The organism is Allostigmatella hybrida, from assembly GCF_020103775.1.
Taxonomy (GTDB): domain Bacteria; phylum Myxococcota; class Myxococcia; order Myxococcales; family Myxococcaceae; genus Hyalangium; species Hyalangium aurantiaca.
Genome location: NZ_JAHXBH010000039.1, coordinates 1 through 56,548 on the forward strand (window position 1 = coordinate 1; position 56,548 = coordinate 56,548).

The following is a 56,548-nucleotide window of genomic DNA, read 5'->3' on the forward strand; positions in this document are numbered from 1 at the left end:
GGGGGCCGCGCCCCCGGGGGGGGGCCGGCCCCGGCGGCCGCGGCGGCCCCCCGCGCCCCCCCCGGGGGGGGGGGGGGGGGGGCCCCGGGGGGGCCCCGCGCGGGCGGCCCCCGGGGCCGGGGGGGGGGGGGCCGGGGTTCGGGGCCCCGGCCACGGGCGGAGGAGGCATCGCCGCCGCGCTCGAGGGGCTCACGGATGAGCCGCTGACGGCGGCCCCCGCGGCCCGGCCTCAGGCCCCCGCGGCCCGGCCGGGTGTGCCCGCGGCCGGCAGGCCCGCGGGCCCCGCCACGCCGGCGTCCCGGCCCGCCGCCGCGCCAGGAGGCGGCGCGGGGCTCTCGGACGACAAGCTCCGGGCCGTCTACGACGCCTACGTCACGGCGAAGAAGCGCAACCAGGAGGACACCTCGAAGATGAGCTACGAGTCGGTGGCCGCCAACCTGCGCAAGCAGGTGCCGGACCTGCTCAAGCAGCACAACGCCAAGAACGTGGAGTTCAAGGTCGTCATCAAGGACGGCAAGGCCACGCTCAAGGCCGTGCCGAAGTAGCCCCGCGGCCATGAACCAGGACCTCGAATCGCTCAAGGCCCGGGTGCGGCACCTGTCGGTGATGATCTTCGACATCGACGGGACGCTCACGGACGGGCGCATCTTCTGGGTGCCCAACTCCGGCTGGACGCAGATGTACAGCGTGCGCGACGGCATGGGCATCAAGCGGCTGCAGGAGGCGGGCATTGAGGTGGCGGCCATCTCCGGGGGCGACAGCCTCTCGGCCCAGATGCGGATGCAGTCGCTGGGCCTGCGGCACGTGCACTTCGGCAGCCAGGACAAGGTGGCGCACTTCGAGCGGTTGCTGGAGTTGTTGAAGGTGTCCGCCGACCGGTGTGGCTACATGGGGGATGAGGTGGTGGACCTGCCGCTGCTCAAGGCGGTGGGCTTCTCCGCCGCGCCGCCCGAGGCCCCGGACGAGGTGCGGGCCCAGGTGCACTATGTCGCCCAGAAGGCCGCGGGCTTCGGGGCGGCCCGCGAGGTGTGCGAGTTCATTCTCCGCCACCGCCCGGCCCCCTGAGGGGGCCCATCGGACATCCACCCACCTTCAAACGTCAGCTCTTTGAAAAACTTTCCATCCCGGTGCGAGGCCGGGTTGTGGCCCCCGGCGGGGCTCCCTACTTTGAGCGTCCGAGCAGGCAGCTCTTACGACGAGGTGGGTGTGATGGTTGGGAAGCGGGCGATCAGTCTCGGGATGGCGGCCTGGGCGCTTTCTGGGGCGGCAGGGTGCTTCTCACCGCCTCCGGACGCCGAGGCCCGGCTGGCGGCCCTGGAGGCCGAGGGCCAGAAGATGGATGAGGCCCTGGATGCCGCCGAGGAGCGCCTGCTGGGAAACCAGGCCCAGGTGCAGCTGTGGACGGAGCTGGGCCGGCGCCACAAGCAGGTGTCCGCGGTGCACTGCCAGCACGCGGACGTGCACACCACGGCCATCCTCGCCCACCAGCAGAAGCAGGAGGAGAAGGTGCGGATGCTGAAGCAGCGCCGCAGCGTGGCCTCGGTGGACACCGCGGTGCTCACCTCGGGCAAGGTGGCCCAGGGCGGCCCCAACTAACGGCCGCCTGGCGGGAGAACAGGGGGCCCTTCCGGGGGGCGGTTCCGTGACGGCGCCCCCGAATGCGGTTAGAACGGGTGCGTGCGACTCCTAGGGCGCCTGGGGCTCACCGCCATCACCGCGGCGGGCCTGCTGGGCTGCAATGATCTCGAGGTGTGTGGCTCGCGGCGGGAGCAGGTCTCCTCCGCGGATGGCCGGGGCTACCGGTGTACCACCGCCGAGGATTGCCCCCGCTCTTCGGGCGTCTCCGTCTGTGTCACCGACGTCTCCTCCGAGCAGAAGTGCGTCACCTGCTCGGACACCGTCTGCACCGAGGTCATCCCGGAGCCGTGCGGGTGAAGCGGCTCGTCCTCGCCTGTGCGCTGCTGGCCACGCTCGCGGGGTGCCGCGAGACGCCCGCGGACCACCTCCAGCGCGCGCGGGATGCCGTCTTCGAGAAGCGGCCGGACGAGGCGCTCGTGGAGTACCGCAAGGCGGTGGACCTGCTGCGCCGGGACGACACGCCCCAGTCGATGGTGCTCCGGGCCCGGGCGCTCAAGGGCGCCGCGGACGTGTACTGGCTGGAGCAGCGCAAGGTGAAGGAGGCGGTCAGCGTCTACAAGGAGCTGCTCGCGCAGTGCCCCGAGTCGCCCGAGGCGCTGGAGGCGCGCATCATCCTCGCGGAGCTGCTGCGGGTGCACTACCGGGACTTGCGCGGCGCCATCGACCAGCTCACCGCCGCGCTCCAGCGCAACCCGCCGCAGAGCGCCGAGCTGCACTACCAGGTGGCCAAGCTCTACTTCGAGCTGGGGGACTACGCCCAGAGTGAGCTGGAGGCGAGCCGGCTCGCCGAGCGCTTCTCCACCAGCGCCTACGTGGACGATGCCCTGTTCCTCCGGGCCCAGGCCATTCACATGATGGAGGGCCGGCGCCAGGAGGCCTCGAAGGCGTACGCGGACCTGCGCGCGCGCTTCCCGGACTCGGAGCTGGCCGCGCACGCCACGGTGGAGATGGGCCGGCTGCGCGCCGAGGCGGGCGAGAACGAGAAGGCCATCGAGCTGTGGGTGGAGGCGCTCAAGTCCCACCCGGACCCGTCGCTGGTGCAGGACTACATCTTCCGGGCGCGCCGCCGCATCGCCGACACCACGCCCGGCAGCATTGGCGAGCGCGCCGCGGCCTTCGGCCATGGCCCCCCGCAGCGGCCCCCGGCCCGGGCCCCGCGCACCTCGGTGGAGGCCGTGGGCGGCACCGCCGAAGAGGCCTCGCGCGACCACGGGGACTGACGGGCCTCAGCCCGGCACGGCCTCCAGCACGGCCTCCAGCAGGGGCGAGGCCACCTCCGGCGCATCCGCGTCCGCCACCAGCAGCAGGTGGATGCGGCCTGCCTCCACGTGGGCGCTGACCCCCTCCAGCTTCACCTTCGCGTCCACCGCGTCGAGGAACAGCGGCGTGCCGTCCGGGGCGAGGACGCCCACGGCCGAGCCCGTCACCTGGCCATCGGCGTAGGCATCGCGCGAGTCCTCGGCGGCGGCGGTGAATACCATGCGCCCATCCGGCAGCGGGGCGGCATCCGTGAAGGACAGGCGCACCGGGCCCGAGCGGCCCAGCTCCCAGCGCCGCACCGCCCGGAGCACCTCCCCGCCGGGCGCCTGGCCCGCCTCCAGCGCGCGCAGGACCCGCTCCTGGTCCAGGTCCAGCAGCGCATCCACGCCCGCATCCCCGTTGCCGCGCTGGAGCAGCCGCAGGATTCCCCCGGCCACGGCGGCCCCCTCGACGTTGAGCGGCCCCACGTGCCGGGCCAGGTGCGTGTACAGCCCGGTGAAGTCCAGCGGATGCACCACGCCTGAGAGGGTGCCCTCGGGCGTGAGCGGCAGCAGGGCGCCCTGGTTCCGCCCTGCCGTGGAGCCCGAGGGCACCGCGAGCAGCGCGCCGTGCGGACAGGCCGGGAAGGGCGGCAGGGCACAGAGGGCCTCCAGGTCCGGCTTGGCGGCCTTGCGGGCCTTCGGCTCCTGGGGCAGCTCGCCGGGGAAGAGGCGCACCGTGCGGCCCGGCGCCTCGCCCTGCCGGGGGAAGACGGCCAGGTGCAGCGAGTCGTCGGCGATGACGTAGAGCCAGGGCCCCACGGCCACGAGCCCGCTGGCGGCGGAGACGTGGAGGGCGCGCCCAGGCGCCTCCGGGGCTTCGAGGGTCAACGTCCGGCGCTGCGTGGTGCGGATCATGGCCGCGCAGTCTGGGCGGGCCGAGGCCCCAATGCCAGCGGCCGTTCCGTTGGAGGACAGACAGCGGGGGAGGCCGGGCACGAGCAGGCTGCTGTGGGGGGGCCCCGCGTGGTATGGAGCGCGGCATGAACCACTCCCACAGCAAGGCCCTCTTCGCCCGCGCCCAGGAGCGCATCCCCGGGGGCGTCAACTCGCCGGTGCGTGCCTTCCGGGGCGTGGGCGGCGACCCCGTCTTCTTCCGCGAGGCCACGGGCGCGTGGATGACGGACGTGGACGGCAACCGCTACGTGGACCTGGTGGGAAGCTGGGGCCCGCTCATCCTCGGGCATGCCTACCCGCCCATCGTGGAAGCCATCATCGAGGCGGCGCGCCGGGGCACCACCTACGGGGCGCCCGCGCCGGGCGAGGTGGAGCTGGCGGAGCTCCTGTGCGCCACGGTGCCGAGCGTGGAGAAGGTGCGGCTGGTCTCCAGCGGCACCGAGGCCACGGTGGCGGCCATCCGGCTGGCGCGCGGCTTCACCGGCCGGGACTTCATCCTCAAGTTCGAGGGCTGCTTCCACGGGGCGGGCGACCCGTTCCTGGTGAAGGCGGGCAGCGGCGTGGAGACGCTGGGGCTGCCGGACTCGCCGGGCGTGCCGGCGGCGCTGGCGAAGCTCACGCTGACGGCTCCTTTTAATGACCTGGAGGCGGTGGAGCGGCTCTTCGCGGAGAAGGGCAAGGACATTGCCTGCGCCATCATCGAGCCGGTGGTGGGCAACATGGGCGTGCTGGTGCCCAAGCCGGGCTACCTGCAGGGGCTCCAAGAGCTGTGCCGCAAGCACGGGGTGCTCTTCGTGCTGGACGAGGTGATGACGGGCTTCCGGCTGGCGCGCGGCGGGGCGCAGGAGCTGTTCGGGCTGAAGCCGGACCTGAGCACGTTCGCGAAGGTGGTGGGCGGCGGCATGCCGCTGGGGGCCTACGGCGGCCGGCGCGACATCATGTCCAAGATTGCGCCCGAGGGGCCGGTGTACCAGTCGGGCACGCTGTCGGGAAACCCGGTGGCGGTGGCGGCGGGCCTGGCGTGCCTGAAGGCGCTGGCGGCGCCGGGCACCTACGCGCGGCTGGAGCAGCTGGGCGCGATGCTGGAGCAGGGGCTGAAGGCGGAGGCGCAGGCGGCGGGCGTGCCGGTGACGCTCAACCGGGTGGGCAGCATGCTGACGCTCTTCTTCTGCGACACGCCGGTGTACGACTACACGAGCGCGAAGAAGGCGGACACGGCGCGCTTCGGCCGCTTCTTCCACGCCATGCTGAACGAGGGCGTGTACCTGCCGCCGAGCCAGTTCGAGGCGGCGTTCATCTCGCTGGCCATCGGCGAGGCGGAGGTGGCGCACATCCTCGGCGCGGCGCGAAAGGCCCTCCGCTCGCTTGCCTAGCCCTCACGAGCAGGAGGCCCCCCCGGGGCTCACTCGCTTCGGTCCCTACACCCTGGCGCGGCGCATCGGCGCGGGGGGCATGGGGGAGGTGTACCTGGCGCGGGAGGAGTCGCCGCGCCGGGCGTGCGTGGTGAAGAAAGTCCTGCCGAAGCTGGTGGAGAACAAGCAGTTCCTCGGCCGCTTCAAGGACGAGGCGCGGGTGGTGGTGCACCTGAAGCACCCGAACATCGCGCGGGTGTACGCGATGGGCGAGGTGGAGGGGCAGTTCTACCTGGCGATGGAGTACGTGCAGGGCAAGACGCTCAGCCGCCTGGCGCACCGGGTGCGCCAGCACGGGCAGGCGCTGTCCCTGGGCGTCCTCCTGCACCTGGGCCAGCGGCTGTGCGAGGCGCTGGCGTACGCGCACGACGCCAAGGATGGCCAGGGGCAGCCGCTGCACCTGGTGCACCGGGATTTGTCCCCGGCGAACATCTGCCTGTCCTACGACGGGGAGCTGAAGGTCATCGACTTCGGGGCCTCGCAGTCGACGTTGAAGGAGCAGCAGACGGCGCCCCGGGTGGTGATTGGCAACCTGACGTACATGTCCCCGGAGCAGGCGCGGAAGAAGTTCGTGGACCGGCGGGCGGACGTGTACGCGGCGGCGGTGGTGCTGTGGGAGCTGTTCGCGTGGCACCCGCTGCCGCAGCGGGGCGACCCGCTGGAGCGCTGGCGGCGGGCGGCCTACCCGAAGTGGGAGCCCGCGAGCCGCCACCGGGTGGAGGTGCCGCCGGCGGTGGACGCCATGCTGCTGAAGGCGCTGGCGGTGGAGCCGGGGCAGCGCTTCCCGGACGCGGCGGCGTTCGGGGCGGAGCTGGGACGGCTCAAGGCGAAGCTGGCGCCCGGGGTGGGAGACGCGGACGTGGCGCGGCTGATGCGCGAGGCGTTCGCCGGGGAGAAGGGGGCCGAGGACGCGGTGCTGGCGGAGCTGCTGGGGCAGGACCCCTCGCGCGCGCTCACCGAGCAGGCCATGCCGGCGATGCTGGCGCCGCCCACGGCCATGGCCTTCGAGCACAGCGGCCTGGAAGCCCCCGAGGACTACGTGCCGGGGGAGGAGCCCTCACACGTGGGGGCCTCGCCGAAGACGCTGCCGCAGGGCCGGCGGGCGACGCGCGAGGCGCGGCTCAGCTTCGGGGTGGACGTGGAGGAAGAGCCGGGGGGCGGGCTGGTGGAGGCGCGCAAGCTGCCGCTGGTGCGCGCCATCGAGGGCGAGGAGGCAGGAGACGGGGTGCCGGACACGCTGGAACTCGATGCCTCGCCGCCGCCTAAGCGGCTGGCGCTGGTGGCCACGGGGCTGTTCCTGGGCGCCTGCGCGGCGGGCTTCGGCGTGGTGTGGCTGCTGTCCCAGGGCTGAGCACGCGGCTTGGCCTCGTAGGCACAATGACTGTCATCCTGTCTGGATGGCTGCTCTCCTTGCGGCTGAGCGTAGAAGTCCCTCGAAACTTTTTGAAAAGCCTTTGCGATACTCAAATTGAAAAGCCTTTCTGCTGGGATTTACGCCATGGCCCCTGTCTCCTCTCCCGCCAATTCCAATTTCAACCGCCCCTTTTCTTCTCAAGGCCCCAAGCCGTCACCAGCAGGGGTGCAGGGGGTTGCCGCTCCGCAGACCGCCCCTCCTGCCACTCCTAGCCCGGCCAACTGCCACCTGGCTGACTCCTTTCAGACGGACAATCTGCGCACGCAGATCCTCAAGCAGGCCGAGAATAAACCCAGCATTTACAGTGTGCTCGCGGGCGGCGTGGACAACATGCTGAAGGCCATAAATGTTGGTATCTCAGCCTGTTCATTTGACACCGTCATGGACAACATCGCGCAGGTGAAGGCGGGCACTATGTCCCAGTCCACCGCCCACTTCCGGGAAGCAGGAACCTTCTTCCAGGATGCCATCCAGAGCGTCGCCAATGGCAAATATGACCAGGCTTTCGCGCCGGCTGTTGGCGTGGGGCTCAACTCCGCCGTGGGCGTCGTAGTGCTAGGGGTCGAGGCTGTCGGCTCGGTGCTCAGAGACCCGGTAGCAGCAGTCAAAGCCCCAGGAGCTGCGCTGGCCAACGGGGCCAACTATTTGGCCAAGGAATCGGTGAAATTCGATATGTGGTACTTGTCCAAGGCTCGCCCTAAGCCATAGGCGCAAAGGTTTTTCAGGGGCGTAGGCAGGAGGTAATCAGCTGCTGTGTGAGACGGAGGGGGCGGCTCCAATGGGCATTCAATAAGGGCCTGCACCTGCATCCTGCGGGCTTTCCGAGGTGGACGGCCGTGCCCGTGAGAAGACGGGCGCGTAACACTTTCCTGCATGGACATACTCGTCCTCGCCGCAGTTCTCTGCGACACCTTCGAGTGCCCGCCAGCATCCTCCACGGATAGGAGTGTGGCTTCTGCCAGGACATTTTCCCGAGGCGTTGGGCCTGAGCTGTCCTGGAAGGGGCTGCTGGGGCATGTCGAGGGGTAATCGCCTCCCAGCCTGAAGGACCATCCTGGGCGCCCACCGGTTCCGTACTGGCCGCAGTGGCGAGTCCTACCCCTCGCCCGCGCTGGCTTGTTGTCGTCAGCATTCGTGAGCCGTGGGTCGATACGGGAGGCACCATGGGCGAGATTCTGACGGCCTTGGCGGGCTAGATGGCCCAAGAGGAGTGGCGCCTTCGGATTGAACGCACCAACGCGGGGTTGACCCTCGCCCGCTGCATGGGCACCAAGAGCGGCAAGCCCATCGGACGCTCCCCAACAGACCTTCTCAAGCTGGGAATAGGTGAGCGCGCAGTCATGGAAGGGAAGTCGATTCGCGCGGCGGCCCGTGAGGTTGGCATCGCAGAATTCGTCCTCCTTCGCCGCCTCTTGAGCCTGGCGCACAGCATGTGGGACGGGGCCTTGCCGTCTCAGCAGCCGCGGCCAAGGCACGGGTGGGAGAAGAGGCACTACAGCGCCATGTGGCAGCGCTCACTGCCTCTCAGGGCGTCGAAGGGGGCGGGACGCACCTCTTGGCCGCCTCCGCCCCCTGACTGCGCCAAAACCCCCTCCTTTGAGCCCCTGACTTCTCCCACGAGATTTCAGGGGTTTAGCTCGGTCTTCCGGGCCGCGTCGCTACACGGTCGCTTCCGGCGCAGAGTACAGCCGTAAGCACTCATTTCCTCCTCCCACCCCGCAGGGGCCTCTCAAGCGCTTGGAGGCGTTGTGAGGCCACCTGCGAACTCATCTTCAATATGAGGAGAGAACGGGAGTGTATGCGTAGTCGGTAGGTCCGCCATCGCCAATCTGGCCGTTGGCGTTGGACCCCCAACCCCACAGGGTGCCGTCCGAACGCACCATCAGCGAGTGGGAGCCGCCCGCCGCTACGGCCACCATTCCGCTCAATCCTTGCACCGCTACGGGCACCGCGCGGTGGTTCGTGGTGCCATCCCCCAACTGGCCGTAGGCGTTGCCCCCCCAGGCCCACAGGGTGCCGTCCGAGCGCACCGCCAGCGAGTGGTAGTCGCTCGCTGCCACGGCCACCATCCCGCTCAGGCCTGGCACCGCCATGGGCACCACCCGGGTACTCGTGGTGCCATCCCCCAACTGGCCGGAGGAGTTGGCCCCCCAGGCCCACAGGGTGCCGTCCGAGCGCACCGCCAGCGAGTGGGAGGAGCCCGCCGCCACAGCCACCACCCCGCTCAGGCTTGGCACTGCCACGGGCACCGCGCGTCGGCTCGTGGTGCCATCCCCTAACTGGCCGTTTCCGTTGTCCCCCCAAGCCCACACGGTGCCGTCCGAGCGCACCGCCAGCGAGTGGCCGTGGCCCGCCGCTACGGCCACCACCCCGCTCAGGCCTAGCACCGCCACAGGCACCACTCGGGTACTCGTGGAGCCATTCCCTAACTGGCCGTTTCCGTTGAACCCCCAGGCCCACACGGTGCCGTCCGAGCGCACCGCCAGCGAGTGGTAGTCGCCCGCTGCCACGGCCACCACCCCGCTCAGGCCTTGCACCGCCACGGGCACCGAGCGTCGGCTCGTGGTGCCATCCCCCAACTGGCCGGAGTAGTTGTCCCCCCAGACCCACACGGTGCCGTCCGAGCGCACCGCCAGCGAGTGGCCGTGGCCCGCCGCTACGGCTACCACCTCGCTCAGGCCTGGCACCGCCACAGGCACCACTCGGGTACTCGTGGAGCCATTCCCCAACTGGCCGTTTCCGTTGAACCCCCAGGCCCACACGGTGCCGTCCGAGCGCACCGCCAGCGAGTGGTCGTGGCCCGCCGCCACGGTCACCACCCCGCTCAGGCCTTGCACCGCCACGTGCACCGAGCGTCGGCTCGTGGTGCCATCCCCCAACTGGCCGGAGTAGTTGTCCCCCCAAGCCCACACGGTGCCGTCCGAGCGCACCGCCAGCGAGTGGCCGTGGCCCGCCGCCACGGCCACCACCCCGCTCAGGCCTGGCACTGCCACAGGCACCGAGCGTCGGCTCGTGGTGCCATCCCCCAACTGGCCGTAAGAGTTGGACCCCCAAGCCCATACGGTGCCGTCCGAGCGCACCGCCAGCGAGTGGTAGTCGCCCGCCGCCACAGCCACCACCCCGCTCAGGCCTGGCACCGTCACAGGCACCAGGTGGTTGCCGTAGGAGCCATCCCCCACCTGCCCGCTGTAGTTGTCCCCCCAGGCCCACAGGGTGCCGTCCGAGCGCACCGCCAGTGAGTGAGAGTTGCCCGCAGCCACGGCTACCACCCCGCTCAGGCCCTGCACCGCCACGGGCACCGCGCGTAGGCTCGTGGTGCCATCCCCTAACTGGCCATAGGAGTTGTACCCCCAAGTCCACACCGTGCCGTCCGAGCGCAACGCCAGCGAGTGGTAGTTGCCCGCCGCCACTGCCACCACCCCGCTCAGGCCTGGCACCGCAACGGGCACCGCGCGCTCACTCGTGGAGCCATCCCCCAACTGGCCGAAAAAGTTGTCCCCCCATGCCCACACGGTACCGTCCGAGCGCACCGCCAGCGAGTGGTACTCGCCCGCCGCCACGGCCACCACCCCGCTCAGGCTTGGCACTGCCACAGGCACCGTGCGGTTGCCGTAGGAGCTATCCCCCAACTGGCCGAACAAGTTGTCCCCCCAGGCCCACACGGTGCCGTCTGGACGCACCGCCAAGGAATGGTTACTCCCTACGGCGAAGCGGGCTCTCGCCTGAGCGCCCCAGAGAGGCGAAGAACGCAATGCCTGCTCTTCCGCCTCAACCGTGGCCTGCCCACAGCCAACGGCCAGCCAAAGCCCAAGCCATACGCCCAACATCTTCCGCTGCCATCCTTGATTGCTCTGCATTCGGGCCCCCTTGGTCCTGACGCGCTACAAGCGGCTACTCCTTAGCCAAAGACAGTAGTCGTCACAAGACTGGCAACCCTTCCGGCAGGCCGTGGGCCCGAGCGCGCAAGTCAATCCCGTGCCTCCTCTCCAGCTGCGTCAGGTTCAGGCCGCCCTGGCCGAAGTGCTCCTCAATGGCTACTGCCGGGTAACCCTCCCGAAGCATCTGGAGCGCCACGCGCTCCTTCCTCTCCCGGGCCTGCTGCTCCGTCATCCCGTGCTGGGGCTCGGCCGGGCCCAGCTCGCGCGCGTAGGGTCCACTGGCGCCAGCGTTGCAAGCACCTGGGCCAGGGGATCCGGCGGCAGGCGCCGCCCACGGCGATGGCCTTCGAGCACAGCGGCCTGGAAGTGCCCGAGGACTACGTGCCCGGAGAGGAGCCCTCGCACGTGGGGGCCTCGCCGAAGACGTTGCCGCAGGGCCGACGGGCGACGCGCGAGGCGCGGCTCAGCTTCGGCGTGGACGTGGAGGAGGAGCCGGGGGGCGGGCGGGTAGAGGCGCGCAAGCTGCTGCTGGTGCGCGCCATCGAGGGCAGGGACGCGGGGGACGGGGTGCCGGATACGCTGGAACTCGATGCTTCCCCGCCCAAGCGGCTGGCGCTGGCGGCTACAGGGCTGTTCCTGGGCGCCTGCGCGGCGGGCTTCGGCGTGGTGTGGCTGTTGGCCAGGAGCTAAGCCTGCCGGGAGGAGGCATCATCCAGCCACCACGCAATTCCTGAGGGGGAATGAGATGCGTCAGGCTTGGAACTGGATGCTGGTACTCTTTCTTTGTTGTGCGGCCGAGGCATGGGCCAGCGAAGAGACACCGGATGCACGGCTGACAGAGGCTCAGTCGCACTTTGACGAGGCAACAAAGCTCAAAGAGGCGGGCAAATATCCGGAGGCCCTCGCACAGGCTGAGCATGCGCTCTCTCTCAGAGAGACCGTGTTGGGTGGCCATCATCCAGACGTCGCCCAATGCCTGCTTCTGTTAGGGCGCCTTTACCGGATGATCGGCGAGCTGGCCCATGCCGAGCGCTGCAGCCAGCGGGCTCTGGCCATCCAGGAGGATTCCTTCGGCAAGGCCCATCCTCAGGTCGCCATCGCTCTTTCCAACCTCGCCACCCTCTACAAGGACCGGGGGGAGTATGACCGGGCCGAGCCCCTGTTCCTACGGGCTGTGGCCATTTACGAGAGTTCCCTCGAAAACAACGATTCTCTCCTGGCCGCCGCGCTCAACAGCTTCGCCACGCTCTACTACGCTCAGGGATTGTACGGCCGGGCCGAGCCTCTCTTCCTGCGGGCCCAGGCCATCCGCGAGGCCTCTCTCGGCAAAATTCATCCCGATGTCGCCGCCTCTCTCAACAACCGCGCCGCGCTCTACTCTGTCCAAGGGATGTATGACCGGGCCGAGCCCCTCTTCGTGCAAGCGCTGGCCACGATGGAGGCGTTGCTCGGCAAGACCCATGCCGACGTTGCTGTCCCGCTGCACAACCTCGCCGCGCTCTACTTTGAGCAGGGGATGTATGGCCGGGCCGAGCCGCTCTACCGGCGCTCGCTCGCCATTCGCGAGGCGTCCTTCGGCAAGGCCCATCCCTTTGTCGCCGTTTCTCTGCACAACCTCGCCGCGCTCTACTTTGAGCAGGGGATGTATGACCGGGCCGAGCCGCTCTACCGGCGCTCGCTCGCCATTCGAGAGGCGTCCCTCGGCAAGACTCATCCCGACGTGGCTTTCCCTCTGTTCAACCTCGCCAATCTCTACTTTGCCCGGGGGGAGTATGGCCGGGCGGAGCCCCTCTACCAGCGTTCGCTCGCGCTCTGGGAAGCGGGCCTCGGCGGCAATCACCCCCTCGTTGCGGAATCCCTCAGCGCGATGGGTGAACTGCGTCTGGCCCAGCATCGTCTTGAGGAGGCGCTTCCCCTCTTGTCCCGCTCCTTCTCCATCTCCGAGCGGCGCCTGCGCCACGAGGCCCTCGACTTCTCCGAGTCTCGCCTTTCCTCCTTCCTCTCGCGTCTGCGCAAGGACGAACAAGGGCTCTATGCCCTGCTGCGCTTGCACCCCAAGGACGCCCGCATTCAGCAACTGGCCCTGGGGGCCGCGCTGCTTCTCAAGGGCCGCTCCGTCTCGGAGACGGCCCACATCTCCCGGACGATCAACCGCAGCCTGGATCCCGAAGACCGCAGCTCCTTCGAGCGCCTCCGGAGCTTGCGCACCCAACTGGCCGCGCTCTCCTTCTCGGACTCGGGAACCCTCTCCCCGGGGGAGAACCAACAGCGCCTTCAATCCCTGACCCTGGAGGGCGATTCACTGGAGGCAGACCTGGCCAAACGCTCGGCTCCCCTTCGCGCGCTCTCCTCGCTTCCTTCCCTCGGCGGCATTGTCCAAAGCGTCGCCGCCTCCCTTCCCAAGGGCTCGGCCCTCGTCGAATTCATCGCCTATACCGACCGCCCCCTCGTTCCCACACCCGCGGTACAGAGCGCCAAGCGAGCCGGTCAAGGGCGCTACCTGGCGCTGATTCTTTTCCCCGATGCCTCGACTCAAGCCGTGGACCTCGGCCCTTCCGAGCCCATTGACCAGGCCGTCTCCCGCCTTCGCGATGCCCTGGCCAACAAGGAAGCCTCCGTCCAATCCACCGCGGAGCAACTCTACCGGCTCGCCTTCCTTCCCTTGCGTCCGCTGATGGGCTCGGCCCGGCGGCTCTTTCTGTCCCCAGACAGCCAGCTGAACCTCGTCCCCTTCGCCGCCCTTCACGACGGCCAGGACTTTCTCCTGGACTCCTTCGACTTCTCCTACCGCACCTCCGGCCGTGAGCTGTTGCCGCGTCCCCAGGACATCCCCCTCGCTTCCTCCGTCGTCGTCCTCGCGGATCCTGACTTCACCGCCTCCGCTTCGGTGATGCCTTCCGGCTTGCCGTCCTCCTCCCCGTCGCCGTCCTCCGGCACGCTGGAGCGCTCCTTCTCCTTCCCGCCTCCGGACCTGCTCAGAGGTGCCTGGGTTCCCCTGCCGGGCACACGCCTGGAGGCCCAAGGCATTCAACGCCTGCTGCCTCAAGCCCAGCTCTTCCTGGGCGCGGAGGCCTCCAAGCAGCGGCTGCTCAACCTCCCCACCCCGGGCATTCTCCACCTGGCCACCCATGGCTTCTTCCTTGGCGACTCCACCGACGCACCCATGTCCCGAGGCCTGGCCTTCGTCGATTCCCTGGGCGCCGCCCCGTCTCCTCTGCAGCAGCCTCTGCTCAATTCCGGCCTTGTCCTGGCAGATGTTTCCGCCACCGTCCCGGGCACGCCGTCTTCTCTCGACGCCTCTTGGGTCACGGCGCTGGAGCTGGCGGGGCTGAACCTCTGGGGAACTCAGCTCGTTGTCTTGTCTGCCTGCGACACGGGCCGTGGCGAGCTCCACCTCGGCCAGGGCGTCTACGGCCTGCGCCGTGCCCTGAGCTCCGCTGGCGCGGAGACCGTCCTGGTCAGCCTCTGGAAGGTCAATGACAACTCCACATACCTGCTCATGGACCTGTACTACCGCTATCTCTTGGAGGGGAAGGGCCGGGCCTCCGCGCTGCGGGAGGCCATGCAGGCGCTGCGGGCAACGCATCCTCATCCCCATGCTTGGGCTCCGTTCATCGCCCTGGGCAGCGATGCACCGCTACGGGCCATCTCGCCGTTGTCCCCGGGCCTTCGCCGTGACCCATGTCAAGGTGAGCCCGCATCCTGTGGGCTCTCCGAGGTGGACGGACGTGCCCGTGAGAAGACGGGCGCGTAGCATTCGCCCTTGTGTACGTACTCGTCCTCGCCGCAGTTCTCCGCACCCCCTTTGAGTGCTCGCCAGCAACCTCCACGGAGGGGTGTGTGGTTTCTGCCGGGGCATTTTCCCGAGGCATTGGGCCTGAGCTGCCCTGGAAGGGGCTGCTGGGGCATGTCGAGGGTAATCGCCTCCCAGGCTGAAGGAACATCCTGGGAGCCCACCGGTTCCGTGCTGGCGGCAGGGGCGAGTCCTACTGCCGCCTCGGTGTCCACCGGTTCCCCGGCGCCTCCGCGCATGGGAGGGAGCAGGAGCAGCAGCCACCCCATGCCCGCGAGCACCAGGCCCGTGACGGGAGCCACCTTCCAGAACGGCCCCATGCGAGCCCGTCCCTGGACGGACACGATGGGCGCTTTCGGGACGGCCTTCGAGATGAACAAGGGGACATCCGCCTCGGGTCCTGCCCTCCGGACAGCCTCGTCCAGGGCCTCGGCCAGAGCGCTCGCGCGGCCCCGGGCTTCGGGAACCGCCGCCAACATCCGCTCGATGAGCGTGGCCAGGGAAGGCGCCACCCTCGGATTGAGCACCTGGGCCAGGACGGGGCGCTCAGGGTACACCCCGGTCACCCACCGGTACGCGGTCACTCCCAGGGCATACACATCATCCAAGAGGGTGGCCTCATACCGTGCCGTGTGGAAGCGCAGGGCCTCGGGCGAGCGGTAGGGACGCGTGCCAGGGGGCAGTGTTTCCTCGGTGAGCCGTGAGGCCCCCGTCCAGATGCCCGAGCCAAAGTCCATGAGGTACGCCCGCCCCGTGCGGGGCTGCACCAAAACGTTGTCACCCTTGACGTCGCGGTGGACCCCTCCGGCCGCATGCGTGGCCTCCAGCGCTCGCGCCAACTGTGCCAGCACCCGCATGACCTGACGCGAAGACGGCGAGGACCCCTGGCCCCATGCGTACAGGGGCTCGCCCTCCACCCACTCCATCACCAGGTAGGGGTAGGAGGCACCGGACGGGTGCCGCCACTGTCCGGACTCCAGCAACCGTGGCACGCGCGGATGCTGAAGGCGCGAGAGGAGCCCGGCCTCCCTGCCGAATCGCCTGTCCTCGGGATAGAGGGCCAGTTTGAGGGCCACGGGCCCCGCGCCCTCATGACCTTGCTTCACGGCGCGGTACACGGTGCCGTTGCCACCCCGTGCGTGCCAGCGCACCACTTGCCAGGGGCCCACGGAGGTTCCCGGCGGCAACGCGCCAGGATTCAACTGCGGCCTTCTGGACATGGAGGCTCCTTCCTTCCCGAGCCTAACCGGGCGAGGGAAGGGAAGTGTCAAATAGGAGCGATGCCGAGCGGGCAGGTGGGGCAGGATGGGCGCCGCTCATTGGCTGCGCGGCACGGCCACATTCCCGTCAGGGTTCCTGAATGCTCAATCGCACACAGTGCTTTCCTCGTTTGCTCGCAATCGCTGTGGCCGTGATGGCCATCGGTTGTGGCTCTTCGTCCGAGCCCGAGCCCGGCCCGGGGGAAGATCCCGACTCGGGCACCGTCAACGACGGGGGGACGAATCCCGATGGGGGGACGAATCCCGACGCGGGGACCGGGACGGACGGAGGGACCGGGACGGACGGAGGGACAGAAACAGACGGAGGGACCGGGACGGACGGGGGCACGGACGCGGGCCCTGATGACGGCGGCTCCCTGCCGGTGCCCACGGACTTCTACTCGTCGTTCGAGGACGAGGATCCCCAGCCCACGTGGACCTCCACGGTCGAGACCGGCGCGAATGGGCAGAAGAAGTCCTCGGGGGTCTCCGGGGAGGCGGACACGCAGATCCGCGGCAACATCATGGATCAGGTGACCGAGGTGACGGCCAGCGGCGAGAACCCCCCCGACGAGACGGCGGTCCGCATCGCGGACGGGGAGCTGACCTCCAAGTGGCTGGTGTTCACGGCGCAGGGATGGGTGCAAGTCAAACTCCGGGAGCCCATCGCCGTGAAGCGCTACGCCGTCTCCTCGGCCAATGATGCGCCCGAGCGTGACCCCTCTGCCTGGACCCTGGAGGGCTCGCAGGACGGGGTGAGCTGGACGGTGATCGACACCCGCAGCGGCGTGTCGTTCGCCTCGCGCTTCGAGACCCTCACCTACGAGTTCACCAACACCACGGCCTACACCTATTACCGGCTCAACGTCACCGCCAACCAGAGCGGCAACATCCTGCAGATTGCCGAGCTTCAGCTCTCCAATGGCGACAACACGCCGCGGCCCTTGACGGACATGAAGAGCTTCACCGGCAACGGCCCGGGGGCGTCGTGGAACGCCAAGCTCGGGGCAGGCTTCACGGGCAAGCGCGCGCTGCGCTTCGCGGGCTCGATACCGGGCAACGGCCGGGGCTACTCCTACAACAAGATCTTCGACGTCGACGTGCGGGTCACGCCCTTGACGGAGCTGTCGTATCTGCTCTTCGCGGACGAGGCGACGAACAACCCCCATTACCCGGGGACCTATGCGGCGGTGGATCTCGCCTTCGACGATGGCACCTACCTGAGCGAGCTGAACGCCGTCGATCAGCACCATGCGATTCTGAGCCCGGCGGGGCAGGGCGCCTCGCGCACGCTCTATTCCAACGATTGGAACTACAAGGTCTCCCGCATCGGCGAGGTCGCCGCCGGCAAGCGCATCAAGCGCATCCTGGTGGGCTACGACAATCCGCAAGGTCCGGTGAAGGCCTTCGGGGGATGGATCGACGATGTGCGCATCCAGGAAGCGCGCCCGAGCCCGAAGCCGTCACACCTGTCGGATTACGTGACGACCCTGCGTGGCACGTACTCGAGTGGCACCTTCTCGCGGGGAAACAACTTCCCCGCGACGGCCGTGCCGCACGGGTTCAACTTCTGGACCCCGGTGACGAACGCGGGCACGACGAGCTGGCTGTACGAGTACCACCGCCGCAATGACGCGAACAACCACCCGCTGCTCCAGGCGCTGGCGCTGAGCCACCAGCCGAGCCCGTGGATGGGAGACCGCCAGAGCTTCCACGTCATGCCGTCGGCGGCGGAGGGGACGCCGGACGCGGGCCGCGCGGCGCGCGCCCTGCCCTTCCAGCACGCGAACGAGATCGCCCAGCCCCACTACTACGGGGTGAAGTTCAACAATGGCATCCGGGCCGAGCTCACGCCCACGGACCACGCGGCGATGTTCCGCTTCACGTTCCCCGGCGACGACGCCAGCCTCATCTTCGACAACGTGACCAACCAGGGAGGGCTCTCCCTCGACGCCTCCGCGCGCACCCTGTCGGGCTACTCCGACGTGGGCAGTGGGCTGTCGGTGGGCTCCTCGCGGCTCTTCATCTACGCCACGTTCGACCGGCCGGTAGCCGCCAGCGGGATGCTCCCGGGCGGCGGCGGCGCGAACGTGACCGGCTACTTCCGCTTCACCGTGCCTTCGAACGACCGCACCGTGACCATGCGGATCGCCACCTCGCTCATCAGCCTCGACCAGGCCAAGAAGAACCTCGCGCTGGAGATCTCGAACGACGACACCTTCGCCAGCGTGAAGGCGCGCGCGCAGGCGCTCTGGGACCAGAAGCTCGGCATCATCGAGGTGCGTGGCGCCAGCGAGGACGCGCTCGTCACGCTCTACTCCAACCTGTACCGGCTGTTCCTGTATCCAAACTCCGGCTTCGAGAACACCGGCACGGAAGCCTCGCCCGTCTACATGCACGCCAGCCCCGTGGCCCCCGTGGTGGGCCCGAGCACGCCCACCCAGACGGGCGCGAAGCTCGTCAGCGGGAAGATCTACGTGAACAACGGCTTCTGGGACACCTACCGGGTGACCTGGCCGGCCTACGCGCTGTTCTCCCCGGCGAAGGCGGGCGAGATGGCCGACGGCTTCGTGCAGCAATACAAGGAAGGCGGCTGGGTGGCCCGCTGGTCCTCGCCGGGCTACGCGGACCTCATGACGGGCACGAGCTCGGACGTCTCCTTCGCCGACGTCTACGTGAAGGGCGTGCGGAACTTCGACGCGGAGGCGGCCTTCGACGCGGCCCTGCGGAACGCGACGGTCCGGCCCACGGGCGGCGGCGTGGGACGCAAGGGGCTCGAGTCGTCCATCTTCCTCGGCTACACCCCGGTCACGACGGGCGCCGGCCTGTCGTGGGCGATGGCCGGCTACCTGAACGACTTCGGCATCGCGAACATGGCCAGCGCCCTCGCGGAGGACGTGAGCCACCCGCGCCACCAGGAGTTCGCCGAGAGCGCGGAGTACTTCCGCGAGCGCTCGCAGCACTACGTGAACCTCTTCGATCCGTCGATCCAGTTCTTCCAGGGCAAGACGGCGGCGGGCGCGTTCGTCACGCCGCCGCATCAGTATGATCCGCGGCGCTGGGGCGGCGACTACACCGAGACCAACGGCTGGAACATGGCCTTCGACGCGCCGTACGACGGCCTGGGGCTCGCCAACCTGTACGGGGGGCGGATGAATCTCGCCGCGAAGCTGGACCAGTTCTTCGCCACGCCGGAGACCGCGGAGTTCCCCGGCGGCTACGGTGGCATCATCCACGAGATGCGCGAGGCACGGGATGTGCGCATGGGCCAGCTCGGCCTGAGCAATCAGCCCTCGTTCCACATCCCGTACATGTACCTCCACGCCGGGCAGCCGTGGAAGACGCAGGAGAAGGTCCGCGATGCGCTCGCGCGGCTCTGGGTGGGCAGCAACATCGGCCAGGGCTACGTGGGTGACGAGGACAACGGGGCGACGTCGGCGTGGCAGATCTTCAGCTCGCTCGGCTTCTTCCCGCTCCAGGTGGGCAGCGCGGACTACGTCATCGGCTCACCGGTCTTCACGCAGGCGGTCGTCCACCTGGAGAACGGCAAGCGCATCCAGATCGACACGGTCAACAACGGCCCGAAGAACATCTACGTGCAAGGGCTGAAGCTCAACGGGCAGCCGTACACGAAGACCTCCATCCCTCACGCGCTGCTGGCCGAGGGCGCCTCGCTCGTCTTCGAGATGGGCCCTTCGCCCTCCTCCTGGGGCACCGGGGCCGAGAACGCGCCGCCGTCGCTCACCACCGATGACAACATCCCGAGCCCGCTGCGGGACTTCGCGGTGGGCACCCAGGCCACGTCGAGCGACGGCACGAACGTGACCGCGCTCTTCGACAACACCTCGGCCACGAGTGTGAGCTTCACCGGAGCGGATCCCGTGCTGCAGTACCCGTTCGCATCGGGAGGACAGAAGGTCACCTTCTACACGCTGACGTCGGGGACCACGGGGACAGACCCCACGGGCTGGACCCTGAGCGGCTCGAACGACGGGGTGACCTACACGCTGCTCGACACGCGCAGCGAGCAGACCTTCCGCTGGCGCTCGCAGACGCGCCCCTTCCGGGTCTCCACGCCGGGCACCTACACCTACTACCGCCTCGCGCTGACGGGCCCGGCGGGCATCACGCTCGCCGAGGTCGAGCTCCTCGGCAAGCCGTAGCGGGCGCCTGAGCCCGAAGGGCCACCCGCCTCCTCTCCTGAGACCCAGGAGGGGAGGGGCTTCCGCCTAGGGTGCGAGGGGGGCACGGACCTCGACGAGGTAGCCCCCGGGGTCGCGGCAGAAGAACACCGCGGTGCGCCCCTGGTCCTTGGGGGGATCGACGATGGGCACTCCTTGGGACCGCATCCGCTCGTGAAGCGCCACGAGCGCGTCGCGCGAGGCAAGGTGGAAGCCATGGTGCAGCCACGAGGGAATCTCGGGGGGCGCGCTGACCGGCTCGACCGACAGGAGGAAGCCGCGCTCATCCAACAAGAATCCCGGGCCATGTCCCGGCCGGAAGCCGAAGTACTCCCGGTAGAACCGCTCCATGCTGGGAACATCGAACGCCACGAGGGCAAGGTGGTGCATCGCGGACTCCTTTGAATGCGCAAGGCAGCCAGATGCTTTTAGCAGCGACTGAGGAGACTCTCCGTGGCACGAATCATCATCGCGGCAATGGGAGCGAACGGAGTGATTGGCCAGGGCGAGGGAATGCCCTGGCACGTGCCCGAGGAGACCTCACGGCCACGCGGAACTTCGTCGTCTCGCGGTCGGGCGCGGTGAAGGGGGCACAGGTGGTGCCAAGCCTCGAAGAAGCGCTCGCGCGGGCGGAAGGAACGGGGCGGACGGTCTTCATCGCCGGGGGCACATCTATCTACCCACAGGCCCTGGAGCGGGATTGGGTGGACGCGAGGTACCTCTCGACCCTCCAAGGGGATTACACGGGAGATGCCTTCTTCCCCACCTGGGACGAGGCCCGCTGGGAGTTGGTGTGGCGGGAGCCGCAGACCCACTTCGAATTCAGAGCGCCTAACAAAAGTCAGATTTGAGGAGTCCGTCCCCTCGGGAGAGTGCTCCAGTCCTTACTTTTGTTAGGTGCTCTCAAGGTCTGGCGGCGGTCTTGAGACCGGGCCTGGCCAGGAAGGCCGCCGGGCACCCGCCGCTGAGCGCCCCCGACGTGAGGGGCGCTCAGGAGAACAGACGTGCTCAGTGGGCGCCGCTGGTCTTCGAGACGGGATTGGGGTCGAGGTGAAGCAGTCGCTTCATCTCGCAGGCCCGCCGCCAGGGCTCATTGAGGAGCCGTTCCTCGTTGGAGAGGGCATCGAAGAAGATCTGCGTGTGGGCGGGGAGGTGCGGGTTGGATGTGCTCGGCTCGATGGAGACCGCTAGGAAGTTGGAGAACTGGGACATCTCGCCCATGTTGCGATTGCTGATGTGCAGATTGGACGTATTGGTCTCCACGTAGTGGCAGCCCGTGCAGGTCGACAAGGCGAAGTTGTACCGCATGATGCTCGTGATGGGACCGCTGAAGCCCATCTCGGGGGCGTAAAGGTTTTCGTTCATCAGTTGCCAGACGATTGCTTCGTTAGCAGGGCCCTTGGAGCGGGCCGCACCCGTCAGCAGGGTGCTGGGGACCACATGCGTCTCGGAGGCGATGGCGGATGCGTTGTTGACGAAGAAGCTGTCCAGGGCTGCGGATTTGTTCTTGGTGTGATCGGGCGTCTGCTTGACGGTGTCAGGGGTCAACCAACACCGCAGGTTGCCCGCGCTGCAGTCGAGGAGACGCTGCTCACGGAGTTCCCACACCCGCTTGGAGGCGAGGACGTTGGGATCAAAGGCGATCTCATCGGTGCGAACCTGGCCGATGGCGCTGCCGTTGCGCGCGCCCGGAAATGCGCCCCGGGCGGTGATCTTGTTGGTGATCTGCTCCAGTGCCGCATTGTAGGCGGCGGAGCCCACGGGGCCACTGGCGGCAAGATCATGCCATTTCTGGGCCCAGGTGAAGGTGGTATGGACCGGGGTCAACTTGTACTCAAGGATGACCGTGGCATCCAGCTTGTTGCCATTCTGATCGAGCATCCCGAAGACGAACCGGGCCTCGCCCGGACTGGCGCTGTTGGGGTTGTAGAAGTCCGACGGTCCCGCCAGGTCGATGCGGTTGACGATGGCCAGAAGCCGGAAGGGGGCCTTCGAGAAGTCGAGGGCACAGTCGGTGGGAGTTCCCGTCTCCGCACAGCCGCTGGCTCTTCGCCAGGGCCGGACGATCTTCTCTGTGATGCCGACAGGCAGGTTGGATGAGTTCAATCCGCCGCGTGCCAGCAAGTCGAAGTTGTTGACCCGGGTCTTGGTCTCGAAAGAGTTGAGCCACTTCAGGACGAACTGTGACGGGTTATTGTCTCCCGCCATCTCGGACATGAGGTAGCCGAAGGACCACTTTCCCCTGGAAGTAGGGGAGGCGCACCCGGTTCCATTGAACTGGGTCCGGCAGATGTCATCGACGACCTTCACATGCCGGATGACGAGTTCGGCTTCGCGGTCGATCGTGGGAGTCGTGTAGGGACAATTCGTGATCACTGAGAAGCTTTGGGTCTTCAGTGCGCCCTTTTCGTCGGGAGCCGCGTCGGGGCCGGGAGCATTGCAACCACTTGCCGAAAACATGCTCAGGGCGAAAGTCAACAACGTGAGATTTCTTTTCATGGGTCCGCCTCTTCTGGGAAAAAGTCGCCGGGCGCGGCGCCCCCAGACGGTGGGGCACCACGTCTTCCCGGCCTGTACTGCAAGTATGGATTACGGGTGGACGATGGTGGCCGGGCACTGGCCGACGATCTCGATGCTGCCGGAGCCGGTGTACCATTGGCTTGAATACTCATTATGCCAATACCAGCGTCCGGTGGCAGGCGAGACGGTGATCGAACACATGTCCCCGAGATTGGTGAATGCGAAGGCCGCCGTGGTCACGCCGTCTGCCAAGCGCATGCGCCGGATCGTGGTCGAGTTGGACACGTAAAGAATGAAGTGTTCGCCGTCGACGTATTCCGCCACGCCCCAGAGCGAGTTGTTCTCGCATCGGTAGGCATTGGGGATGGTCCGGTTCCCTAGGTTGATGACCTTCCCGGTCTGAAGGTTCACGGAATAGAAGGTGGTTCCATTGTGGAAGATCAGTCTGTCCCAGCCCGCGAAGAAAGCGGCCTGGCTGCTGAGGGAGATCGGCGTGGACAGGGGGACTAGCTGCCCTGTGTAAGCCCCACTGTCATTCAGCCGCCGCAGATGGGTCGCTTGGGAGGGACCGGAAACGGCCTCCCTTTGATTCACGTTGTCCCACAGGACCCACAGCGCACCGTTGCTCAGGTTCGAGAAAAGGCTGTCATGGACGGGATTCAGGTTCGTGCCGCCGGCAAAATCGCTGATGTTGAAGCGGCCAAGCCCTTCGTCGTTGTTGATGAACACATGGCTTCCCGTGACGGCGATTCCCCCGCGGTCGTCTCCCGTGATGGCCGTGTGCTCCAATACGGGTGTGCAGCTGGCGGAGAGGGCCGTGACCTGGAAGGTGGGAGACGTGCAGGGCGAGACCGCTTCGACCTGGAATGTCTGCGCAACGGACAGTCCCTGTGACGCGACCGTGACGGTGATGGTGGCTTGGGCGAAGCACTCCGGGGACGTCCATGTGATGGACGAGGTATCGGCGCCGTTGGCCTGGCCGGAAAGAGTGCCCGTCGTGGAAGTCCAGGTGTAGGTCAGGGCGGTCCCATCCGGATCGTGCGCGTTCACGGAGAAGAAGAGGCTCTCTCCGCCTGCCGCTTGACCCGTGGACTGATAGAAGGCGTCAATCTGGGGGCGGAAGTTGACGGTATCGACGTACGTCTGGATGGTCAGCGAGCCCACGCCAGAGCCTCCTCGCCCATCGGAAACGGTCAGGGTCAGCGTGCAGTTGGTGCCATTCTCCGAAGTCAGGTTGAAGATGGGATTGGGGATTTGGGCGTCGGAGAAAGTTCCCTGGCAATTGGTTGTCCATGCATAAGTGAGCGCATCCGCATCATTGTCCGTGACGGTAGATGAAAGCCGAGATGCTGTACCTGCTTCCAGCCGAGCAGGCGAGGCATTGACTCCCTTCACTTCAGGCCACGTGTTGAAGGCCACCTTGATATTGGCTCCACCGAGGGCGGCAGCCTGCGTGACACGCACAACGAAGCTCGTGGTGTTCGAGGCCGAGTGGTTATCGGTGACGGTCAGGTTCAGGGTGTAAGAGTCTTCCGTTGCCGGAGCAGTCCAAGTGGTGGTCAGTGAGGTAGAAGAGGAAAAGGTTCCGCCGTTCGCGGTCCACTTGAAGGTGAGTGTATTGCCGGGGTTGGGGTCTGTGGCGGCCGCAGCCAGATTCAACGGTGAGCCTGGCTCCAGTTGGTAGCGGCTCGCGCTCAACCAATTGATGATGGGCGCAGTGTTGGTGAAAGGCGTGGAGGGCGCGGCCTGCTGCAACAGCATATGGACCGCCGCCGTTTGCCCCACGGAAATGGCGATGCCGGTGGCCTGGCCTGTGTAGCGCACAGTGCCGACGCTATCGAGCGCCTCGGCGAGGAAGGTACGGTTGGTTCCCGCTGGAATGCCACCCACGATGGCGCTCCATTGGCCTTTGGACGAGGTGAGGTTGGTCACCTGGGAGTTCATCCCCGCGCCGGACACAGTCACCCGTACGCTGGCGATGTCCGCTGAGGTCAGTTCCTGGCTGACCGTCGCGACGAATTGGACCGAACCCTCGTCATCGCTGCTGGGCCCACATGAAGCGAAAAGAAGGACTGCGGCCGAGCTGAGCAGCGCGGCGAAACACTGGTGACGTTGAGCCATCGAGGAGGCACCCTTGGCGAAAGCAAAGATGTTGGAAGGAGGTTCCTGCCGTTTACGCGTGGGGGAGCGTGGCCTGAGTGAATTGAGGGAACACGACGCTTCCGTGGGATTTCATTTTGTGCTCCAATCACAGAGGTGGCTCTTCTTGGCGTTTACAGGGCGAGGGCAATTCGCCGCTGCGCGGCGCGAGAGTTCCCTCTGGGAAAGAGAGTCGCGAGCCAAAGAGGCTATGCATTTCAATTTTTGATTTTTTGCGGAATTGAGAACTCCCACACAATTCAAACGGATCCGCAAGAACGCCCAGTTTGGACGGTCTTGCTTTGATTCTTGGTTGATTGGCTTTGTCGGGCTTTGGTGTGGCGCATGAGGATGCCCGTCTGGCCCGTTCCTGTCGCACCATCCATTCCCTGGGAGATGCTGCCGACCAAGCAGTTCGGCCTGTCGGGGATGACGGCTTGGCAACGCCTGGAGCAGTGGACGCGTGCCGGGGTGTTCGAGCAGCTCCAGCGCCTGCTGCTGAACGAGCTGGGCCAGCGCGGCTAGGTGAACTTCAGCCGTGCCTCGCTCGACTCCTCCACGGTGCGAGCCTCCAAAGGGGGCCTTCACGGGAAAGAACCCGACGGACCGAGCGAAGGCGGGCAGTCAGCATCATCTTCTCGTCGACAGAAGAGGGCTCCCGCTGGCCGAGCGTCTGACGGGAGCCAACGTCCACGACACGCACCAGCTGTTCCCCCTGCTGGAGGTTGTACCCGAGGTGAGGCAGCCGCGAGGTACTCCCCGTCACCGGCCCGACAAGCTGCACGCCGACAAGGCGTACGCGTCGCTCAAGAACCGTCGCGGCCTGCGTTGGCGCGGCATCACTCCACGCATCGCACGGCCCGGCATCGAGTCGAAGCAGCGGCTGGGACAGCACTGGTGGGTGGTGGAGCGAACCAACGCGTGGCTCCACCGGCGGAGGCGTCTGCGCGTACGCGATGAGCGGCGCGACGATGTCCACTTCGGCCTTCTTGTTCTGGGCTGCTGCCTGATTCTCTTCCGGAGCCTCAATCCTGACTTTGGTTAGGCGCTCTCACGGTGCTCATCGCTTTTAGTGGGCCATGCGCTGCACCACCGGCATTCCGTAATGGACAGGTGTACGCACGTGGGAGCTTCGTTCTTCTACGGCCACATGGTGCTCAGGGCGTGGAGGGATTCGAGGGGCCCTGCCCCTTGTTCCGCATCCGCCGGATGATCCGGTCGATGAAGGGCGTGATGAGGAAGGTGAGGGCGACGCGCGGAACCTGGGTGGCCTTGTAGATGACGTAGGCCCCGGCGAAGGCCCCCACCGTGCCTTCGGTGCTCTGCAACTGGAAGCCCGCGCGGATGAGCAGCACGAAGCCCAGGTAGAAGATGAGGCAGGACACCGCATGCACGGCGATGGCCAGCATGCCGTAGCGGGAGAGGAACTCCTTGAAGCGCGCCATGTACCGGTCGTAGCGCTGCTTGAGCGTGAGGCGGCGGGTGGTCTCGTCGGGAGTGGGTGTCACGGGCGGTCCGGCAATCTCCATTCGGCCCACCATGCCGCACTTCGCGCGGGGCCGGGTGAAAAGAGGGGGCCTCTGTCCGGATCCGCATCTTCGGGCGCCTTGTCCGGATGCTTGCGCCCGGGGCCGGTGCCGATAGCGGACACTCGATCTGCGAGGGCCCCGTGAGCGGCGGTCAGCGTTGGGCGTCCGCCGCCAGCACGGCCTTGAGGATGTCCTCGGAGCGCCGCTGGCCATCGCCGCGGCCATACGCGCTGGACGTGATGGCCACGACCAGCTTCCGCTCCGGGACGATGTAGAGCTTGTTGCCGCCGTTGCCCGAAGCGAAGGACACCTGGACCGGCCGCCCGTTGAGGGTGTGGGTCTTCGAGTACCAGAAATAGCCATACCCGTCCGCATAGGGATCGACGTCCGAGATGACGACGCCCGGTGCCAGGGATTGGCGCAGCCAGGCGGCGCTCACGATCCGGCGCCCACGGTAAGTCCCCTCGTTGCGCACCATCTCGCCGAGGGTGGCGAAATCCCGGAGCGTCAGCGACAGGTTCCCCTGGCCCTTCGTGTAGCCCGCGGCATCCGAGGCCCACTGCCAGCGCTGGATGCCCAGGGGCGCGAACAGCTTCTTGCGCGCGAACTCGGCCATGCGCTCGCCGGAGGCCTTCGCCACCACGATGCCCGCGGCCGAGGCGGTCACCGAGTTGTAGCGATAGACCGAGCCCGGAGGCTCGGCGCGCGGCAGCGCCAGGATGAACGCCAGCGGATCGGCCGCCTCGTCCAGCTTGTCCTCATGGCCGGGCGAGGCGTCGTCGGCGTCGAACGCCGCCAGGCCGGAGCGCATCGTCAGCACATCCTTGAGAGGAACATCCCCGAGCGCCGTGCCCCGGGCCTCGGGCCAGTAGGTGCCGGTGGAGTCGCCGGCGCTCTTCACCTTGCCCTGGTCGATCGCGATCCCCACCAAGAGCGACGTGATGCTCTTGCCCGCCGAGCGGACGTCATGGAGCGAGGTGGCCTTCTCGCCCTGGTAGTAGCGCTCCGCGACGGTGCGCCCGTTGCGCAGCACGATGACGCCGCGAAGGTCCCCGTGGGGGTCCTGATCCCACTGGGCCAACACCGCCTTCAAGCGGGGCTCCCCCTGGGCCATCGCGGGGAAGGCGGCGAGGACCCAGAGGATGGCCGCGGTGAAGAGGGGCGTGCGTGTCACGCATGGCTCTGAGGCAGGTGGCCACTGAGGCGCTGGCCGGGACCGGGCATGCTACTCGATGCGAGGAAGCGGGCATGCCCGGACCCGGTTGCAGGGGCAGGGGGGCCGTGCAGACCTTGCGCTTCAGGAAGGGGAGCCCTTCATGGCGCAGAAGAAGAACAGCCTCGTGGCCAACATCAACCGGCGCAAGCGGGCGGGGACGTCGCGGCCCAAGAGCCGCTCCACGGTGTCCAGCAAGTCCTACAAGAACCTGAAGCAAGGGTGGGGCAAGACGGCGCGCAAGAAGACGGCAGCCAAGAAGACGGGCGCCCGGAAGAACCCAGGCCGCAAGACGGCGGCCCGCAAGTCCCGCTCCTGAGCTGGCGGGGGCGATGCAGCCGCTCATCGTGACCTTGAAGCTCGATGCGCGGACCTTCGAGCACTTCAACCGCCTGCGCGAGGCGCACTTCCCCGCGCACCTCAACCACCTGTCCGCCCACCTGACGTTGTTCCACCACCTGCCGGGAGAGGAGCGGGACATGGTGGAGGCGGACCTGCGTGAGGTGGCGCCCCCCGCGCCCGTGGCGCTGCAGGTCACCGGGCTCCGCTCGCTGGGCAGAGGCGTGGCCTTCGAGCTGGTTTCGCCGGCCCTGAACGCGCTGCGGGCGGAGCTGGCCCGGCGGTGGGCGCGGTGGCTCACGCCGCAGGACCGGCAAGGCTTTCGCCCGCATGTGACGGTCCAGAACAAGGTCACTCCCGAAGAGGCCCGGGCGCTGAAGGCCTTGCTCACGGCGGGCTTCTCGCCCTTCCCCGCGCAAGGCGAAGCGTTCCAACTGTGGCGCTACCTCGAAGGGCCCTGGGCCCTGGAATCCACGGCCCCCTTTGGACCCTGAGCCGTTGCGGTCAGGGGGCCTGCGCTCGCCGCGAGAGGATCGCTTCGATGGCCCGGGCGTCCTCCGGTGACGTGGGCGTGAAGACGACCATGCTCAGCCCGGCCGCACCGTCCACGGCGAAGGCCGAGTACTCGAGCGTGAGCAGTCCGGCCTGGGGATGCTGGATGCGCTTGAGGCCCGCCCCGTGGCTGTGCACGTCATTCTCTGCCCACAGCCGCCGGAAGTCGGCGCTGGTGGCCTGAAGCTCGGCTTCGAGCGCAGCGGCCTCAGGAGAGCCGCCCGTGCGCGCCACATCCATGCGGAAGACCGCGAGGGCGAAGCGCGCGTGCTGCTCCCAATCGGGCCGCGAGGCGTGCAGGGCCGGGTCGCCGAACAAGCGCCGGAGGACGTTGCGCTGGCTCGCGGACAGCGCTGCGTAGTCGGTCAGCACCGCGGCCGCGGCCGCGTTCCAGGCCACGATGTCCCATACGGGCGTCTTCACGAAGGCGGGGCTGGCCGTCAACCCATCGAGCACCCGCTGCAAGGACGGCGCGACCTGGGGCGCCGGGGCGGGCTGGAGCGGCGGGGGCCGGTGTTGGGCGAGAAGGAACAAGGCCTCGCGGCCATCGGCGTCGAGCTCCAGCGCGCGCGCCAGCCGCTCCAGCACCTCGGCGGAAGGCGGGCCTCCACGTCCCTGCTCCAGCCACGTGTACCAGGTGACGCTCACGCCTGCCCGCGTCGCCACTTCCTCCCGCCGGAGCCCTGGCGTCCGGCGCCGGCCGTGGGCACCGGGGCCGGGCTGCAAGCGCGACCGGCGGTCCCGCAGGAAGCCGCCCAGGGAGATGGCCGGGACTGGCAGGGTGTTAGTGTTCATACCCGTATACGCTCCCGGCTTTTCGGGCCCGAGGCCATGAAGGATAGCGCTCTCTCAAAACAGCGAGGAGGGCTTCATGCGTGTATTCGTGACGGGAGCAACAGGCTTCATTGGCAGCGCCGTCGTGCGCGAGCTGCGCGAGGCGGGACACCGCGTGCTCGGACTGGCGCGGAGCGAGGAGGCGGCCGGCGCCCTGGCGCAAGCGGGCGCCGAGGCGCACCGGGGCAGCCTGTCGGACCCTGAGAGTCTCGCCGCCGGCGCCCGGGCGTGCGAGGGGGTGATCCACTTGGCCTTCATCCACGACTTCTCCCAGTACAAGGCCGCCGTCGAGACGGATCAGGGCGCGGTGGAGGCGATCGCCCGCGCGTTGGAGGGCTCGAACAAGCCGTTCGTCGCGGCCTCGGGAACGGTGATGCTCACGCCCGGCCGCATCGGCACGGAAACCGACGCGCGCGCGTCCGCCAATCCCTTCGGCGGCCGTGCCGCCGCGGAGGAGACGCTGATCTCGGCCGCGAAACGAGGTGTGCGCACGAGCGCCGTGCGGCTGCCCCCGTCGGTTCATGGCGCGGGCGATCAGGCCTTCGTGCCCACGCTGATCGACATCGCCCGGCAGAAGGGGTTCTCCGCCTTCATCGGCGACGGCACGAACCGCTGGCCCTCGGTGCACCGGCTGGACGCCGCCCGTCTGTTCCGGCTGGCGCTCGAGAAGGCGGTGCCCGGCTCGCTGCTCCACGGCGCCGCGGAGGAGGGCATCCCCATGCGGAGGATCGCGGAGACGATTGGCGAGGGGCTGGGCCTTCCCGTCCGGAGCATCGCCGCGAACGAGGCGGCGGCGCATTTCGGCTGGCTCGCGGGCTTCGCCGCCCTGGACAACCCCACCTCCAGCGCGCTCACCCAGGAGTGGCTCGGGTGGCGGCCCCGGGAGAACACGCTGCTGAAGGACATGCGCGAGAGTGGATACTTCGACGGGGCCCAGCGCTCCAAGCTTCTCGCGTAAGGCGCGGGCGCCTCAGCTGGCCCGGGCGGCCGGCTCCCGGGTGCGGGAGGCGTCTTCCAGGAGGCGCTGGATGGCCGAGGCCTGCTTCACTTCATTGCTCATGAAGCGCAGGCCCAGGCCGGGCTCCTCGCCCTTCTTGCCCTGCCAGATGACCCGGGCCTCGAGCCAGGTTCCACCGAGGCCGAAGAGGCCGCCTTCCACCTTCAGCCACACCGGCTCGCCGGGCTTGCGCTTCCCGAACTGGCGGCCCACGACGAACGCGCCCGTCTGCGACAGGTCCCGCAGCTCCCCGGGGATCTTCACATCCGTCAGCTTGAGCTGGCAGCTCCTGCGCACCATGAGGCGCTCGCGCGAGGCGGTGCCCATGGACAGTGGACGCTGGGCGCAGACGGCGATCATCTCCGCGGCGAGGCGCTTGGAGTCTCCCACGAAGTTGGCGAGAAACCCGCCCACGCCATCGCGGCCGGCCGTCTGGGTCCAGGTCAGCGCGGTGGCCTCGAACTCGAAGCGCCCCTCGGCATCACCGAGGGTGACCGCGAGCCGCACGCATTCGCCTTGAGCGACCCGGTGCGTGGTCGGCACGAAGAGCGTCAGCGTTCCGCGCTCGGTCTTCGCCGAGGACAGCAGGGCACGGCGGGAGGCGTACTGGACTTCGATCAGCCGGGGGGATGCGCCAGTCATGGCCCGAGTATTGGCGCGGTGCTGGTTTCGTTCAACGCCTCCGCACGGAGGAAGAGACGCTCCGCGCACCACCGGACGTTCCCGGCCGACGGGGGCCACTCCGCCGCAGGGCCCACACCACAAGGAAAATCTTCTTATTTAGTTTGTGCGGGTTTCCTGGGGTAGGTCGGGTTCACCTGACTGCCAAGGCAGGGTTCGTATCCCCTCGAAAACAGGAAACAATTCCCTATGAAACACCTCAAGTCTGGGCTCCCGGTGCGTCCCTTCGTGGGGGCATGGCTGTGTGCCGCCATGCTCGCTGTGGGCTGTGGTCCTACGGCGGAGCCGGGCGCGGAGCAGGCCGCGCTCGGAGAACAGAAGAGCGAGGCCGTCTACGGCTCGGATGGCCGGACGGACGTCTATGCCCACCCGGACGCCACGCTGCGCGCGCGGGCGCAGCAGTCCACCGTGGCGCTGATGCACCCGAACCTCTTCGACATGACGACCCCCAACAACGTCGTCTTCACCGGCCAGACGCTGGGCGAAGGACGCAACCTCTGCACCTCCGAGCGCTTCCGGGAGGACCCGCGGGCGGCCTTCTGCTCCGGCACGCTCATTGATGACGACCTGGTGCTCACCGCGGGCCACTGTGTCGTGAACGCTGCGGAGTGCGCCAACACCTACTTCGTCTTCAACTTCTACCGGACCGCGGACGGGGTGATGCAGCAGGTCACCTCGCAGGACATCTTCCGCTGCTCGTCCATCGTCGCGCACCAGCTCGATTGGAGCCTGGACTACTCCATCCTGCGTCTGGACCGGTCTGCCACGCCGCGCTTCACCCCGGCGCCGGTCCGTCAGGGCAATACCGCGCTGAGTGAGGGGCAGAACGTGGCCGTCATTGGCAGCCCCAGCGGCATTCCCTTCAAGATCGACTCCGGCGGTACGGTGCGTGACGGGAACGCGGAGCGGCTGGACTACCTGGTGTCCACCACGGACACCTTCGCGGGTAACTCGGGCTCGGCCGTGTACGAGACGGACACCTACACGGTGGCGAGCATCGCCGTGCGCGGGGACGCGGACTATGTCGCCAACGGCACCTGCAACATCGTGAACCGGTGCCCCGAGACGGGCTGCACCGGCGAGCACAGCACCTACGTCTATCCGGCCATCCGGGAGATGTGCGCCGCGACGAACAATGCCAGCACGCGGCTGTGCGCGGGCATGCCGCCGCCCCCGGTCCGCCCGGCGACCTCGTTCGTCTACTACACGGGAGAGACCAACAATGCCCAGCAGTACACGACGGACCGGGTCATCCCGCTCGCCGCAGGGGACGTGGTGGAGGTGGGGACCTGCAACCTGGCGGGGGCCCGGGCCACCGGCAACACCTGGCTGCGGCTCCTCGACGCGCAGGGCACCGAGGTCACCTCCGGCTCGTGTTACTTCAAGCACCGGGTGGGGGCCCCCGGCAATTACACCCTCCGCGCCGGCTGCGGCGGCGACAGCATGTGCGGTGGCTCCGTGGTGTGGAAGGTGACCCTGAACGCCAACCTCGTCCGGGGCACGTTCGCCTTCGACCTCACCAACACCAGCAGCGGCACGCGCAACACCGCCAACCAGAACGTGACGCTGTCGTATGGCCAGGTTCTCGACGTGGGCACCTGTGGCCTGGAGGGCGCCTCCGGCACCGGCGACACCATCGTGCGCGTGCATGGCCCGTTGGGCCACGTGGAAGCCGAGAACGACGACGCCTACGGCACCTGCGGTTCCCTCTCGCACGTCATCCACCACGTGAACGCCGTGGGCCAGGACATGCCGTATCAGATCCGTGTCGGCTGCTTCCGGAACACGGCCTGCAGCGGTACGGCCTCCTACGTCATCTATTAGTCCCGGGGATTTCTACCTCGCCCCCCTGGATTCACATCCAGGGGGGCAGGGAGCATAGCATCTTTGTGGCAGGCAGTCAGCTTGATGCGCGCTGACAGCTTCGATTCACTGCCACTCATGGCATGCTGGAAGCCTGTTGGGATAACATGCTCTGCATGGCAAGCATGCACCCAGAGATCGATTTTAAGCATGTTCTCTCAGAACTCTCTGTAAACCGACGATATCCGTGCGAAGTCATACGCGAACTCATTTCCAATTCGTATGACGCGAGAGCTCAAAAAATTGAAATTTACCCTTTGCCTCAGAAGCGGGGGTTCATATTTTTCGATGATGGCGATGGGCTCAGTGAGCAGACTGCACCGGGAAGGCCCGCTCCGCCATATGTGGCGTTCTTTTCAATCGGACGCACAACGAAAACCAAGGGCGAGGGTATCGGCTATAAATGCCAGGGAACAAAGCTTTGTTTTGCAGCAGGTCGATTTGCTGTTGTGACTCGCTGTGAAGGCGAGGCTTCTTTTCGATTTAAGCTCATCGAGAATCCTCGCTCGACCTTGGACTCCCAGTACGACATTTCACCCGAGTATACAACTACGCCATGGCAAAAGCTTGCCGCGCTGCTTGAGCCACTTGATGAGCGCTCAAAAAGTGTGGTTGATCACTTGGGCAAAGCATATTTTAAGAACTTTGTGAAGGGCACAATGGTCATTGTGCTTGAATATGATGTTGAAGACTTCAATTCATATTTTACGGTCAATGGCGCCGCGCCAGAAGCATCATATCTCTGTAATTACATACGTTCTTGTACCCGTCATGGGGATGTGAGGATTCTGAATCAAAAGATGACGGGTTTCTCTGCGGACGCCCAGAATGCGTTTCGTTATAGTCCCGGATATAATGATAAATGTCGGCTTGGTGTTTGGGTAGGAAGTGGATTTCATCAAGTGTCGGCTGGGTATTTTTGGCTGAACAAGCCGGATCAGGCTGCGCTCATTAAAGATCCACATGAGATTGCCCGTCTGCGTGACGGAACATTCTGGGACAGGCATGCACAGATGATCGAGCATGCTGGTAGGAAATACGCTTTTATCTTGGCGATTGATGGAAACAACCGTGCCCTCAGGTTGTACGAGCATCTTGATCGCAGAGGTAAGACCATTTCTGGGATTCGCCTTACAGATCAGCGGGGGGCGTTTATTTCCTGTAATGGAATTAAGATTGGTACTTATAATGAGCTTTTCTCCCATGGGAAAATGGAGGAGCGGTACGCAATACTCGCTACAGGAGAGGCTCAGTCTCACTATCTCTTCGTGATCGATGGGGCGTTCGATCTGGTTACAAATCGCAACGACTTGGCCGAAGATGCTATTAAGCTTCTTCGTAGTGATGCGTTTGTTGAGAAAATCAAGGCCTTTCTCGATACAGCCTATTACAAAAAAACGACCTTTCAGCGACTTTTGGATAGGCTTAGAAAGGAATCTGTAGATGTTAAGCGCGAGTTGCAGACGCAACAAGCCGAAGAACTAAAGGGCGGCATCAGCCAACGCACGCGGTTTCGAATTCTCAATGTTCCGGCGCTGAAGGACAAATGGTTCGTGGCTCCATTGCCTGGTGAAGAACACTGGGTTGGTGCTTTGTATACGTTGTTCTCACATCTTGTCCCGAGTGATTCGCCATATGCGCATCTTTGGTCGCGCACGATCACTTTCTCAAGCAGAGGGATAGATAGCCTTGCGATCGGGACCGGTGGGAGCCTCAAGAAGGATGATCTGTGTGCTATCGAGTATAAATACGCTTTTGATGGGTCTAATAGCTTTAATCATCCACTTACGCTTACTGACCAAATAGTTTGTTGGAGTTTGGTGATTCCTGATAATGGTGTCTCGGTTCAGGATGATTACGACTGTTTTGGCACCGTTCATAGGGCTGATGAACTCGAAGACCTCGGGTTTAAGGTAAAAGGAGTCACCAGTAGGTCTGGTGACTCCTTTGGGCGCGAGGTCATGGTTCTTGGCTTGAGGCATTTGTTGAAGAAGACTTTTACTGTTGAAGAACAGACGCCGCCTCCGCCCCTTTCATCTGCTGGAGGCGGCAAGAATTCTAAGAGATGACTTGCCAGGCCTAGTAATCTTGGTGGTGTCGAGATTGTAAGAGGCTCTGCGGCCTTTTTGATCGCAAACCCATCGAGGACATTCTCTTATGCAAACGCAGGAGAGAAGTGCTGCTAAGGAAGTGTGAATGTTTTAGAGACAAGGTCTAACTTCGTTGAGAGGCCCGCGTTTGGATCGGCCCTTTCATTCAAGCGAGGCTGTCCCAGGCAAGCCATCATGGCTTGGTCCTTCCACTGTCTTAATGGGGAGGGCCTTGATTCATCGAACGCGGAGCCGGGCGTCCGCCAAGAGGCCGCCCAGTTCGAGCAGCCGGGCGCTGTGCTCGACCTCCGCGACCCACTCGGAGGGGATGCCCTCCAAACCCACGCGGGCACCGGACAAGGAGCCGGTAATCGTGGCGAGGCTGTCGGAGTCGCCGTCGGTGTTGACGGCCTCGAGCACGGCGGCGCGGTAGTCGTCCGGGTGGCGCCAGAAGCAGTAGAGCGCGCAGGCCACGGCCTCTTCGGCCACCCACCCCTCGCCGAGGGCGTGCGGACCCTTCTCCCGGTCGATGAGGACTTCCTCGGGGGGAAACTGGAGCAGCGTGGGCACACGCGAGAAGCAGGCGTCGAAGTCCGGGCTCCTTCCGCCGCAGCGGCGCATCACCTCGGCGTGCATCCGCTCGGGCGGGGCGTCCTGGAGCGCGAGCGCCACGAGCAGCGCGGCGGCAGCACTGCCTTCGAGTGCCGCGGGGTGGCCGTGGGTGAGCCGGGAGGAGTCCCGGGCCACCTCGCACACCGTGTCCAAGTCCTCATAGTAGAGGCCAATCGGGGCCACGCGCATGTTGGCGCCGCAGCCCTTCGAGTGGGGGACGCCCGCCTCGCGCCAGGGAACCCCGGCGGTCAGCCGCCCGCAGGCGATGCCGGTGGTCTCTCCGGGCGCGCGGTTGTTGTCTTCGGAGTGGTGCCACTGCACGAAGCGCCTCGCCATCTCCCGCATCAGCGTGTCCCGGTCCGCGTGGCCCGCGGCGAGGAGGGCCTCGGCGACGCAGAGGCTCATCTGGGTGTCATCCGTGAAGGTGCCGGGCGGGTGGTCGGGGCCCAGGATGAAGGGGCGGGTGAAGCGGGGATCCTTCAGGCGGAGGAAGCCGGTGATGCCCTCCAGGCCGATCTCCCGCTGGAGCTGGCTCCGGGTGCGGAACTCCGCGGGGTAGCCCAGGGCATCTCCCACGGCGAGACCGGCGATGGCGCCTTGGATCCGCGAGCGGTGCATCGAGGGGGCCCTCAGGGTGTGTACTCCAGATAGCCAAAAACGGCCCGGTGAACCCGTGCGATGAGGGCCGTACTGTCACGCTCGTCGCGCTCTCCCGCGGCATCGACCAGGGCCTTCACGATCGCCAGCAGATCTCCGGCGGTGGAAGGGGAGCGCGCCACCGCCGCCATGCCGGGCGCATCGAGGCACCGCTGGACGGTCCGGGCCAGGCTCTCACCGATGCGTTGGACCTCCTCATCGAGCGGCAGGCGGCGCTCCTCTTGGTCGAGGAGCCGCGCGAGGGCCGGACGCTGGAGCTGATAGGCCACCGCCACGCGGATGAGCCGTTCGAGGCCCGCCCGGCCAAGGGCCTTGGCGTCGATGGCCTCCACGTCCTTCAGGAGCGTGGATGTCTCCCGGAGGATCAGCGCCTTGGTGATGGCATCCTTGCTGGGGAAGTACTGATACAGCGAGCCGATGCTGATGCCGGCGCGCCGGGCCACGGCGTTGGTCGTGTAGCCCTCGAGGCCCTCCGTTTCCAAAATGCGAGCCGCCGCTTCGAGCACGGCGGCCACGGTCGCCGCCGAGCGCGTTTGGCCGGGCTTTTTCCTCGGATCCAGGGGGTGGGGAGTGGTGGCGCGGGGCATGGGAGGAATGCGAGTAGCAAATGTGAGCGAATGCTCGCATCTTACTCTCATCCATCGGCCACTCAAGAGGGACTCATGCCAGGATTTGCGAAAGACGATGACGCGTTGCTGAAAGCCGTGGTGGACGCCGTCCAGGCGGCGGGCAACCACCTGAAGAGCCGTTTCTCCTTCGACGCGCGTCTGGACAGTCAGGAAGACATTCTCAAGGCAATCCACGCCAACGATGCGGCGTCGCTGAGCGTCCTCCGGGATGCCCTGATGAAGGCGCGGCCTGGTGCGGGATGGACGGAGGATGAGCTCGACGTGGGGGCGCTGCCGCCAGGCGAGTGGTGGGTGACGGATCCCGTGGAGGGCAACATCAACCACATTCACGGCATGACGGACTGGGGCGTCACGGCAACGCTGGTGCGGGACAACACGCTGGTGCTGACTGCGGTGTACCTGCCGATGACTGGAAACACGTACACCGCGATCCGGGGTGGCGGCGCCTACCTCGATGGGGTGCGGGTGCAGGCGTCGGCGAAGACGCGGCTGGACACGGCCCTGGCCGGAACGGGCCAGGCGAAGCCCGGAGAGGACTCCGGTACCTACCGCCGCATGGGCCAGTCCGTCACCGCCATGCTCGAAGGCGCGCTGGTCCTGCGCGTGTCGGTCCCGGCCACCCTTCAGCTCATCCAGGTCGCTGCGGGGCGGATGGACGTCTTCTGGCAGTACAGCCAGGTGCGCTCCGGGCTGCTGGCGGGAGCCCTGCTGGTGGAAGAGGCCGGGGGACGGATCTCCGACACCCACGGCCAAGCGTGGAGCCTGACGAGCCGTGACTTCCTGGCCGCCGCGCCTCGCCTCCACGGCGCCGCCGTGCGCGTGCTGTCCACGATTGCTTGACCCAACCCCTTCTGACGAAACGGAGCATTCCATGATTCGCATCGGTATTTTCGGATCGGGCCGTGTGGCCACGGTCCTCGCCGCCCAACTCGCCACGGTGGGGCATGACGTGTGGTTGGGAACCCGGGACGCCTCCGCCGCCTCGGCGAAGTGGTCCGGTCCCGCCGTCACGTTCGTGGAGCCCGCCCAGGCCGCGCGCCAGGCGTCCCTGCTCATCAATGCCACCCCGGGTGACTCCAGCGTGGAGCGGCTCGGCGCGCTCCGGGAGGCGCTGGACGGGAAGATCCTGGTGGATGTCTCGAATGCCACGCGGCGCGGCGCGGACGGGATGCCCGCAGGCCTGTGCTATCCGGACAGCAGCCTGGCCGAGCATCTGCAGCAGGCCCTGCCGGGCACCCGGGTCGTCAAGACGCTCAACACCATGCTCTTCACCGTCATGGCGAACCCACGGATTCTCCAAGTCCCTCCGTCCGTATTCCTGTCGGGCAACGACAAGGACGCCAAGGCATCCGTCCGCGAGCTGCTTCAGGAACTCGGGTGGCAGCCCGGCTGGATCGAGGATCTCGGAGACCTCTCCACCGCCCGGGGGACGGAGGCGCTCATCCTGCTCGTGCCCCCCCTGCTCCGCAGCCGGGGCTTCGCGCCCTTCGCGCTCACGGTCGCGAGGTGAAGGGGCTGCCTGCCCCTCTTCACGAGAGAGCGCCCGGGGGATGACAGGGCGCAGATGGTCCTTGCGGATTTGGTGGTCCTGCTCGCCCTTCTCAGCGAAGTTAAGGACGCGATGTCCACTCTTCGAGGTCACCTCATGCGCAGACACCTCTTGGCGGCGGGAGCCGGCTGGCTGCTGACGGTCAGCTGCACCCACGGCAAGGCCGCCTCTTCCGAGGGAGTCTTCTCCTCCGCTCCCGTTTCTGCCCCCGTGCCCACCCCGGAAGCCACGGGGCGTGGCGGCGCGGCGGCCACGGTGGATGTCCGGGCCACCTCGGCCGCCATCGAGATCCTCAAGGGCGGTGGCAACGCGGTGGACGCGGCGGTGGCCGCGGCGGGCGTGCTGGGCGTGACGGATCTGTACTCCTGCGGCATCGGCGGCGGGGGCTTCATGGTCATCTACCGGGCCGAGGATCAGCGCGTCATCACCGTGGAGCACCGCGAGACGACGCCCCGGGAGTCGAGCCGGGCCCTCTTCTATTCGGAAGGCGCGCCCATCCCCTTTCCCGAGGTGATGACCAGCGGCGTGTCCGCGGGCGTGCCGGGCATGGTGCAGGGCTGGGAGGTGGCGCTCTCGCGCTACGGCACCCGGGGGCTCTCCGAGGTGCTCCAGCCCGCCATCCGCGTCGCGGAGCAGGGCTTCGAGGTGGATCAGACCTTCTTCGAGCAGACCTCGCGCAACGTGGAGCGCTTCAGGCTGTTCTCCAGCTCGGCCCGCTTGCTCCTGCCCGCCGCCGGGCAGCCCGCCCCCGTGGGCTCCACCTTCCGCAACCCGGATCTGGCGAAGACCTACCGGTTGGTGGCCAAGGACGGCAGCCGCGCCTTCTACCGGGGGGAGATCGCCCAGGCCATCGTGGACACCGTGGCCCGTCCCCCGATGGCGCCCGAGGCCGGGCGCCCGGTGCGGTCCGGCGTGATGAAGCTGTCGGACCTCGCGGACTACGAGGCGCGCGTCCGCGAGCCGGTGAAGAGCACCTACCGGGGCTACACGGTGTACGGCATGGGCCCCCCCTCCAGCGGAGGCATCGCCGTGGAGCTGGCCCTGAACCTGCTGGAGGGCGACGCGCCCGCCTCCCTGAGCCGGGTGGACTTCCTGCACCGCTACCTGGAGGCGTCGCGGCTGGCCTTCGCGGACCGGTCCGCCTACGTCGCGGATCCCGAGTACGTGGACGTGCCCGTGGCGGGGCTCCTCTCCAAGGACTACGCCGCCGAGCGGCGCAAGGCGCTCTCCGTCACGAAGGCCGCCCCGGGCGAAGTGCCCCCGGGCAATCCGTTCGCCTTCCAGAAGGACCCCAGCACCTTCCGTTCCGCCGCCGGGCTTGCCTCCGCGCCCGTGCTGGCCGCGCTCGCCCCGTCCCCGCTGGACATCCCCAACCGGGAGACGACGCACATCACCACCTCGGACAAGGTGGGCAACGTTGTCACGTACACGTGCACCATCGAGGCCGAGGGGGGCAACGGCATCGTGGTGCCCGGCTACGGCTTCCTGCTCAACAACGAGCTGACGGACTTCGACGTGCCGCCGAAGGCGGACATGCCACACGCCAACACCCCCGAGCCGGGCAAGCGGCCGCGCAGCAGCATGAGCCCGGTGTTGGTGTTCAAGGACGGGGCGCCGGTGTTCGCGCTGGGCAGCCCCGGGGGCAGCACCATCATCACCACGGTGCTCCAGACGCTCGTCAACCACCTGGACCTGGGCATGCCGGTGCTGGAGGCGGTGGCCGCGCCGCGCGTCTCCCAGCGCAACCTGCCGGATGGCACGAGCCAGGCCGAGCCCGAGTTCATCGCCTCGCCGGAGGGCGCGGCGCTGCAAGCCAGGGGGCATGTCTTCACGGACGTGGGCCCCATCGGGGCGGTCACCGGCATCCGCTTCCACCCGGACGGTACCGTCACCGCCGTCGCGGAGCCCAAACGCCGGGGCGGCGGCAGCGCCATGGTGGTTGAGCCCGTGCAACGCACCGGGAACTGATAGAGGGGGCGTCCCATCCCTGAACCCGGGAGAGACTGCCCATGTTGTTGCGACGCATCGCCGTGGCCTCCGCCGTCCTGACCACCGCGGCCTGTGCCCCCTTGCAGAAGGGGACGAAGGCCGCGCCCGCGGAGCCGGTCCGCATCACCAACCAGATTCCCTTCGACATCTCCGTCTGCCAGACCCCTCCGGCCGGGCAGATGCCCACCCCCACGGATCCGAACATCCTGGTGGGCGCGCTCATGGCCACGCGGCCCTACGTGATGGAGTGCCTGGTGGCCCCCACCTCGCGCGGCGCGGAGCAGACGAGCCGCGTGACGCTGAAGGCCCGCGCCACGGAGCAGGAGACCCAGCACACCCTCACGGGCGTGAACCTCAGCCCCGAGGGCGAGGCCTGCGTGCGCAAGGCCGTGGAGGCCGCCGTGCCGCTCAAGGTCCTGCCCAAGGGCTCGGCGCCGGTGAGCGCAGAAGTCGAGTTCCTCCACGAGCAGGGGCGCAGCCTGTCGGTCACCTTCGGCACCAACGTGCCTTCCGACTACTCGGGCGCGGTGCGCCTGGGCCAGCCGCAGTGGTGTGACTGCTACGCGCCGTACGCCACCCAGGTGCCGCCCACGCTCGAGGCCACCATCCAACTGGTGAAGAACCAGGCCACGCCCGGCCCCATCACCTTCACCCCCGCCGGAAGCCCGGAGGGAGATGCCCTGGCCGCCTGTCTCCAGCAGAAGCTGGCGGCGGTGCCGGTGGCCCCGCCGGCGGAGGACGTGAAGTTCGTCCGGACCTTCCACCACTTCAACGCCCGGGCCACCGCGCCCGCGCCGGCCCTGGCGCCGCAGTACCGGTTCTTCCAGGGCGAGCTGGTGCGCAACCAGCGCATCGCGGAGGCCACCCTGACCTCGGGCGTGCGCGCCAGCGCCTCCAGCGCCTATGACGCCGTGGTGCTTCAGCAGCAGAAGGCGAAGGGCAAGAAGCCCCTCCCGGAGCAGGCCACGCGGTGCGCGGAGCTGACGGCGGCCGATGCGAAGTGGGTGAGCGCGCTCGCGGCCCAGCTCCAGGCCGAGCAGCAGTCGCTGGCCACGGTGCAGGAGCTCAAGGCGCAGGAGGCCTCGTGGGCCCCCGCGGAGGCGAGCCTCCAGGAGGCGGTGGCCGCCACCCAGAAGGACCACGCCAACGCCCAGCAGCAGCTCGAGGCGGACCAGAAGGGCTGCCCCAAGCCGTAGGCCCCGGCCGGGCGGCTCAGTTGCCCACGGGCAGCCGGTAGAGGAAGCCCAGGGAGACGGTGGCGGTGTTCAGCCAGTTGCTGCTGTAGCCGTCGCCGAGCCCCTGGGCGGCCTCCTCCTCGTCCGTGCCGCGCGCGCCCCCGCCGAGGTAGCGCAGGTTGAGGTACACATCTACCTGCGGGGTGACGCGCATGCCCGCGCGGGCACTGGCATCGAGCAGGCTGGCGTTGAAGCTGTCGGCGGTGTTGTCCCGGCTGAGCAGGCCGCCGGAGGCGTAGATGCCATCCACCTCCAGGCCCAGCCACACGCCCGAGCCGAAGGTGTAGCGGCCCCGCACCTTGAGGATGGGCACGGGCCCCACGTCCCGGCCGAGCACCGTCTCCCCGCGCGCCTCCAGCGGCTGGTACAGGAACACGGCGGTGTGGCGCCCCTTCCACGTCAGCTCCAGGCTCAGCCGGGTGAAGGGCAGGAGGTTGTCCTGGCCGCCCTCTTCCGTGAAGCGGAAGATGGAGCCCGTGCGGCCATACCGGACGGTGTTGGAGTGCACGTCCAGGAAGCCCAGCTCGCCCACGGCGCGGACCTGGAAGAAGGGCTCGGGGGCGGCCGCCTGCGCGTGCGCGGGGGCGGACAGACAGCACACAACCAGCCAGACAAGGGCGATGCGGTGATGCATGGGGCTCCTCTCGCGATGGGTCCGCGGGAGGAGTGCCCGGCTTCGTGGCCGGGCGCAGGCTTTTGAAGGGCAGAGTGTCCGCTAATCAGCGCAGGCCGGCGAAGAGCGTCTGCACATCGTCGTCCTCGTCGAGCGCCTCCAGGAAGGCCTCCACCTCGGCGCGCGCCTCGCCCTCCAGGTGCACCGGGTTCTTGGCGATCCAGGCCAGCTGGGAGGCGCTCACCGTCCAGCCCTGCGCGCCGAGCGCGCGGCCCACGGCGTCCAGGTCGGCCGGCGCCGTGAGGAACCGGGCCCCACCCTCCTCGCCCTTCTCCACGTCCTGCGCGCCCGCCTCGATGGCGGCCGTCTCGGCGTCGGCGTCCGCGGACGGCGGGGTGGCCTCGATGACGCCCAGGCGGTTGAAGTCCCAGGACACCGCGCCGCTGGAGGCGAGCTGCCCCTTGCGGAAGAGCATCCGGATGTTGGTGGCGGTGCGGTTCTTGTTCTCGGTGAGGCACTCGACGATGACGGGCACCTGGTGGGGCGCGAAGCCCTCATAGGTGACGGTCTCGTAGTTGACCTGCTCGTCGAGCTGGCCCGAGCCCTTCTTGATGGCGCGCTCCAGGGTGTCGCGCGGCATGGAGGCCCTCTTCGCCGCGTCCACCGCCATGCGCAGCCGTGCGTTGGAGGCCGGATCCGCGCCGCCCTTGGCGGCGACCATGATTTCCTTCACCAGCTTGGTGAAGACCTTCCCCTTGGCGGCGGCGTTCTCGGTGCGCCCCTTGTGCTTCCACTGTGCTCCCATGCCTGGGCTCCTAGCAGGAATTGGCGGCCGCCGGAGCCCTTCGGTGTGCTTCTCATGGATGTGAACAGCCGCGGCCCTGGTGTGACGCTGTGCGTCAAGGAAAGCCTGTCGACATCTCCCTTCCCCTGGCGAAAGGGTGTATAGCCACCCCAGGGTCCAGGGCTGGGTTGCTGGATTCGACGAACCGCTCGACGCGCTGCTCCTTCGTGCCACCATGAAGAACGACGAGTACACACGCCACGTGACTGGCCGGATGTTCGACAATGCCTTCCTCGAGTTCTGCTCGAGGATTCATCCCGCCACGCCCGCCATCCTCTATCTGCCGCTGGTGGTGGGGCTGATGGGGTGGGGGCTGTGGAGCGGGACGACCCGGCCCCTGCTGGCCGCCGAGGGCTTCGCGGCGGGCGCGCTCACCTGGTTCCTGATGGAGTACGTCATCCACCGGTATGTCTTCCATTGGGAGGGCAAGGGCCGGCTGGCCAAGCAGTTCCACTTCATCGCCCATGGCTACCACCACCAGTACCCGGATGATCCGCACCGGCTGGTGATGCCGCTGGGGGTGAGCATTCCCCTGGCCACGCTCATTGGCGCCGGGCTGTGGGCGGTGGGCAAGCCCGCCGTGACGCTGCCGTACTACTGCGGCATCGTCGCCGCCTACCTCTTCTACGACATCACCCACTGGGCGCTGCACTTCCTCAAGCCGCGCACGGCGTGGGGCAAGGCGCTGCGCGCGCACCACATGGCGCACCACTTCGCCTGTCCGGACCGGAACTTCGGCATCAGCAACCGGTGGATCGACTACGTGATGGGCTCGGTGCGGCGGCGCGACGCGGCCCAGGACCGCGCCTAGTCTTCCCCTGAGCGCCTTCAGGCGCCGGACTGGGCCGAGGGCGCCAGCGGCTCCGGCTCGCAGGGCAGCAAGAGGCGGAAGGTGGTGCCCTTGCCGGGTTGCGACTCGAGCGAGAGGCTGCCGGCGTGGGCCTCGACGATGCGCTTGACGAGCGCGAGCCCCAGGCCGGTGCCCTTGGCCTTGGTGGTGAAGAAGGGCTCGAAGATGCGCGCGCGCACCTCGGCGGCGATGCCCGAGCCCGTGTCGGTGAACTCCACCTCCACCTCGCCGCGGGTGCCGGGCATGCGCCGCACGCCCACGCGCAGGAGGCCTCCCTGGAGCATGGCCTGCACGGAGTTGATGGCCAGGTTGAGGAACGCCTGGCGGATCATCCGCTCGTCCACCAGCACCGGGGGCACGTCCGGCTCCACCGCCCACTCCACGCGGATGTTGTTCGAGGCGTCCGCCAGGGCGCCCCGCACCACGTCCTCCAGGAGCTTGCGCAGGGGCACCGGCATGGGGGAGGGGGCCGGGGGCCGGGCGAAGTTCAGCAGGTCATCCACGATGCGGTTGAGCCGGTCCGCCTCCTCCCCGACGATGTCCACGAGCGGCAGGGATGGGTGGAAGGGCCCCACCATGCGGCGGATGGTGGCCACCGAGTTGAAGATGGCGCCCAGGGGGTTGCGCACCTCGTGGGCCACCACCGCGGACAGCTCCCCGAGCGCCGCGAGCCGCTCGCGCTGGACGAGCTGCTGCTGGGCATGGGCCAGCTCCACGTAGCTCTTCTTCAGGTCCTCGATGAGGCGCGCCTGCTCCAGCGCCAGGGCGAGCTGGTTGGCGATGGCGGAGGCGCGCTCCAGCTCGGAGGTGGTGAACTGGCGGGGCCCCTTCTGCTCCAGGAGCACCGCCACCCCGAGGCAGCGCTCGCGCACCACCAGCGGCAGCACCAGGGCCGCGGTGCCCCGGGTGATGTGCACCAGCCGCGAGTGCGCGCGGGGCTCCTTGGGCAGATCCTGCACGAGGATGGGGGCGCGCGCGTGCAGGGCCGCGGCCGCCAGCGAGCTGTCCGGCGGCTCGGTGGGCAGGGTGAAGCCCATCATCTCGTGCGCCTGCCGGACCGCGGCGCGCAGCTCCAGCTTCTGCCCGGTGCGGTCCAGCATCATCAGCAGGGCCTCGGGCACGCCGGCGATGAGCGACAGGCCCTCCACGCCGATCTGCATCAGCAGATCCATCTCCAGCGTGGCCACCATGTTGCGGCCCACCTCCTGGATGAGGGCCAGGTCATCGGCGCGCCGGCGCAGCTCGGCGAGCATGCGGTGGGAGTCGGTGGCGGCGGCGAAGTGGGTGCCCATGGCCTGGAGGGTTTCGCGCTCCAGGGGGGTGAGCAGGCGGTGCTTGAAGAAGGACACCACGAGCGTGCCCACCAGGCGCGAGCTGACGCGCAGCGGGACGACCGCCACGGTGGCGTAGCCCAGGCGCAGCATGTTGTCGCGCGTGAAGCCGAAGCACTCCTCCGCGTCCAGCACCAGGGGCACGCCCTGCTGGAGCGCCACGCCCGAGAGGCTGCCGCGCAGGGGCATCCGCAGGTAGAACTCCCGCGTCGCCACGTCCAGCCCGTGCGAGAACACCAGCTCCGCCTCGGAGGCCTCGTCGGTGCGCAGGAAGAGCCCCACCGTGTCGCAGCCGAGCAGCCGGGTGAGCTCCTGCGCCCCCAGCTCGAAGAAGGCCCGGGGCTCCAGGGCGGTGGCCGCGGTGGAGGCCAGCCGGTTGAGCGCCGCCAGGGCGGTGTTCTTCGCGGAGAGCTGGGAGATGGTGAGCGCCGCCTCCAGCGCGGCGGACACCTGCGCGCCGAACAGCCGCAGCGGGGCCTGCTCCTCCTCGCGGAACCACTCCGCGGCCACCACCAGGATGGCCCGGGGGCCGCCGGCCGAGTCGATGCGCACGCCGACCAGGTGCAGCCCCGCCTTCTGCAGGAGGATGAGGACTTCCTCGGCGCGCGCCTGGGGCACGAAGTGGGAGGCCTCCCAGGCGAAGTCGGCGCTGTAGGAGGAGCCCTCCTTCCAGACATGCTTCAGCAGGGGGGACCACCCGCCCAGCAGCCCCTCCATCCAGGCCCCGGCCCCCTTGCCCAGGACGCTGCTGGGGGCCACCCGCATCCGCTCCAGCCGGAGCCGGTCGTTCTCCGGGATGAGGTAGCCAAAGGTGAACCCCAGCCCGGACAGCTCCGAGAAGACGCGGCTGAGCACCTCCTCCTCGGTCCTCAGGCCGGGCAGGTTCGCGCCCAGCTCCGCCACGTGCTGGAGCGCGGCCCGGTGCCGGGCGCGGGCGCTCAAGTCCCGGGCCATCACCATCACGTCCCGCGCCTCGGTGGTGATGGACAGCTCCGCGCGCCGCGGGCCGTTGGAGGTGTTCAGCGTGGATTCATAGACGGCCGGGACGCGCTCGCCGCGCAGCAGGTGCGTGTACAGCTCATGCATCTCCTGGGCCCCGGCGGGGGTGACGAGGACGCGAAAGGACTGGCCGACCACCTCGTCCGCGGCGCGCCCCAGCAGGCCGAGCATGGACGCGTTGGCGTACACCACCTTCTCCTCGCGGATGACGCAGAGGCCCAGGTGCAGTCCATCGAAGTGCCGGTATTGCTCTTCGTCCGCGCTGAACATCGTCACGGCCCCGGAAGATGGCACCCTGGGCCCGCCCAGGGGAAGCCGACCCCCGGGCGGGCTTGCGTGCTGGCCGGGAGGCGTCCGGGCTCAGGGGCCCGGAGCCTCCTCGCCCGGTGGGACACCTCCCGGCTTTCCAGAGTGATTCCAACCCCTTCTAGCGCCTCCGGGCGGGGGTGAGCGTAGCGGTTGCGCCCGCCGCAGGTTCAGTGCTAAGCGGCCGGCGCACGTGGAATCGTGAAGGTGGGTGAGGCGTCCGATGGCACAGGAGCCCCAGGACAAGACGCCCCCGGAGCCGGGCAGCGAGCTGTCACCCACGGCCCGGGAGATGAGGTCGGCGGCGCCGTACATGGCGGCGGTCTGGAAGCTGGTGGGCGGGGCGGTGGTGGGGGTGCTGGGCGGGTACTGGCTGGACCGGTGGTGGGGAACGCAGCCCTGGCTGCTGGTGGGGCTGAGCCTGGTGGGGATCTGCGTGGGCTTCTACGCGTTCCTCCGCGAGATGACGCGGCTGGGGAAGAAGCGGTGAAGGGGCCCTCCGAGGAATCCTTCCAGAATCATGCGCTGGTGGGGGTGGGGGTGGTAGGGGTGGGGCTGGCGCTGGCCGCGGCGCTGCCGGTGGTGCCCGAGACGCGGTGGGCGGCGCTGTGGGGCGCGGGGATGGCGGGGATGACCGGGGTGGTGTCCCTGGTGCTGAAGCGGTGGGCGGTGCGGCGCAGCCTCCAGGCGGCGCTCAAGGCGGTGGGGCTGGTGTTCGGCCTGAGGGCGGTGGCGGTGGGGGCGGGGTTGTACGCGATGGTGTCGCGGGGCTTGCCGGCCGCGGCGTTCGTCGTGGGGTTCTTCGGTGTGTACGTCGTGCTGCAGTGGGTAGAGGTCAGCTACGTGTTGGCCGCCTCGAAAAAGGCGTCCGGCGGAGGCGAGTGATGCGCAAGGCAATGGTTCTGTCCGCCGGTCTGATCGCGGGCGCCGCATTTGCAGCGGGGCCTTCCGCGGAGGGCGGCGAGCACAAGGAGGACGTGGCGGGCTACATCCTCCACCACGTGTCGGACTCGCACGAGTACGAGTTCGAGGTGCCCCTCAGCCACGAGCACAAGGTCGTCCACCTGCCGGAGATCCTCATCCCCTTGCGCGAGGGGGCGTGCACCAAGGTGATGACGGACCACGGCGAGGTGGTTCCGGGCCTGGGCGCAGGCTGCCTCGACCTGTCCATCACCAAGCACACGGTGATGATGTGGCTGGCCGCCGCGCTGCTCATCCTCTTCGTCCTGGGCTTCAGCAACCGGGACAAGAGCAGGCTGGTGCCGCGCGGGGTAGGCGCCAACATGTTCGAGATGCTCATCGTCTTCGTCCGGGACGAGCTGGCCATCAAGAACATCGGCAAGGAGGAGGGCCCCCGGTACGTGCCCTACCTGCTGACGGCCTTCTTCTTCATCCTCTTCATGAACATGCTGGGCCTGGTGCCCTGGATGGCCACGGCCACCGGCAACCTGGCCATCACCTGCGGCCTGGCCATCTGCACCTTCATCCTCACCCAGGTGGCGGGCATCCGCGCCGCGGGCCTGGGCGGCTACCTGGGGCACCTGACGGGCGGCGTGGCCCCGTGGCTGTGGCCCATCATGATTCCGGTGGAAATCCTGGGCCTGTTCACCAAGCCCTTCGCCCTCACGATGCGTCTGTTCGCCAACATGCTGGCCGGCCACATCGTCCTCTTCTTCCTGCTGGGCCTCATCTTCATGCTCGGCCACCCCGCGGTGGCGCTCGTCAGCGTGCCCTTCGCCATGGGCATCTACCTGCTGGAGCTGTTCGTGGCCTTCGTGCAGGCGTACGTCTTCACCATGCTCTCGGCGCTGTTCATTGGCATGGGCGTGGCCATGGGCCACCACCATGACGCGCACGGCGAGGCCGGCCACGGCCACAAGGAAGGTGGCGCCAGCCACGACCACGGCCGGGCCCACGCCTAGTCACTGACAAGCTCAGAGCGCCCTCTCGCGGGGGCGCTCGACAAGACCCGGAAGGCGAGAGTCCTCCGGAGGTAGCCCCCAAGGGACACAACGACCCCCCCACAAGTGGGTCCCTGCAGAAGAAAGACGAAGCACTCCCATGACCAACCTCGCTCTTGCCTTCCTGGCCGCTGGTATCGGCGCCGGCCTCTCCATCATCGGTGCCGGCCTGGGCATCGGTAAGCTCGCCGCCGCCGCCATGGACGCGACCGGCCGTCAGCCCGCCGCCGGTGGCGACATCCGCACCACGATGATCATCGCCGCGGCGCTCATCGAAGGCGCCACGCTGTTCGCGCTCGTGGTCTGCATCCTGCTGGCCACCAAGACCTAAGCTGCCCCGAAGGTCTGGTCCGGCGCTCCCCTCACGCGGAGTGCCGGGCCCGCTGTCCCCGCAGTCCGTTGCACCCGGCCGTACCCCGCTGTTTTCTTCCGCCGTCTTCCGGACACGCCGCCATGCTCCTGCCTTCCGTCCTCGCCGCCAGCAGCTTCGTGGAGGTCCGCCCGGGCCTCATCTTCTGGACCCTCGTCACCTTCATCCTCGTGGCCGTGGTGCTGCGCTGGAAGGCGTGGGGACCCATCCTGTCGCTGGTGGAGGAGCGCGAGAAGCAGATCACCAGCGCCATCGAGAGCGCCAAGCGCGAGCGCGCCGAGGCGGAGAAGCTCCTGGCCGACCAGAAGACCGCCATCGCCGAGGCCCGCCGCGAGGCCGCCGAGATGATGCGCAAGAACCAGGCGGACATGGAGAAGTACCGCGACGAGCTCATGAACAAGAGCCGCAAGGAGGCCGAGGAGCTGAAGCTCCAGGCCCGCCGCGAGATTGAAGACCAGAAGACCAAGGCCATCGCCGAGGTGCGCACCCTGGCGGTGGACCTGGCCATGGATGTGGCCGGCAAGCTCCTGTCCGAGCGCATGGATGACCCCAAGCAGCGCGCCCTGGCCGAGCAGTTCGTGAAGGGTCTGCCCACCCCGGGCACCGCGCCGGCCAACCGCCGCGCCTCGTAGTTTTCAAGCGCAGGAAGGGGCCCGCCGCGTGCGCGGGTTCAAGGAGCCGTCATGGCGCTCTCCATTGGAATCGTCGGACTGCCCAACGTGGGCAAGTCCACCCTGTTCAACGCCCTGTCCGCCGCGGGCGCGCAGGCGGCCAACTACCCGTTCTGCACCATCGAGCCCAACGTGGGCGTGGTGCCCGTGCCGGACGAGCGGCTGGACAAGCTCTCGGCCCTCATCAAGCCCCTGAAGAAGGTGCCCACCTCGCTGGAGTTCGTGGACATCGCGGGCCTGGTGCGCGGCGCCTCGAAGGGCGAGGGCCTGGGCAACCAGTTCCTGGCCAACATCCGCCAGGTGGACGCGGTGCTGCACGTGCTGCGCTGCTTCGAGGACGACAACGTCACCCACGTGGAGGGCGGGGTGAACCCCGTCCGGGACCGGGACGTGGTGGACACGGAGCTGTGCCTCAAGGACCTGGAGACGGTGGAGAAGCGCCGCGAGCGCTCCCAGCGCAACGCCAAGATGGGCGGCAAGGCGGGCGACGAGGCCAAGGCGGAGCTGGCGCTGCTCGACCGCATCAAGGCGGGGCTGGACTCGGCCATCACCGTGCGCGCGCAGAAGCTGAACGAGGAGGAGCACGCGGCCATCCGCGAGCTGTTCCTGCTCACGGACAAGCCGGTGCTGTACGTGGCGAACATCGGCGAGAACCAGATCGGCAAGGAAGATGCCTCCGTGCACGTGAAGGCCGTGCGCGAGATGGCCGAGAAGGAGGGCGCCGGGGTGGTGGTGCTCGCCGCGGCCATGGAGGCCGAAATCCAGCAGCTGCCCGAGGAGGAGCGCCCGGGCTTCCTGGAGAGCGCGGGGCTGACCGAGCCGGGCCTGCACAAGGTGGTGCGCGCGGGCTACAAGCTGCTGGGCCTGCAGACGTACTTCACCGTGGGCGAACAGGAGTGCCGCGCCTGGACGATTCACACGGGCTTCAAGGCCCCGCAGGCGGCCGGCGTCATCCACTCGGACTTCGAGCGCGGCTTCATCAAGGCCGAGGTGATGCGCTGGGAGGACCTCATCAAGCTCGGCAGCGAGAGCGCGGTGAAGGAGAGGGGCCTGCTGCGCGTGGAAGGCAAGGAGTACGTCGTCCAGGACGGCGACTGCATGCACTTCCGCTTCAACGTCTAGGGCCCCGAGCCGTTTGCAATTCACGCGCTCCCGCTTTGAGCGGAGCCCCTCTGCAACGTGGAGACGGGCACGCCGTCGAACGTGCGGGGGTTCGCGCATGGCAGCCTGGGGAAAAGTCAGGCGGCCAACGTTCTCTTGCCCTCCTGTCGCGTCTCCGACTTGTCCAGAGTTCCTGATGTGTCCATCTTCCAGGTACCTGGTTCGAGGATCTCCGAAGGTGTGATGCAATGGCCGAAATGCCGAAGAGCTCCTCACGCCCAGCGAGGCGGCCCATGTCCTCAGCCTCTCATCGGACACTGTCCGGGTGGTGAGCGATAAGGGCGTCCTTCCCACGCTGCGCACCATGAGCGGACGCCGCCTCTTTCGCCGTGTCGATGTCGAACGTCTCGCCCAGCCCTCAGCGCAGGCGAGGGGCATTTAAGGGGTCCAAGGCGGTTTGGGGCTGCTTGTGTGGGCTTAAAAGGTGTCATGCGTGAGTTCGCGGAACGAGCAGCCACAGCCCAATGAGGCCAGCGAGGCCCACGGCTGCGACCCTACGGAGCTCTTCGAACTCATCTGGGCTGCACTCGTCGACCTCTTGGGGAGCGCGGCGGCGGCGACGCTGATCCGCCGCAGCCTGAAGCGCGCTGCGGAGCGTGCTCCTGGCCTCAACGGCATCTCCATCAGCAGGGAGCGTTTCGAGTATCGCTATGTCCTTCCGGCCGGATGGAAGGACAACCCCTCCGGAGCGCTCGATGGCCTGCGGGAGGTTGGCCGAGAGCTGCATCCGCTGCTGCTGGAGCTGACGGGCTTGGTGGTTGTGCACCGGCTTCGTGGGATTCCTGCCCTCGAGCGGTGCCGAGTATTCCCCTCGGAGAATGAGCCATGACTTCGCAAAGACCGGCTCTCAAGTTCGAGAGCACCGGCGACCAGGAACTGGACAAGATTCTCGGTGGAGGTATCCCCGCGCGCTCCGTGGTGATGATCGCTGGTGAGCCGGGGTCCGGGAAGACGGTCGTGACACTCCAGATGCTCTTCCACGCGGCGCGCCATGGGAAGAAGTGTCTCTATTTCACCACGCTCTCGGAGCCTGCCCTCAAGGTCATTCGCTACATACAGTTGTTCGACTTCTTTGATGTCGATCTGCTCGACAAGCAAGTCATCTTCGTTGACCTCGGCGCCTGTGTCCGCGAGGGAGCGGACCGGACCCTGGCGGAGATTGTGGCTCGGGTCGAGAAGCACGAGCCTGACTTCGTGGTCATCGACAGCTTCCGGGCCGTGGGCGAGCTGCTTCGCGTTCAGGGCGCTGCGGCGCGCCCTTTCATTTATGATCTCGCTGTTCAGACGACGGGCTGGGGCGCGACGACCTTGCTGGTCGGTGAGTACACGCGTGAGGAGTTCCCCTCCTTCGCCGAGTTCGCCGTGGCGGATGGCATCATCCGCCTCGGGAGCGAGCGCCAGGAGCTGACCTCCGTGCGGGAGATGGAGGTGCTCAAGCTCCGCGGGGCGGGGTACGCTTCCGGCCGGCACTTCTTTGACATCAGCAAGGCGGGCGTTTCCTTCTATCCCCGGGTGAGTACTCCCACGGCCCCGGAGCTTCATTCAGGCATGGCGCCAGGAACTCGCGCACCCACCGGCATCGAAGGGCTCGATGAACTGCTCGGAGGTGGGCTCCCGCGAGGGAGTACCACGGTCGTCCAGGGAGCCACCGGCGCTGGGAAGACGCTCCTCAGCCTGAGCTTCCTCCTGGAGGGAGCGCACAGGGGGGAGAAGGGGGTCCTCTTCACGCTCGAGGAGACGCCGGATCAACTCCGCTGGATTGCGAGCAGCATGGGATGGGACCTCGCCGCGCTCGAGGAACAAGGCAGGCTCGTCATCAGGTACGCGTCGCCGGTCGAGCTGTCGACGGATCGATTCCTGTACGAGGCCCGAAGGCAGGTAGGCGAGCTGGGCGCGGCCCGGGCGGTGTTCGACAGCTTGACCACCATGGCGCTGGGAGTGCCCTCCAGCCGGCGCTACAAGGAAATGGTCTACGCCATCGCGAAGCACATGCGGGGCGTGGGGGTGACGCTCCTCATGACAGTCGAGTCCGAACAGCTGCTGGGTACCGCCCAGCTCTCGGGGCAAGGAGCGTCCTTCATCGCCGATAACCTCATTCAGCTTCGCTACGTCGAGATCGGAGCCAAGCTCGAGCGGGCAATCTCGGTGATCAAGGCGCGCGGCATCAAGCACGACTCCGAGCTTCGGTCGTTGACCATCGGCTCCAGCGGCCTGAAGGTCATCAAGGGGCGTTTCAAGGACCTGAGGGGGATTCTCACCGGCCTGCCCATCGGTGACCCGGCGGAGGTCCAATGAGCGCCGGCTATGAGGCCGAACTCCATCGCAGCGCACGGATCCTGTCCGAGATCTCGCACACGCTGGAGTCGGCGGATGACGCCGATGAGCGGGTTCTGCGCGCGCTGGAGCTGATGCGGGACCTCCTCCCGTACCAGCGATGCTCGCTGCTCAAGGCCTTCCCGGGCGCTTCGCGGGTGTTGTTCGTCGTTCCCGAGCTGTCAGCGGCGGAGCGGGGGCCGCTGCTCGCGGCCCTCACCCGGGTGTTCCGCCTGGTGGCGCACGCCGAAGAGATTGGACGCTCATCCGCCGGCCCTCCTCATCTGACGCTGCCTCTGATGGGACTGGACGAGGTGATCGGCCTTGTTCGCATGGAGCCATCCGCGGACACCTCGTACGAAGTGCAGCATCTCCGGCTGTTCTCCGTCGCCGCCGCGCAGTTGGGTGCCTACCTGGCGATGATCAAGCTGCGAGAGGAAGACGCACGAAGGACCGAGGAGCTCATCGCCGCGCATGATTTCCAGCGGCTGCTGGTTGGAATCGTCAGCCATGACCTGCGCAATCCGCTCTCGGTCATCACGACAGTGGCGTCCTCTCTCCTGAGAAAGACGGAGGATCCGCAGAGGGCGAAGGCCCTGGAGCGTGCGCTCCGGAGTGCGGAGAGGGCCAACCGGATCATCAATGACCTGCTCGACGTCACGCACATTCGAGTCACTGGCGGGCTTCGGGTATCTCGAAAGCGCATCGACCTGCTCGCGCTCCTCCAGGAGGTTCTCGAGGATCTCCGGCTGGCGCATCCGGGGCGCGAGCTTCAGTTCGTGGGGCCTGGCGAGGATGCAGTCCCGGGCGAGTGGGATCCTGACCGCCTGACGCAGGTGGTGATAAACTTGATCAGCAATGCCCTGCAGCACGGTGAGGAGGGGGCGGCTGTCCAGGTCGTCCTCCACGCGCTCGATGAAGACGTTGTCCTTGAGGTCCACAATCGCGGCCCTGTGATACCCAGCGACTTGAGGCAGGTGCTGTTCAATCCATTCAAACAGGGACGCCACACCCAGCATCGTGCAGCGGGAGGCGGGCTCGGGCTGGGGCTCTACATCGTGGATCAGATTGTCCGGAGCCACGGTGGGGAGGTCTCCGTTCAGTCGACAGCGCCAGAGGGGACGACGTTGAGGGTCACCCTCCCACGTATGCTGCGGGGGCATCGCGCCCCTGAGCACTCCTCCGCTGCAAGCGGCTCCCGGGGCGAGCGCTCAGCCGATGAGAGAGGGAGGACTGAGTCAACGACGGTCATGGTGGTCGATGACGACGTCGATGTCCGATCCGGCATCGCGGAGCTCCTGCAGAGCAGCGGCTACAAAGTCACTGCGGCCGCGAATGGCGCGGAGGCCCTCGAACTCCTCCGCCGTGGACCGCTCCCGAACCTCATCCTGGTAGACCTCTCCATGCCGGTCATGGACGGGGAGAGCTTCTGCAACGCTTGCAGCGATGACGCGGAGCTGGCTTCGATTCCGCGATTCATTATTTCAGCCGATGCTGCGACCGCCGTGAAGCTAACGCGGCACGGAGCCGCTGGCTTCCTGGGCAAGCCTCTTCAGGCAAACGCGCTCCTGAACGCCGTGGAGCAATGGTCGGAATCCTTCGAATGACGCCGCACCGTGTGCCGGGGCTACCTGGGCGGGTGCGCTAGGCGCCCGCCCCGCGCGAGCGCACGTAGAACCAGAAGGCCACGGCCGCCAGCGCCAGCACGCTGGTGAGGATGGCCGAGCGGCGGTTGAGGCCCGCGGGGTCCGGAAAGCGCAGGGCCAGGAACCACGCCGCCCCCAGCCGCAGCACCAGGAACACGGCGATGAGCACCCCGCCCAACCAGAGCATGTCCGGGCGGGGCTGCAGGGAGAGCGCCAGCGCGCCGACGAGCGCCGCGGTGCCCAGCACGCGCGCCCCGATGATCCAGCCAGGGTAGTTTCGTGTCACCGGGGCAGTCTCGCCCTCCCGTTTCCCCTCGCCAATGCCGCCGTGCCTCCGGCCCTCCCCAGGGTCCTGGGGCGCACACATGGCCCGGGCGCCCGGGCCGCGTTTGGCTTCGAAATTCCAGAAAGGACTGCTATCCTGGTTCTTTGACGCCCGGTGTCATCGGGAGGAGCCGTCGTGGGACTTCGCCAGCGCCTGTCCGTCCTCGCCTTCCTGGCGCTGGGGGCCTGCGTCTCGCCGGAGTCCGGGCCGGTGCCCGGGGATTTCCCGGTCCGTCTGGTGACGTCGCGGGGCCTGCTGCGCACCGGGGGCGCGTGGGTGCCCGGGCAGTACATCGTCGTGCTCAAGGAGCCCCTCGCCCGCGCCGGGCCCGTGGACGTGGAGGCGGGGGCGCGGGGGCTCGCCGCCCGCCATGGCGTGCAGGTGGAGCGCACGTACACGCACGCGCTGCGGGGCTTCCTGGTGAGGGCCTCGGAGGCCCAGGCCCAGCAGCTCGCCGCGGAGCCCTCCGTGAAGTACGTGGTGGAGGACGGCCTGGCCGCCCCCGATGCCGTGCAGACGGTGCTCCCCTGGGGGCTGGACCGGATTGGCCAGCAGGACCTGCCGCTCAACGGCGCCTACACCCACACCTTCACCGGCAAGGGGGTGCATGCCTACGTCATCGACACGGGCATCCGCGCCACGCACGCCGAGTTCGGGGGCCGCGTCTCGCTGGACTACACCGGCGTGCCGGAGGGCCCTGGCGCCGGGGACTGCCAGGGCCATGGCACCCATGTGGCCGGCATCCTGGGCGGCACCACGTGGGGCGTGGCCAAGGACGTCTCCCTGCACTCGGTGCGCGTGTTCGGCTGCGAGGGCGGCGCGCCCTGGTCCACGGTGCTGGGCGCGGTGGACTGGGTGACGGCCCACCACCTCAAGCCCGCCGTGGCCACCCTGAGCCTGAGCGGCGGGGCCAACCAGGCGGTGGATGACGCGGTCCGCAACTCCATCGCCGCGGGCATCGTCTACGCCGTGTCCGCGGGCAACCAGAACACCAACGCCTGTGCCGTGTCCCCCGCCCGCCTCGCCGAGGCCCTCACCGTGGGCGCCACGGACCGCGAGGACCACCGCGCCCCCTTCTCCAACCATGGTCCGTGCTTGGACTTGTTCGCCCCGGGCGCGGGCATCGCCTCGGCCGGGCACGGCGGCGACACGGCCACGCACACCCTGGGCGGCACCTCCATGGCCGCCGCGCACGTGGCGGGCGCCGCGGCGCTGTTCCTGGAGTTCAACCCCACCGCGGAGCCGTACCTCGTGGCCCAAGCGCTCACCGGGTACGCCTCGGTGGACAAGGTCCTCCAGCCGGGACGGGGCACCCCCAACCGCTTGCTGTTCTCCAACCCCCACATCGCCACGCCGTTCGAGATCATCGCGCGGTACAGCGCCCAGTGCCTGGAGGTGGTGGGCGGCAGCGCGGAGGCGGGGGCGGGCTTCATGCAGACCGTCTGCCACACCGGCCCCAGCCAGCGCTTCCGGTTCGAGCCCGTGTCGTCCGGCGCGTACCGCATCGTGGCGCAGCACAGCGGCCAGTGTCTGGATGCCGCCAGCGGCCACCCGGAGGCGCCGGACGCGCTCCTCCAGCAGCCCTGCCACCCGGGCGGCACCCAGCGCTTCCACCTCTTCGCGCGGGATGGCGGGTTCTACCGCATCACGGCTCAGCACACCGGCCAGTGCCTGGACATGGGCGGAGGGCCCGCCGCGCCCGGCAGTCCGCTGGTGCAGTCTCCCTGCCATGACGGGCCCAGCCAGCAGTTCAGGCTCAACTGACCGCGGGCGGGGCCGGGGGCCCGGCTATACCGCCGTCCACCCGCCATCGATGTCGAGCACCTGGCCGGTGGCATAGGCATTGGTCGACAGGAAGAAGGCCGCGTCGGCCATGTCGTGCACGGTGCCCGAGCGGCGCAGCGGAATGCGGCTCACCAGGCCGTCCATGAAGGCGCCCAGCTCCTCGGGGGGCACGCCC

51 protein-coding genes and 1 pseudogene (1 of these 52 cut by a window edge) are annotated in these 56,548 nt (G+C 67.8%); 35 read left to right on the forward strand and 17 right to left on the reverse strand.

Annotated features, from left to right (window positions below):
• The 5 genes from KY661_RS33840 to KY661_RS33860 form a co-directional block, all read left to right on the forward strand.
• Positions 1–545 (forward strand): MXAN_5187 C-terminal domain-containing protein (locus tag KY661_RS33840; protein ID WP_317987323.1); only part of this gene is annotated, 545 nt, incomplete at its 5' end.
• A 10-nt stretch (positions 546–555) separates the two neighbouring features.
• On the forward strand, positions 556–1,065 hold the full coding sequence (locus KY661_RS33845; RefSeq protein WP_225414115.1) for a KdsC family phosphatase: 510 nt from the start codon (positions 556–558) through the stop codon (positions 1,063–1,065).
• A gap of 144 nt (positions 1,066–1,209) precedes the next feature.
• Entirely contained in the window at positions 1,210–1,596 is a 387-nt protein-coding gene (locus KY661_RS33850) for a hypothetical protein (RefSeq protein ID WP_225414116.1), read from the forward strand.
• Positions 1,597–1,677: 81 nt separating this feature from the next.
• On the forward strand, positions 1,678–1,935 hold the full coding sequence (locus KY661_RS33855; protein ID WP_225414117.1) for a hypothetical protein: 258 nt from the start codon (positions 1,678–1,680) through the stop codon (positions 1,933–1,935).
• Complete coding sequence (locus tag KY661_RS33860) at positions 1,932–2,858, forward strand: tetratricopeptide repeat protein (protein ID WP_225414118.1); 927 nt, start codon at positions 1,932–1,934, stop codon at positions 2,856–2,858. The genes KY661_RS33855 and KY661_RS33860 overlap by 4 nt, the downstream gene beginning before the upstream one ends.
• 6 nt (positions 2,859–2,864) lie before the next feature.
• On the opposite strand, the gene KY661_RS33865 is transcribed toward KY661_RS33860, so the two are convergent.
• Positions 2,865–3,794: a DUF6929 family protein gene (locus KY661_RS33865; protein WP_225414119.1), complete on the reverse strand. Its 930-nt coding sequence runs from the start codon at positions 3,792–3,794 to the stop codon at positions 2,865–2,867.
• Between the two features lie 125 nt (positions 3,795–3,919).
• Here KY661_RS33865 and hemL point away from each other — a divergent pair, with 125 nt between their 5' ends.
• The 3 genes from hemL to KY661_RS33880 all read left to right on the forward strand — a co-directional run bounded on the left by hemL (position 3,920) and on the right by KY661_RS33880 (position 7,367).
• Positions 3,920–5,206, forward strand: coding sequence for a glutamate-1-semialdehyde 2,1-aminomutase (gene hemL, locus KY661_RS33870; RefSeq protein ID WP_225414120.1), 1,287 nt, complete (start codon positions 3,920–3,922; stop codon positions 5,204–5,206).
• On the forward strand, positions 5,199–6,596 hold the full coding sequence (locus tag KY661_RS33875) for a serine/threonine protein kinase (protein WP_225414121.1): 1,398 nt from the start codon (positions 5,199–5,201) through the stop codon (positions 6,594–6,596). The genes hemL and KY661_RS33875 overlap by 8 nt, the downstream gene beginning before the upstream one ends.
• Before the next feature lie 147 nt (positions 6,597–6,743).
• The gene (locus KY661_RS33880) at positions 6,744–7,367 is read left to right on the forward strand and encodes a hypothetical protein (RefSeq protein WP_225414122.1); all 624 of its coding nucleotides are present in this window, start codon (positions 6,744–6,746) and stop codon (positions 7,365–7,367) included.
• A gap of 1,064 nt (positions 7,368–8,431) precedes the next feature.
• On the opposite strand, the gene KY661_RS33885 is transcribed toward KY661_RS33880, so the two are convergent.
• A complete protein-coding gene (locus KY661_RS33885; protein ID WP_225414123.1) occupies positions 8,432–10,516 on the reverse strand; it encodes an RCC1 domain-containing protein in 2,085 nt (694 codons plus the stop codon).
• A 360-nt stretch (positions 10,517–10,876) separates the two neighbouring features.
• On the opposite strand from KY661_RS33885, the gene KY661_RS33890 reads away from it, so the two are divergent.
• Positions 10,877–11,227, forward strand: coding sequence for a hypothetical protein (locus tag KY661_RS33890; RefSeq protein ID WP_225414124.1), 351 nt, complete (start codon positions 10,877–10,879; stop codon positions 11,225–11,227).
• A gap of 55 nt (positions 11,228–11,282) precedes the next feature.
• On the forward strand, positions 11,283–14,291 hold the full coding sequence (locus tag KY661_RS33895) for a CHAT domain-containing tetratricopeptide repeat protein (protein WP_225414125.1): 3,009 nt from the start codon (positions 11,283–11,285) through the stop codon (positions 14,289–14,291).
• Here the strand turns inward: KY661_RS33895 and KY661_RS33900 are convergent.
• Positions 14,222–15,550 (reverse strand): serine/threonine-protein kinase, encoded by a 1,329-nt coding sequence (locus tag KY661_RS33900; RefSeq protein ID WP_225414126.1) that lies wholly within the window; start codon positions 15,548–15,550, stop codon positions 14,222–14,224. The genes KY661_RS33895 and KY661_RS33900 overlap by 70 nt on opposite strands.
• A 170-nt stretch (positions 15,551–15,720) precedes the next feature.
• On the opposite strand from KY661_RS33900, the gene KY661_RS33905 reads away from it, so the two are divergent.
• Positions 15,721–19,752: a GH92 family glycosyl hydrolase gene (locus tag KY661_RS33905; RefSeq protein ID WP_225414127.1), complete on the forward strand. Its 4,032-nt coding sequence runs from the start codon at positions 15,721–15,723 to the stop codon at positions 19,750–19,752.
• A gap of 66 nt (positions 19,753–19,818) precedes the next feature.
• Here the strand turns inward: KY661_RS33905 and KY661_RS33910 are convergent, their stop codons facing one another.
• The gene (locus KY661_RS33910; RefSeq protein WP_225414128.1) at positions 19,819–20,160 is read right to left on the reverse strand and encodes a VOC family protein; all 342 of its coding nucleotides are present in this window, start codon (positions 20,158–20,160) and stop codon (positions 19,819–19,821) included.
• Between the two features lie 32 nt (positions 20,161–20,192).
• Between KY661_RS33910 and KY661_RS33915 the strand changes: the two genes are divergently transcribed.
• The gene (locus KY661_RS33915) at positions 20,193–20,621 is read left to right on the forward strand and encodes a dihydrofolate reductase (RefSeq protein WP_398577287.1); all 429 of its coding nucleotides are present in this window, start codon (positions 20,193–20,195) and stop codon (positions 20,619–20,621) included.
• Positions 20,622–20,778: 157 nt separating this feature from the next.
• Here KY661_RS33915 and KY661_RS33920 read toward each other — a convergent pair whose 3' ends face one another.
• Both KY661_RS33920 and KY661_RS33925 read right to left on the reverse strand, forming a co-directional pair.
• Complete coding sequence (locus KY661_RS33920; RefSeq protein WP_225414129.1) at positions 20,779–22,269, reverse strand: hypothetical protein; 1,491 nt, start codon at positions 22,267–22,269, stop codon at positions 20,779–20,781.
• Positions 22,270–22,359: 90 nt separating this feature from the next.
• Positions 22,360–24,411 (reverse strand): PKD domain-containing protein, encoded by a 2,052-nt coding sequence (locus KY661_RS33925; RefSeq protein ID WP_225414130.1) that lies wholly within the window; start codon positions 24,409–24,411, stop codon positions 22,360–22,362.
• Positions 24,412–24,774: 363 nt separating this feature from the next.
• Here KY661_RS33925 and KY661_RS33930 point away from each other — a divergent pair, with 363 nt between their 5' ends.
• Together KY661_RS33930 and KY661_RS33935 are read left to right on the forward strand one after the other, a co-directional pair.
• A complete protein-coding gene (locus KY661_RS33930) occupies positions 24,775–24,954 on the forward strand; it encodes a transposase (RefSeq protein ID WP_225414131.1) in 180 nt (59 codons plus the stop codon).
• A gap of 13 nt (positions 24,955–24,967) precedes the next feature.
• A complete protein-coding gene (locus KY661_RS33935) occupies positions 24,968–25,474 on the forward strand; it encodes an IS5 family transposase (RefSeq protein WP_225414132.1) in 507 nt (168 codons plus the stop codon).
• Between the two features lie 112 nt (positions 25,475–25,586).
• On the opposite strand, the gene KY661_RS33940 is transcribed toward KY661_RS33935, so the two are convergent.
• Together KY661_RS33940 and KY661_RS33945 are read right to left on the reverse strand one after the other, a co-directional pair.
• A complete protein-coding gene (locus KY661_RS33940; RefSeq protein ID WP_225414133.1) occupies positions 25,587–25,937 on the reverse strand; it encodes an FAM210 family protein in 351 nt (116 codons plus the stop codon).
• A gap of 172 nt (positions 25,938–26,109) precedes the next feature.
• A complete protein-coding gene (locus KY661_RS33945) occupies positions 26,110–27,132 on the reverse strand; it encodes a serine hydrolase domain-containing protein (RefSeq protein WP_225414134.1) in 1,023 nt (340 codons plus the stop codon).
• 142 nt (positions 27,133–27,274) lie between these two features.
• Between KY661_RS33945 and KY661_RS33950 the strand changes: the two genes are divergently transcribed.
• Both KY661_RS33950 and KY661_RS33955 read left to right on the forward strand, forming a co-directional pair.
• Complete coding sequence (locus KY661_RS33950; RefSeq protein WP_225414135.1) at positions 27,275–27,490, forward strand: hypothetical protein; 216 nt, start codon at positions 27,275–27,277, stop codon at positions 27,488–27,490.
• A gap of 13 nt (positions 27,491–27,503) precedes the next feature.
• Positions 27,504–28,004: a 2'-5' RNA ligase family protein gene (locus KY661_RS33955; RefSeq protein WP_225414136.1), complete on the forward strand. Its 501-nt coding sequence runs from the start codon at positions 27,504–27,506 to the stop codon at positions 28,002–28,004.
• Positions 28,005–28,014: 10 nt separating this feature from the next.
• Here KY661_RS33955 and KY661_RS33960 read toward each other — a convergent pair whose 3' ends face one another.
• Positions 28,015–28,857, reverse strand: coding sequence for a helix-turn-helix transcriptional regulator (locus KY661_RS33960; protein ID WP_225414137.1), 843 nt, complete (start codon positions 28,855–28,857; stop codon positions 28,015–28,017).
• A gap of 76 nt (positions 28,858–28,933) precedes the next feature.
• Here KY661_RS33960 and KY661_RS33965 point away from each other — a divergent pair, with 76 nt between their 5' ends.
• Positions 28,934–29,854 carry an SDR family oxidoreductase gene (locus KY661_RS33965; RefSeq protein ID WP_225414138.1) on the forward strand — a complete coding sequence of 307 codons (921 nt, stop codon included), beginning with the start codon at positions 28,934–28,936 and terminating at the stop codon, positions 29,852–29,854.
• Between the two features lie 12 nt (positions 29,855–29,866).
• Here the strand turns inward: KY661_RS33965 and KY661_RS33970 are convergent, their stop codons facing one another.
• Positions 29,867–30,535: a PilZ domain-containing protein gene (locus tag KY661_RS33970; RefSeq protein WP_225414139.1), complete on the reverse strand. Its 669-nt coding sequence runs from the start codon at positions 30,533–30,535 to the stop codon at positions 29,867–29,869.
• Positions 30,536–30,763: 228 nt separating this feature from the next.
• Here KY661_RS33970 and KY661_RS33975 point away from each other — a divergent pair, with 228 nt between their 5' ends.
• Positions 30,764–32,398, forward strand: coding sequence for a trypsin-like serine peptidase (locus KY661_RS33975; RefSeq protein ID WP_225414140.1), 1,635 nt, complete (start codon positions 30,764–30,766; stop codon positions 32,396–32,398).
• Positions 32,399–32,553: 155 nt separating this feature from the next.
• Entirely contained in the window at positions 32,554–34,506 is a 1,953-nt protein-coding gene (locus KY661_RS33980; RefSeq protein ID WP_225414141.1) for an ATP-binding protein, read from the forward strand.
• Between the two features lie 258 nt (positions 34,507–34,764).
• On the opposite strand, the gene KY661_RS33985 is transcribed toward KY661_RS33980, so the two are convergent.
• Together KY661_RS33985 and KY661_RS33990 are read right to left on the reverse strand one after the other, a co-directional pair.
• Positions 34,765–35,757, reverse strand: a complete 993-nt coding sequence (locus KY661_RS33985; protein WP_225414142.1) for an ADP-ribosylglycohydrolase family protein — start codon at positions 35,755–35,757, stop codon at positions 34,765–34,767.
• An 11-nt stretch (positions 35,758–35,768) separates the two neighbouring features.
• A complete protein-coding gene (locus KY661_RS33990) occupies positions 35,769–36,311 on the reverse strand; it encodes a TetR/AcrR family transcriptional regulator (protein WP_225414143.1) in 543 nt (180 codons plus the stop codon).
• Positions 36,312–36,458: 147 nt separating this feature from the next.
• On the opposite strand from KY661_RS33990, the gene KY661_RS33995 reads away from it, so the two are divergent.
• The 4 genes from KY661_RS33995 to KY661_RS34010 all read left to right on the forward strand — a co-directional run bounded on the left by KY661_RS33995 (position 36,459) and on the right by KY661_RS34010 (position 41,159).
• Positions 36,459–37,265, forward strand: a complete 807-nt coding sequence (locus KY661_RS33995; RefSeq protein ID WP_225414144.1) for an inositol monophosphatase family protein — start codon at positions 36,459–36,461, stop codon at positions 37,263–37,265.
• A complete protein-coding gene (locus KY661_RS34000) occupies positions 37,198–37,935 on the forward strand; it encodes an NADPH-dependent F420 reductase (RefSeq protein WP_398577285.1) in 738 nt (245 codons plus the stop codon). Before KY661_RS33995 ends, KY661_RS34000 begins: the two co-directional genes overlap by 68 nt.
• Before the next feature lie 135 nt (positions 37,936–38,070).
• Complete coding sequence (gene ggt, locus KY661_RS34005) at positions 38,071–39,942, forward strand: gamma-glutamyltransferase (RefSeq protein ID WP_225414146.1); 1,872 nt, start codon at positions 38,071–38,073, stop codon at positions 39,940–39,942.
• A 41-nt stretch (positions 39,943–39,983) separates the two neighbouring features.
• Positions 39,984–41,159 (forward strand): hypothetical protein, encoded by a 1,176-nt coding sequence (locus KY661_RS34010; protein WP_225414147.1) that lies wholly within the window; start codon positions 39,984–39,986, stop codon positions 41,157–41,159.
• 16 nt (positions 41,160–41,175) lie between these two features.
• Here KY661_RS34010 and KY661_RS34015 read toward each other — a convergent pair whose 3' ends face one another.
• The gene (locus KY661_RS34015; protein WP_225414148.1) at positions 41,176–41,832 is read right to left on the reverse strand and encodes a hypothetical protein; all 657 of its coding nucleotides are present in this window, start codon (positions 41,830–41,832) and stop codon (positions 41,176–41,178) included.
• Positions 41,833–41,917: 85 nt separating this feature from the next.
• Complete coding sequence (locus KY661_RS34020) at positions 41,918–42,616, reverse strand: YebC/PmpR family DNA-binding transcriptional regulator (RefSeq protein ID WP_225414149.1); 699 nt, start codon at positions 42,614–42,616, stop codon at positions 41,918–41,920.
• A 214-nt stretch (positions 42,617–42,830) separates the two neighbouring features.
• Between KY661_RS34020 and KY661_RS34025 the strand changes: the two genes are divergently transcribed.
• The gene (locus KY661_RS34025; protein WP_225414150.1) at positions 42,831–43,466 is read left to right on the forward strand and encodes a sterol desaturase family protein; all 636 of its coding nucleotides are present in this window, start codon (positions 42,831–42,833) and stop codon (positions 43,464–43,466) included.
• 17 nt (positions 43,467–43,483) lie between these two features.
• On the opposite strand, the gene KY661_RS34030 is transcribed toward KY661_RS34025, so the two are convergent.
• Positions 43,484–46,105, reverse strand: a complete 2,622-nt coding sequence (locus KY661_RS34030; protein ID WP_225414168.1) for an ATP-binding protein — start codon at positions 46,103–46,105, stop codon at positions 43,484–43,486.
• A gap of 259 nt (positions 46,106–46,364) precedes the next feature.
• Here KY661_RS34030 and KY661_RS34035 point away from each other — a divergent pair, with 259 nt between their 5' ends.
• The 10 genes and pseudogenes from KY661_RS34035 (at position 46,365) to KY661_RS34080 (ending at position 54,224) form a co-directional block, all read left to right on the forward strand.
• Positions 46,365–46,631 (forward strand): AtpZ/AtpI family protein, encoded by a 267-nt coding sequence (locus KY661_RS34035; RefSeq protein WP_225414151.1) that lies wholly within the window; start codon positions 46,365–46,367, stop codon positions 46,629–46,631.
• Positions 46,628–47,026 carry a hypothetical protein gene (locus tag KY661_RS34040; protein ID WP_225414152.1) on the forward strand — a complete coding sequence of 133 codons (399 nt, stop codon included), beginning with the start codon at positions 46,628–46,630 and terminating at the stop codon, positions 47,024–47,026. Before KY661_RS34035 ends, KY661_RS34040 begins: the two co-directional genes overlap by 4 nt.
• Positions 47,026–48,063, forward strand: coding sequence for a F0F1 ATP synthase subunit A (atpB, locus tag KY661_RS34045; RefSeq protein ID WP_398577286.1), 1,038 nt, complete (start codon positions 47,026–47,028; stop codon positions 48,061–48,063). Before KY661_RS34040 ends, atpB begins: the two co-directional genes overlap by 1 nt.
• 139 nt (positions 48,064–48,202) lie before the next feature.
• The gene (locus KY661_RS34050; protein ID WP_002612020.1) at positions 48,203–48,433 is read left to right on the forward strand and encodes an ATP synthase F0 subunit C; all 231 of its coding nucleotides are present in this window, start codon (positions 48,203–48,205) and stop codon (positions 48,431–48,433) included.
• A 122-nt stretch (positions 48,434–48,555) separates the two neighbouring features.
• A complete protein-coding gene (gene atpF / locus KY661_RS34055; RefSeq protein WP_225414153.1) occupies positions 48,556–49,104 on the forward strand; it encodes a F0F1 ATP synthase subunit B in 549 nt (182 codons plus the stop codon).
• Between the two features lie 51 nt (positions 49,105–49,155).
• Entirely contained in the window at positions 49,156–50,265 is a 1,110-nt protein-coding gene (gene ychF, locus KY661_RS34060) for a redox-regulated ATPase YchF (RefSeq protein WP_225414154.1), read from the forward strand.
• A 259-nt stretch (positions 50,266–50,524) separates the two neighbouring features.
• Positions 50,525–50,686: pseudogene (locus tag KY661_RS37855) on the forward strand (MerR family transcriptional regulator); the annotation flags it as partial.
• Positions 50,687–50,737: 51 nt separating this feature from the next.
• On the forward strand, positions 50,738–51,133 hold the full coding sequence (locus tag KY661_RS34070) for a hypothetical protein (RefSeq protein ID WP_225414155.1): 396 nt from the start codon (positions 50,738–50,740) through the stop codon (positions 51,131–51,133).
• Positions 51,130–52,599 carry an ATPase domain-containing protein gene (locus KY661_RS34075; RefSeq protein WP_225414156.1) on the forward strand — a complete coding sequence of 490 codons (1,470 nt, stop codon included), beginning with the start codon at positions 51,130–51,132 and terminating at the stop codon, positions 52,597–52,599. Before KY661_RS34070 ends, KY661_RS34075 begins: the two co-directional genes overlap by 4 nt.
• The gene (locus tag KY661_RS34080; RefSeq protein WP_225414157.1) at positions 52,596–54,224 is read left to right on the forward strand and encodes a hybrid sensor histidine kinase/response regulator; all 1,629 of its coding nucleotides are present in this window, start codon (positions 52,596–52,598) and stop codon (positions 54,222–54,224) included. The genes KY661_RS34075 and KY661_RS34080 overlap by 4 nt, the downstream gene beginning before the upstream one ends.
• A gap of 37 nt (positions 54,225–54,261) precedes the next feature.
• Here KY661_RS34080 and KY661_RS34085 read toward each other — a convergent pair whose 3' ends face one another.
• On the reverse strand, positions 54,262–54,549 hold the full coding sequence (locus KY661_RS34085; RefSeq protein ID WP_225414158.1) for a hypothetical protein: 288 nt from the start codon (positions 54,547–54,549) through the stop codon (positions 54,262–54,264).
• 174 nt (positions 54,550–54,723) lie between these two features.
• Here KY661_RS34085 and KY661_RS34090 point away from each other — a divergent pair, with 174 nt between their 5' ends.
• The gene (locus KY661_RS34090) at positions 54,724–56,352 is read left to right on the forward strand and encodes a S8 family serine peptidase (protein ID WP_225414159.1); all 1,629 of its coding nucleotides are present in this window, start codon (positions 54,724–54,726) and stop codon (positions 56,350–56,352) included.
• Positions 56,353–56,376: 24 nt separating this feature from the next.
• Here KY661_RS34090 and KY661_RS34095 read toward each other — a convergent pair whose 3' ends face one another.
• Positions 56,377–56,548 carry the final stretch of an SDR family NAD(P)-dependent oxidoreductase gene (locus tag KY661_RS34095; protein WP_225414160.1) on the reverse strand. It continues 557 nt past the right edge of the window, so 172 of the gene's 729 nt are visible here — the last part of the coding sequence; its start codon lies beyond the right edge, outside the window — the gene reads right to left on this strand; the stop codon is at positions 56,377–56,379.

What these genes read in the sequence shown, in the direction of transcription:
- KY661_RS33960 (WP_225414137.1), bottom strand. Translation starts at nt 28,857, where the DNA reads ATGAACACTAACACCCTGCCAGTCCCGGCCATCTCCCTGGGCGGCTTC.
- KY661_RS33895 (WP_225414125.1), top strand. Translation starts at nt 11,283, where the DNA reads ATGCGTCAGGCTTGGAACTGGATGCTGGTACTCTTTCTTTGTTGTGCG.
- KY661_RS33910 (WP_225414128.1), bottom strand. Translation starts at nt 20,160, where the DNA reads ATGCACCACCTTGCCCTCGTGGCGTTCGATGTTCCCAGCATGGAGCGG.
- KY661_RS33890 (WP_225414124.1), top strand. Translation starts at nt 10,877, where the DNA reads ATGGCCTTCGAGCACAGCGGCCTGGAAGTGCCCGAGGACTACGTGCCC.
- ggt (WP_225414146.1), top strand. Translation starts at nt 38,071, where the DNA reads ATGCGCAGACACCTCTTGGCGGCGGGAGCCGGCTGGCTGCTGACGGTC.
- KY661_RS33965 (WP_225414138.1), top strand. Translation starts at nt 28,934, where the DNA reads ATGCGTGTATTCGTGACGGGAGCAACAGGCTTCATTGGCAGCGCCGTC.
- KY661_RS33885 (WP_225414123.1), bottom strand. Translation starts at nt 10,516, where the DNA reads ATGCAGAGCAATCAAGGATGGCAGCGGAAGATGTTGGGCGTATGGCTT.
- KY661_RS34035 (WP_225414151.1), top strand. Translation starts at nt 46,365, where the DNA reads ATGGCACAGGAGCCCCAGGACAAGACGCCCCCGGAGCCGGGCAGCGAG.
- KY661_RS33980 (WP_225414141.1), top strand. Translation starts at nt 32,554, where the DNA reads ATGGCAAGCATGCACCCAGAGATCGATTTTAAGCATGTTCTCTCAGAA.
- KY661_RS34010 (WP_225414147.1), top strand. Translation starts at nt 39,984, where the DNA reads ATGTTGTTGCGACGCATCGCCGTGGCCTCCGCCGTCCTGACCACCGCG.
- ychF (WP_225414154.1), top strand. Translation starts at nt 49,156, where the DNA reads ATGGCGCTCTCCATTGGAATCGTCGGACTGCCCAACGTGGGCAAGTCC.
- KY661_RS33900 (WP_225414126.1), bottom strand. Translation starts at nt 15,550, where the DNA reads ATGTCCAGAAGGCCGCAGTTGAATCCTGGCGCGTTGCCGCCGGGAACC.
- KY661_RS33975 (WP_225414140.1), top strand. Translation starts at nt 30,764, where the DNA reads ATGAAACACCTCAAGTCTGGGCTCCCGGTGCGTCCCTTCGTGGGGGCA.
- KY661_RS34075 (WP_225414156.1), top strand. Translation starts at nt 51,130, where the DNA reads ATGACTTCGCAAAGACCGGCTCTCAAGTTCGAGAGCACCGGCGACCAG.
- KY661_RS33970 (WP_225414139.1), bottom strand. Translation starts at nt 30,535, where the DNA reads ATGACTGGCGCATCCCCCCGGCTGATCGAAGTCCAGTACGCCTCCCGC.
- KY661_RS34025 (WP_225414150.1), top strand. Translation starts at nt 42,831, where the DNA reads ATGAAGAACGACGAGTACACACGCCACGTGACTGGCCGGATGTTCGAC.
- KY661_RS33995 (WP_225414144.1), top strand. Translation starts at nt 36,459, where the DNA reads ATGCCAGGATTTGCGAAAGACGATGACGCGTTGCTGAAAGCCGTGGTG.
- KY661_RS33850 (WP_225414116.1), top strand. Translation starts at nt 1,210, where the DNA reads ATGGTTGGGAAGCGGGCGATCAGTCTCGGGATGGCGGCCTGGGCGCTT.
- KY661_RS33925 (WP_225414130.1), bottom strand. Translation starts at nt 24,411, where the DNA reads ATGGCTCAACGTCACCAGTGTTTCGCCGCGCTGCTCAGCTCGGCCGCA.
- KY661_RS33865 (WP_225414119.1), bottom strand. Translation starts at nt 3,794, where the DNA reads ATGATCCGCACCACGCAGCGCCGGACGTTGACCCTCGAAGCCCCGGAG.
- KY661_RS33845 (WP_225414115.1), top strand. Translation starts at nt 556, where the DNA reads ATGAACCAGGACCTCGAATCGCTCAAGGCCCGGGTGCGGCACCTGTCG.
- KY661_RS33950 (WP_225414135.1), top strand. Translation starts at nt 27,275, where the DNA reads ATGGCGCAGAAGAAGAACAGCCTCGTGGCCAACATCAACCGGCGCAAG.
- atpB (WP_398577286.1), top strand. Translation starts at nt 47,026, where the DNA reads ATGCGCAAGGCAATGGTTCTGTCCGCCGGTCTGATCGCGGGCGCCGCA.
- KY661_RS34020 (WP_225414149.1), bottom strand. Translation starts at nt 42,616, where the DNA reads ATGGGAGCACAGTGGAAGCACAAGGGGCGCACCGAGAACGCCGCCGCC.
- KY661_RS33985 (WP_225414142.1), bottom strand. Translation starts at nt 35,757, where the DNA reads ATGCACCGCTCGCGGATCCAAGGCGCCATCGCCGGTCTCGCCGTGGGA.
- KY661_RS33915 (WP_398577287.1), top strand. Translation starts at nt 20,193, where the DNA reads ATGCTTTTAGCAGCGACTGAGGAGACTCTCCGTGGCACGAATCATCAT.
- KY661_RS34050 (WP_002612020.1), top strand. Translation starts at nt 48,203, where the DNA reads ATGACCAACCTCGCTCTTGCCTTCCTGGCCGCTGGTATCGGCGCCGGC.
- KY661_RS34015 (WP_225414148.1), bottom strand. Translation starts at nt 41,832, where the DNA reads ATGCATCACCGCATCGCCCTTGTCTGGCTGGTTGTGTGCTGTCTGTCC.
- KY661_RS33930 (WP_225414131.1), top strand. Translation starts at nt 24,775, where the DNA reads ATGAGGATGCCCGTCTGGCCCGTTCCTGTCGCACCATCCATTCCCTGG.
- KY661_RS33920 (WP_225414129.1), bottom strand. Translation starts at nt 22,269, where the DNA reads ATGAAAAGAAATCTCACGTTGTTGACTTTCGCCCTGAGCATGTTTTCG.
- KY661_RS33880 (WP_225414122.1), top strand. Translation starts at nt 6,744, where the DNA reads ATGGCCCCTGTCTCCTCTCCCGCCAATTCCAATTTCAACCGCCCCTTT.
- KY661_RS33955 (WP_225414136.1), top strand. Translation starts at nt 27,504, where the DNA reads ATGCAGCCGCTCATCGTGACCTTGAAGCTCGATGCGCGGACCTTCGAG.
- hemL (WP_225414120.1), top strand. Translation starts at nt 3,920, where the DNA reads ATGAACCACTCCCACAGCAAGGCCCTCTTCGCCCGCGCCCAGGAGCGC.
- atpF (WP_225414153.1), top strand. Translation starts at nt 48,556, where the DNA reads ATGCTCCTGCCTTCCGTCCTCGCCGCCAGCAGCTTCGTGGAGGTCCGC.
- KY661_RS34030 (WP_225414168.1), bottom strand. Translation starts at nt 46,105, where the DNA reads ATGTTCAGCGCGGACGAAGAGCAATACCGGCACTTCGATGGACTGCAC.
- KY661_RS34080 (WP_225414157.1), top strand. Translation starts at nt 52,596, where the DNA reads ATGAGCGCCGGCTATGAGGCCGAACTCCATCGCAGCGCACGGATCCTG.